Genomic DNA, 51,941 nt, shown 5'->3' with positions numbered 1-51,941 from the left:
CGTGCTTTAATGGTTGCTACAGCACCGGTATCGCCGTCACGCCGCCGACTTGCCCTCGAACGCGCGGCGCAACGTGTCGACGTCCAGCTTCACCATCTTCATCATGGCCTGCATCGCGCGCGCGGCTGCGGCCCTGTCCGGGCTCGACAGGAATTCGAACATCACCTTCGGCACCACCTGCCAGGCCACGCCCCAGCGATCCCTGAGCCAGCCGCACTGCTCTTCCTTGCCGCCATCGGCGAGGAACGCGTTCCAGACGCTGTCGACCTGGGCCTGGTCATCGCAATGGATCATCAGCGAGATCGCGTGGGTATATTCCATCTTCATGCCGCCGTTGAGCGCGACCAGCGGCTGACCGGCGACCGTGAACTCGACGACGAGCACGGAGCCCTCCTTGCCGGAGGGGCCGTCCGAAACGTTGCGCTGCACGTGCGTGATCGCCGAATTCGGCACGAGCGAGACATAGAACTTCGCGGCTTCCTCGGCATCGCCGTTGAACCACATGCAGGGTACCACCTTGGACATCGTGAACGCTCCTCTTCAACTCTTCGATTGCGTGGATTTCGATCAGGCGCTCGCCATGTCGGGCTGCGTTGTCGCGGCCGCGAGGTCCATCCAGTTCACACCCCACATATGGCCGTCCGGATCTTCGAAGCTGCGGCCGTACATGAAGCTGAACTCGTCCTTCGGGCTGGGATCAGCTACCCCGCCCGCGACCTCGGCCCTGCCGACGATGTCGTCGACCTCGTCGCGGCTGTCCGCGGACAGGCAGAGCAGCACCTGGTTCGAGGTCTTGGCATCCGCGATCGGCTTCGGCGTGAACTGGCGGAATTTGTCGTGGGTCATCAGCATGACGAAAATGGCCTCGGAAAAGACCATGCAACTCGCCGTGTCATCGCAGAACTGCGGGTTCCTCTCCGCGCCGACCGCCTCGTAAAAGGCAGTGGCGCGCCCAAGGTCGGTCACCGGCAGGTTGACGAAGATCATCTTGGACATCGGAAGCTCCTTGGCGGGTTCTGCCCCAAGGACGGATGGCCCGGCGGCCATCCGACACGGCTGTCCGATTATTTTTGGCCCCATCGCCCGCGAGGTTCTGTCACACCGCCCCCGCGGTCTCAGGCAGCCTTACTTCTTCTCGTTCGGGTCCCGGTGCACCGGGTCGATCCACAGCACGGTCTCGGGCTTCTCGACCGGCTCAATGTCGAGGTTGATCGCCACCGCCTCGCCGTCGCTGCGCACGAGCACGCATTCCAGCACCTCGTCCGGGCTGGCGTTGATCTCCTGATGCGGCACGTAAGGCGGGACGAAGATGAAATCGCCGGGGCCGGCCTCGGCCGTGAATTGCAGGCTCTCGCCCCAGCGCATCCGCGCCTTGCCCTTCACCACATAGATGACGCTTTCGAGATGGCCGTGGTGATGCGCGCCGGTCTTGGCGTCCGGCTTGATGCTGACGGTGCCGGCCCACAATTTCTGCGCGCCGACGCGCGCGAAATTGATCGCGGCCGCGCGGTCCATGCCTGCCGTCGACGGCACGTTGGTATCGAGCTGGTTGCCGGGAATGACGCGCACGCCGTCATGCTTCCAGCGATCGTCGTGATCGTGGTCATGGTGGGAATGCGAATGGTCATGGCCGGTCATGGGACTTGCTTTCTGTTGGTTCCGTGCGCGGCAACCTAACCCGAAGCCGCATTCGCGAGCCATACCAAATTCGGAACCCTCGTAGCCGCGGGACGTTGTCTCTGCGAGCAAAATAGAAGGAGAGTTTCATGGGTAGCACGACCGACAAGATCAAGGGCAACGCCAACGAGGCGATCGGCAAGGCCAAGCAGGGCATCGGCGAAGCCACCGGTTCCGACCGCCTGAAGGGCGAAGGCGTCGTCCAGGAAGTGAAGGGCAAGGGCCAGCAGGCCATGGGCGATGCCAAGGACGCCGCAAAGGACGCGATCGATCGCGCAGCGGCAGGAGCAAAGCGCGCGACGGAATGACGCGCGGCATCCAAAAGCGAAAAGACCGGCCGAAAGGCCGGTCTTTTTCTTGCCGTCATTTCGGGGCGGCGCGTAGCACCGAACCCGGAATCCCGAGATTCCGGGTCTGGTCCTTTCGGACCATCCCGGAATGACGCGATGCGTCATTTCACCGCGAGCAATTCCACGTCGAACATCAGCGTCGCGTTCGGCGGGATCACGCCGCCGGCGCCGCGGGCACCGTAGCCGAGCTGCGGCGGGATGATCAGCGTGCGCTTGCCGCCGACCTTCATCGAGGCGACGCCCTCGTCCCAGCCGCCGATGACACGGCCCTTGCCGATCGGGAATTCGAACGGCTCCTTGCGATCGACCGAGCTATCGAATTTCTTGCCCTTCTGGCCGTTCTCATAGAGCCAGCCGGTATAGTGCATCACGCAGATCTGGCCGGGCTGCGGCGAGGCCCCGGTGCCGACGGTGGAGTCGATGATCTGCAAGCCTGAAGCTGTGGTCATGGTCTTTCCTGCGGTCTGGGCCGAGGCCGTGGTGGAAACAAGATGCGACACGCCTGCGATCACCGTGATCGCGAGTGCCGACATCAGGGTGAGGAGCGCGCGCTGGAGACGCTGCATAAGGCACCTTCGGTTTGAGGCGGAAGGTGTCTAGCGCAACGCGAGTGCGGTTTCCACCCCTCACACCTCGATATTTTCCAGCCGGACCGGGAGCTTGCGGATGCGCTGACCGGTGGCGTGGTGGATCGCGTTGCAGATCGCGGCATTGGTGCCGACATTGGCGAGCTCGCCGAGGCCCTTCACGCCGACGGGATTGATGCGGTCATCCTGCTCGGAGAGCAAGATGACCTCGACGCCAGGCACATCCGCATTCACCGGCACGAGGTAGTCGGCAAGATTGTCGTTGACGTAGCGTGCATTGCGCTCGTCGATTTCCGTGGCCTCCAGCAGTGCCGACGACATGCCCCAGATCAGTCCGCCCATCAGCTGGCTGCGGGCCGTGCGCGGATTCATGATCCTGCCCGCCGCAAACGCGCCGACGAGGCGAGGGCAACGGATTTCGTGCGTGAAGCGGTTGACGCGGACCTCGACGAACTCGGCGCCGAACGCGTAGGCGATCTGGTCTTTCATGGCGTGACCACCGACGAGCCGCACCTGCCCGCTGTGCATGGCGCGGAAGGAATCCAGCGGCGCGCCTTCCGGCTTCCACTCGCCATATTCCTCGACGACGCCGACACCGAGCGCATCGAAGGCCTTCTCAAGGTCGAGCGGACGGTCGCCCTTCGCCGCTTGCGTGGCCGGTGTCTGTCCGAGGCCCACAGTCTCCTTGGCCCGGTCGGTCAGGCTTTGAGCCGGCATCGCGGCCTTGAACAGGCGCTGGCGAATCTGATCGCACACCATCATCACCGCCGAGCAGGTGCTCGCGGTCGAGTTCGAGCCACCGGCAACCGGCGCCGGCGGCAGATCGCTGTCACCCATGAAGACGGCGACTTTCTCGAGGGGCACGCCGAGGCGCTCGGCCGCGGTCTGGGCGATGACCGTATAGGCGCCGGTGCCGATCTCGTGACCGGCGATCTCGACGCGGGTACGGCCGTCGCGCTGCAGGCGCACGCGCGCAGCGGACGGCCCCATCTGCGTCGGATAGCAGGTCGCGGCACAGCCATAGCCGACCAGCCAGTCGCCGTCCGCCATCGATTTCGGCTGCGGCGAGCGCTGCGCCCAGCCGAAGGCCTTGGCAGCCTCATCGAAGCACGCCATCAACGAGCGCGACGTATAGGGTTTGCCGCCGATCGGCTCAACATTAGTGTCGTTGATACGGCGAAGCTCGACAGGATCAATGTTGAGCTTAACCGCGAGCTCGTCCATCGCGCTCTCCAGCGCAAACAGATACGGCACCTCCGGCGGCGAGCGCATGAAGCCCGGCGTATTGCGGTCGGCACGCACGATCGACACCAGGCTGTCGACGTTCGGGCAGGCATAGAGCCGCGTCGTCGTCTTGGTGCCGCCGACGCAATAGGCGTCGGCGCGCGAGGAAACCTCGGCGCCCTCATGCCTCAAAGCCAGCAGCTTACCGTCCCGGTTTGCGCCAAGCTTGATCTCATGGCGCGTCTCGGCACGGTGGGTCGTAATGGTAAAACCCTGATCGCGGGTCGGGACCAGCTTGATCGGGCGGCCCAGGCGTTTGGCAATGCCGGCGATGATGGCGGTCCGCGGCGTCATCGAGCCGCGCGAACCAAAGCCGCCGCCGACATAGGGATTGACCACGCGCACCTTGTCGGCATCGATGCCGAGCTGCTCGGCAACGCCGTTCTTCAAGCCATAGACGAATTGGCTGCCTTCGTAGATGACGAGATTATCGCCCATCCAGGCGCAGCTCGTCGAAAACAGCTCCATCGGATTGTGATGCTGCGTCGGCGTGTCGTAGGCGGCGGTCAGCTTGACCGCGGCCGCATCGAATGCCTTGGCGAAATCGCCGACCGCGGGGTCTTCCTTGAACTGCGCGTTCTGTCCCTTTGCGGCGGCCGTGGTCGTTCCCGGTGAGTCGAAGCTCGCGCTCGGCGCCGTGGCGGTGTAGCTGACCTTGACACGATTGGCGGCCTCGCGCGCGGCCTCGTAACTTTCCGCGACAACGACGGCGATGATCTCGCCGTCATGGGCGATGTCGGCCGACTTCAGCGGCTGGATCGTGGTCCCGGCATATCCGCCATTGCTGAACAGCTTCGACTCCTTCAGATTCGGGGCGTTCTCGTGCGTGACGATCTCGATTACGCCGCGGACACCCTTGGCCTCATCGAGATCGAAACGGTCGATGCGGCCCTTGGCAATCGCACTGGTGACCAGGAATGCGTAGGCCGGATTGTCCAGCGGCATGTCGGAGGCATAGGTCGCCCGCCCCGTGACCTTTGCAGCTGCATCATAGCGCGGCACGGGCTGGCCCATATTCGCCTTGGGCGAGGGAGCTGCAGCGGTCATGGTCAGATCTCCATCGTTACGGCTTGCTGGAGCGCGCGCGCCACCACGCGCTTGCCGAGCGCGATCTTGAAGCTGTTGTGCCGGCGGCCGCGGGCGCCTGCAAAGGCAGCATCGGCGACGCGTTGCGCCAGAGCTTCGTCAAACTTCTGTCCCTTCAGCAGCGCCTCCGCCTCGCGCGCCCGCCAGGGCATGGTGGCGACACCGCCGAGCCCGACGCGCGCATCCCGGATCGTGCCGTCCTGCACGTCGAGCGCGATCGCAGCCGAGGACAGTGCGAACTCATAGGATTGCCGGTCGCGCGCCTTGAGATACACCGAGCGCGGCCAGCGACCCTGGATCGAGAAGGCCGAGATCAGTTCGCCGGGCTGAAGCGCGGTCTCGATGTCGGGGGAGTTGCCCGGCGCCTTGTGCAGCTCTGCGAACGGCATCGTGCGCGTGCCGGTCTTGCCGGTGATTTCGACCGCCGCATCGAGGGCGATCAACGCCTGCGCGAAATCGCCGGGATAAGTCGCAATGCACTGATCCGACGTGCCGAGCACGGCATGCATCCGGTTGACGCCGTCCATGGCCGCGCAGCCGGAGCCGGGATGGCGCTTGTTGCAATTCTCATAGGAGACGTCGCGGAAATAGCTGCAACGCGTCCGCTGCATCACGTTGCCGCCGAGCGTCGCCATGTTGCGCAGCTGGGCGCTGGCGGCGAGCTTCAGGGAATTGGCGATCACCGGATAATTGCGCTGGATCTCGGCATGGGCAGCCACGTCGGACATCCTTGCGAGCGCGCCGAGCCGCAAGCCGTCGCTGCCCGGCTCGATTGCCGACCAGGCTTGCGCGAGCGGATTGATATCGACGATCGCGGCGGGCCGCATCACGTCCAGCTTCATCAGATCGATCAGCGTGGTGCCGCCGGCAAGCGGCTGGGCTGTCGCCTGCGTCAACGGATTGTTGGCTGCCGCGGCGGCGCTCAGCGCCTGCACGGCCATGTCAGGGTCTGTTGCCCGCTGATACGAAAAGGGTCGCATGCGCCTAGCCTTTCATGATCTCGGGCGCGGCCTGCTTCACGGCCGCGACGATGTTGGGATAGGCCGCGCAGCGGCAGATGTTGCCGCTCATATATTCGCGGATGTCGGCCTCGCTCCCGGCATGTCCCTCCTTGACGCAGGCTACGGCGGACATGATCTGGCCGGGCGTGCAATAGCCGCACTGGAACGCATCGTTGTCGACGAAGGCCTGCTGCATCGGGTGCAGGCGATCGTCGGTCGCCAGCCCCTCGATCGTCGTGATCTCCTGCCCTTCCGCCGCGAGCGCGAGCGTCAGACATGACACCACCCGCCGATCGTCGATCAGCACCGTGCAGGCGCCGCACTGGCCGTGGTCGCAGCCCTTCTTGCTGCCGGTGAGCTTGAGATGGTCGCGCAGCGCATCGAGCACCGTGGTGCGCGCGTCGATGCGCAGACGCTTGTCCTTGCCGTTGATCCGCAGCGTGACATCGACGGGAAGCGACGGATCCTGCGCGGCTGACGCACTCGCATCCTGCGCGGCCGCGCGCGCGGTCATCGGCATCAGCGCACTGCCGGCAGCGCCCGCCATGAAGGCGCGCCGATCGAATCCGGATGGTCGGGAACTTGACTGCTCGGACATGGACGGCCTCCGCCGCTTTATCTGCAACAGCAGCACACGCCTGCGCCGCTCATCGCCCCTTAACCGGAAGCAACGAGCTCCGTTCCGAACGAGAAAGGGCGATGCAACAAATGCCGCATCGCCCCTTCGTCAACTTTTCCTGATCTCGCGCGGGGAACCCCGCGCGGCAACGCTCAATAGCCGAGCGCGCAGCCATCCTTGCGCGGATCGGAGCCGCCGGTGAGCGTACCCTTCTCCCAGTCGATCCAGATCGCCTGCGCGCCGCCGAGCGGGCCGACCACGCTGGTGGTCTTGTGGCCGAGCTTCTTCAGGCCCTCGACGATGTCAGCCGGCACGCTGTCCTCGAGCTGATACTGGCCCTCGTAGTGCAGGCCGCGCGGCATGTCGATCGCCTCCTGGACGTCACAGCCGTAGTCAAGGATATTGGTCAGGAGATGGGTCTGGCCGGTCGGCTGGTACTGGCCACCCATCACCGCGAACGACATCGTGGAGCGCCCGCCCTTGGTGAGCAGGCCCGGCATGATCGTGTGCAGCGGACGCTTGCCGCCTTCGATGCAGTTGGGGTGGCCCGGCTGGATGCGGAAGCCGCCGGCGCGGTTCTGGAACAAGACGCCGGTCTTGTTCGAGACGATGGCCGAGCCGAAGGAATGCGCCACCGAGTTGATGAACGAGCAGACGTTGCGGTCCTTGTCCACCACCGTGATGTAGATGGTCGATGGGTTCATCGGCGGCGCGACGTTCGGCAGGTCGAGCATGCCGTCCATGCGGATCTTGCTGATGTACTCGTCGGCAAAGCCCTTTTCGAGCATCTCGGCGACGTTGATCTTCATGTGCTCGGGAGAGGCGACATGCATCTCGCGGTTCATGTAGGCGATGCGCGCCGCTTCCGCCTCGAGATGGAAACGCTCGACGCTCACGGGCGCATACTTGGTCAGGTCGAAGCGCGACAGGATGTTGAGCATCAACAACGCGGTGACGCCCGGACCGTTCGGCGGGCACTGCCAGACGTCGTGGCCCTTGTACGTGGTGCCGATCGGCGTCGTCGTCTCGGTGGTGTGCGCGGCGAAATCGTCGAGCGTGTGCAGGCCGCCGATCCCCCTGAGAGTCTCGACCATGTCTTCCGCGATCGGGCCCTTGTAGAAGGCGTCGCGGCCGTCCTTGGCGATCGCGCGCAGCGTCTTGCCTAGCTCGGCCTGGCGGATGACGTCGCCGGCTACCGGCGGCTTGCCGCCCGGCAACAGGTAACGCACGGTGTTGGTGCCGCCCTTCAGCTTCTCGAACTGGTTCTTCCAGTCGAAGGCGATGCGGGGCGCGACGACGTAGCCTTCCTCGGCCGCCTTGATCGCGGGCTGGAGCAGCCGGTCGAAGTCGAACTTGCCGTGGTCGCGCAGCACGGTCGCGAAGGCGTCGATCACGCCGGGGATCGAGACCGCATGTGCCGAGGTCAGCGGGACCGAGTTGATCTTGCGTTCGAGATACCAGTCCGCGTTCGCCGCCTTCGGGGCACGGCCGGAGCCGTTATAGGCGATGATCTTGCCCTCGCCGCGCGGCTGGATCAGCGCAAAGCAGTCGCCGCCGATGCCGGTCGATTGCGGCTCGATCACGCCAAGCAGGGCCGAGCCCGCAACCGCCGCGTCCACCGCGGTGCCCCCTTCGCGCAACACCTCGATCGCGGCGAGCGACGCCTGCGGATGCGAGGTCGCCACCATCGCGTTGGTGGCGTGGACCGTGGACCTGCCTGGGAAATGAAAGTTTCTCATCGAATTCTTGCTCTCTTGGGCCCGTGGCGCGGATGGCGCGCCATCTCGGAAAAACCGGGGTTACATGACACATTCCGGCCCGCTGGGGCAATGCTGGCATACCAGGGAAATGGCTGCCATCCGCTGAGCGTATAGACCTTTCGAGACCGGCGGCCATGCGGGTTTTCCGGGCGGCGGCCGCCTGCTAAACGAGCGGCCATGTCTGATCCGGATTCGGTCATCAAGGTCGCCGCCTTCTACCAATTCGCCGCCCTCCCGGATTACCGCGAGCTGCGCGAGCCGCTACGTGCGTTCTGCGCCGGCCTTAAGCTGAAGGGCAGCGTGCTGCTGGCGCAGGAGGGCATCAACGGCACGCTCGCCGGTGCGCCGGAGGCCATCGACGTCCTTGCCCACGAGCTCGCTCACGGCGACATGTTCGTCGGCAGGCTGAACAATCTCGAATTGAAATTCTCGGCCGCCGAGGCGATGCCGTTCGGGCGGCTCAAGGTGCGGCTGAAGAAGGAGATCGTCACGCTTGGCGATGCGGCTGCCGATCCGACCCGCCAGGTCGGCACCTATGTCGATGCGAGCGAATGGAACGCGCTGATCTCCGCGCCCGACATGCTGCTGCTCGACACCCGCAACGCCTTCGAGGTGGCGATGGGAACGTTCGAAGGCGCGGTCGATCCCGGCATCAGGAGCTTTGGCCAGTTCAAGGATTTTGCCGCCGTCGGGCTTGATCCGGCAAAGCACCGCAGGATCGCGATGTTCTGCACCGGCGGCATCCGCTGCGAGAAGGCGAGCGCGCATCTGCTCGCGCGCGGCTTTGCCGAGGTCTATCACCTCAAGGGCGGCATCCTCAAATATCTGGAAGAGGTGCCGGAGGCGCAGAGCCGCTGGCGCGGCGAATGCTTCGTGTTCGACGAGCGCGTCGCGCTCGGCCATGGCCTGCAAGAATCCGGTTTGCGCGAACGGGACAAGGGACACGGCCGTGACGAATGAGATCAAGACGCTCGCCGAGCGCATCGACACGCTGGAAACGCGCCTCGCCTACCAGGACGACACGATCGAGACGTTGAACCAGACCATCACCGCGCAGTGGAAGCAGATCGATCTGCTGACGCGGAAGATCGCAGAGCTCGGCGAGCGGCTGCAGGACGCCGAGGCCAATGCGCCGGGGCCTGCCAATGAACCTCCGCCGCATTATTGAGCCGTCTTACTGGCCGGAAGCCTTGGGCATCAAATTCATGAGCTCGCCGGACATCATCAGGCGGTCGCGGCCTGCGTCCTTGGCGGCGTAGAGCGCCCGGTCGGCAGCCTCAACCAGCGAGGCCACGCCAGCCGTGCGCTCCAGCGCCGGCCGACAGGTCGCACCGCCGACCGAGACGGTGACGAATCCGGACTCCAGATTGGTGGCATGAACGAGGCCGGCCTCGTGGATGGCGCTGCGAATCCGTTCGCCGAAAAGAGCGCAGCCGGCGGCATCGGTGTTCGGCAGCAGCATGGCGAATTCCTCGCCGCCATAGCGCGCCGCCAGATCACCGGCGCGCTGCGTCTCGGCCGCGATGATCTTTGCAACCAGACGCAGGCACGCATCGCCCGCGGGATGGCCGTATTCGTCGTTATAGGCCTTGAAATGATCCACATCGATCATCAGCAAAGCGAGGCTGGAGCGGTCGCGATAGGCGCGCGCCCATTCCTCTTTCAGCCGCTCGTCGAAGCGGCGGCGATTGGCAAGGCCGGTGAGGCTGTCCTCGATCGCGAGCGTCTCGAGCCTGGTTTCCAGCTTCTTGTGCTCGGTGATGTCGCGGGAGATCGCGACCACGCCGTCGACGCGCCCATTGTCCTTGCGCGTCACCCGCATGGTCGATTCAAGCCAGACCTCGCCGTTCTGCCGGTGCGAGTTGCGGTAGGTGAGGCGCGCCTCCTCCCGCTCGCCACGCTTCATGGCGTCGACGGTCGCCTGGACCTCCGGCAGATCCTCCGGATTGACGCCCGCGAGCGCAGGCGTGCCGATCAGTTGGTTGGCGCGCCAGCCGACGACGCGCACGGCCGATGGCGAAACATAGCGCAGCCGCTCGTCGAGCCCGATGCGGGTCACCATGTCGCTGGAGCCTTCCGCGAGCAGGCGGAAATGCGCCTCCTTCTCGACCAGGGCCGCGGCCATGCGCTGGCCTCGCTGCAACTGCCGCACCAGCACGGCGCCGATGATCGCAATCAGCATCACCAGCGCGATGACGTAGAGCATGCGGGAAATTGCCGCGGCGCGCCAGGGCGCCAGCAGCTCCTCCTTGTCCAGCGTGGCCAAGAGGACCAGCGGATAGCGGCCAGAGCGCTTGAAGAAGCTGACGCGCTCGGCACCGTCGAGAGGCGACTTGAAATGGTAGGCGCCGCTTGGCCGTTGCAGGCTGGCGTCGCGGAACAACGCGGTGTCGGCGACGCTGCGGCCGACGAACTTGTCGTTGATGGGATTGCGCGCGATGATCAATCCGTCGCCATGCACCAGCGCCGCGGAGCTGTTGCGGCCGATCTCGAACTGCTCGTAGAAGTGCGCGAGATATCCGGAACTGATGGTCGCCAGCACCACGCCGCCGAAGCTGCCGTCCGGCTTGTTGAAGCGGCGCGACAGGGTGACCACCCATTCGCCTTCGAGGAGGCTCTTCACGGGATGGCCGACATAGGGCTCCCGTTTCGGGGAGAGCTGATGATAGCGGAAGAACGCGTCGTCGCTGAGCGTCGAGCCGATCGTGCCGGGCGAGGTCAGCCAATTGCCCTGGTCGTCGATGATGGCGAAGCTGTGGATGCGCGGGACGGCCTTCTTGCGCACCTCCAGGACTTTGCCGAGCTTGGTGATGGTGATGGGGCCGGTGCCGTCCATCTCCAACCGGCTGACGGCGCCGACAACGCCGGAATCCAAGAGATCGAGGCTGTCCTCGGCGTGCTGGGTCAGCGAGCGGGCGACGTTCGCCATCTCGGTCTCGGCACCCCTGAGCACGGCATCGCGCGCCGCCCATTCGCGCCAGCCGCTGACGCCGAGGATGGTCGCGCAGGTCAAAACGACGAAAGCCGCCGCGCGCGGCGGCAGACGGCTCCATCCAGCTCGTTGGGTCGCAAGGCTCATGCGGCAGAATTCTCCGATGTTTCGGAACCTCTGCCGCTTCTGTTATTGAACTCTGAAATTACCGCCGGAATACGCCGCGATAGCGCGGTTTTCCGTAGTCCTACGGACGCACGGATCAGCGCATCGCTAACAGGACATTAGCAAGCCGATCGGAATCCGGCCCGCCCTCCGCTAGCTGAAGATGGCCTTAACCTTGGCCCAGAGCGAGGGATTGTCGGCATCAGCGTCGGCCTTCGAGGGCGTCGGCTGGGTGACGCTGACAGGATCGGAAGCCGGGAAGCTATCCTTCAGCCCGGCATCGAGCTTGCTGTGGCGATCGGCAGCAAGCGCTTCGCGCAGATCGTCGGCGTGCTTGTCGTGCGGCGCGGGATTGAATGTCTCAGCCATGATGTCCTCCATCGGCGGGTCAACGCGGCCCGATTGCGCTGGTTCCCCTGTTCCGCTGAGCGCCGGAGCGGTGTATCAGGAGCCATAACCTTGCTCAGGACCATTCGTGCCCCAATCTGCGACGAAACCTTTCATCGACGTGCTCTCCGGCCAGCGCCAGAGCATTCCCCCCATGTGGATGATGCGGCAAGCCGGCCGCTATCTGCCGGAATATCGCGAGGTCCGCGCCAAGGCCGGCGGCTTCCTCGACCTCTGCTTCAACCCGGAGCTTGCGGCCGAGGTGACGCTGCAACCGATCCGCAGGTTCGGCTTCGATGCGGCAATCATCTTCTCGGATATCCTGGTGATCCCCTATGCACTCGGGCGCTCGGTGCGGTTCGAGGTCGGCGAGGGCCCGCGGCTGGATCCGCTGGATGATCCCGCGAAGGTCGCAACGCTCGCCGCGCGCGCCGACTTCGGCAAGCTCGAGCCGGTGTTCGAGGCGCTCAAGCTCGTGCGCGGCGCGCTCGATCCCAAGACCGCGCTGATCGGCTTCTGCGGTGCGCCGTGGACGGTCGCGACCTACATGGTCGCCGGCCAGGGCACGCCAGACCAGGCGCCGGCGCGGATGATGGCCTACCGGCATCCGGAGGCGTTCGCTGCGATCATCGACGTGCTGGTCGAGAACTCGATTCAATATCTGCTGACGCAGCTCGCCGCCGGCGCCAATGCCTTGCAGATCTTCGACACCTGGGCGGGCGTGCTGCCGCCGGCCGAATTCGCACGCTGGTCGGTCGAGCCGACGCGGCGCATCGTGGAGGGCGTGCGGGCCAAGGTGCCGGATGCGAAGATCATCGGCTTCCCCCGCGGCGCCGGTGCGCAATTGCCGGCCTATGTCGAGGCGACCGGCGTCAATGCGGTCAGCATCGACTGGACCGCGGAGCCGGGCTTCATTCGCGAACGGGTGCAAAGCAAGGTCGCCGTGCAGGGCAATCTCGATCCGCTGGTGTTGATCACGGGCGGCGCGGCGCTCGACCGCGCGGTCGACAACGTGCTGGCCAATTTTGCGCAAGGCCGCTTCATCTTCAATCTCGGCCACGGCATCCAGCCGGAAACGCCGATCGCCCATGTCGAGCAGATGATCAAGCGGGTGCGGGGGTAATTCGACCCGCTCCTGAGGGGCCGCACACAAAAAATGCGAAAACAACCCCATGCACAGTAGACAGGTCATTGAAAAAGCTGGGCCGGCATGACCCGGCCCAGACGCGTTTGACGCGTCGGGCAAAACAGGCAGCATCGTCGAATGGCCGGTTCTACCTTCGCAGCAAAGGCTCAGCGCGGCCGGCTGCGCTCGATGATCTCGGCGGCGCCCTTCGTCAGCAGATCCAGACCCACGGCACGACCGAGCTCACGCGGGCGATTGGCCGGGCCTTCGCGCGAGGCTTCGATGATGGTGTTGCCCGAGAGATCCAGCACGGAGGCCGTCAGCGACATCTGATCGCCGGCGATGGTCGAGAAGCCCGCCACCGGCGAATTGCAGTGGCCGTTCAGCACCCACAGCACCTCGCGCTCGGCGTCCGCAGAGGCATGCGCGGCGGGATCATCGATCGACGACAGGATCTGCCGCGTCTGCCAGTCCTGCGCCGCGCATTCGACTGCGACGATGCCCTGCCCCGCCGCGGGCAGCATCTCGGCCGCGGTGAATTCGTAGGCGATGCGGCCGGCGAGGCCGACGCGATCAAGGCCCGAACGCGCCATGATCAGCGCATCCGCAGGCCCCACCGTGCCACCGTCCGGCAGCTTCTGCTTCTCGCCATTGTCGAGTTTTCGGACCCGCGTATCGGCGGCGCCGCGGAAGTGGATCACCTCGACATCCGGAAACAGGCGCCGCGCATACGCGGCCCGACGGACCGCATTGGTGCCGATTTTAAAACCCTTTCCGCGCGACTGGCGCAGCGCCTCCAGGGTCACACCATCGCGCAACACCAGCGCGTCGTTGGGTGGATCGCGCGACAGCGTGGCGCCGATGACGAGACCGGGCGTGTCCTCATTGCCGGGCATGTCCTTCAGCGAATGCATCGCCGCCTGCAAGTCGCCCGACAGCACCGCGGCGCGGATCTGCGCCACGAAGGCGCCACCCTTGCCGCCATGGGGCAGCAACTTGCTGGTCTGGTCGGTATCGCCCGTGGTGTCGAACTTGACGATCTCGACGTCGAGACCGGGCACGGCGGCGGTCAGGCGGCGCGCGATCTCTTCCGTCTGTGCCAGCGCCATCGCGCTCTTGCGTGTGCCGATCCTCAATCGCGTAGCCAAGTCCTGGTCCTCTCAACAATCGCGGGTTATCCCGCATCCTCCAATATCATGTCGGAGGCCTTTTCGGCGATCATGATGATCGGCGCGTTGGTGTTCCCCGATACGAGGTCCGGCATGACCGAGCCGTCGACGACGCGCAGGCCGTCGAGCCCCCTCACCTTCAGCCGCTGGTCGACCACCGCGAGCGCATCATTGCCCATACGACAGGTCGAGGTCGGATGGTAGATGGTGCTGCCGCGCTCGCGGCAATAATCCAGCAGTTCGGCATCCGTGGATACCTTCGCCCCGGGATCGTATTCATTGACCACGAACGGCTTCAGCGCAGGCGCGCTCAATATCTTGCGCAGGATCTTCAGGCCTTCGACGTTGGTGGTGCGGTCGGTCTCGGTCGACATGTAGTTGATGCGGATTTCCGGCGGCACCGTCGGATCGGCGCTCCGGATGCGCAGGGAGCCGCGGCTTTCAGGACGAAGCTGGCACACAGAGGCGGTGAAGCCAGAGAAATCATGCAGCTTCTCGCCCATCTTGTCGGTCGAGAACGGCAGGAAGTGCACCTGGATGTCGGGCGAGGCGAGCCGCGGGCTGGTCTTGAAGAACGCGCCCGCGGTGCCGGCCGCGATCGTCAGCCAGCCTTTCCGGAACAGCGCATAGCGCGCGCCAGCGAGCGTGCGACGAAGCGGATGATTGACGGTATCGTTCAGCGTGATCTTCTGCGAGCAACGCATCACGATGCGGACCTGCATGTGGTCCTGGAGGTCGTGACCGACGCCCGGCGCGTCCAGCACGACATCGATGCCGTGCTTGCGCAGGAGGTCGCCGGGCCCGACGCCGGAGAGCTGGAGCAACTGCGGCGAGTTGTAGGCGCCGCTCGACAGCACGATCTCCTTGCGCGCGCGGGCACGTCGGATTTGCGAGCCTTGCCGATATTCGACGCCGACGGCGCGGCGGCCCTCGAACAACACGCGCTGGCCGAGCGCGGAGGTTTCGACCTTGAGATTGCCGCGGGTCTTTGCCGGGCCGAGATAGGCCACCGAGGTCGAGGCGCGACGGCCGTTGCGCGTCGTGGTCTGGAACAGGCCGACGCCTTCCTGCGTGGCGCCGTTGAAATCAGGGTTGTAGGGCAGACCGGTCTCGACCGCGGCGTCGATGAAGGCCTTTGACAGCGGATCGGTCACGACCATGTTGGAAACCGGCAGCGGGCCGCCGCTGCCGTGATATTGGTCGGCCCCGCGCGACTGGTTCTCGGCCTTCTTGAAGTAGGGCAGCACGTCGTCATAGCCCCAGCCGGTGTTGCCGAGCTGGCGCCAGCGATCGTAGTCCTCGTGCTGGCCACGGACATAGAGCAGACCGTTGATCGAGCTCGATCCGCCCAGCGTCTTGCCGCGCGGCTGGAACACCTGGCGTCCCTTCAGCTCGGGCTCCGGCTCGGTCTGGTACATCCAGTTGACGGTCTTCTCCTTGAACAGCTTGCCGTAGCCGAGCGGCACGTGGATCCAGATGTTGGAATCCTTCGGGCCGGCCTCGAGCAGCAGCACGCTGTGCTTGCCGTTCGCCGACAGCCGGTTGGCGAGCACGCAGCCGGCCGAGCCGGCGCCGACGATGATGTAGTCGAATTCGGGATCGGTGGATGCAAGAGAGGAATTTGCGTTCATGCGCTAGTCTTCTTGTTGTGTGGGCGTTTCTGGTTCGTCACTAGCACAATCATGCGCGATGGCGCAGCGCCTCGACCAGCGACTTGAACGCACGGGCATATTCCACACCCGCTCTTGCGATATCGGCGCGCCCGGCGCAGGCGACCGCGGCCTCCGTCACCGCGCCGAGCAGCAGCCGCGCCAGCGGCTCGACCGGCTGCTTTGCGATGAGGCCGGTCTCCATCGCCACCGAGAGCGCACGTGGCAGCTTGCCGCCGAAATGCTGTGCGTCGATCTCACGCCAGCGCTCCCAGCCGAGCACGGCCGGGCCATCGCGCAGGATGATCTGGCCGGTCGGCCCCTTGGCGGTCGCCGCGAAGTAATGCTGCGTGCCGGCGACCATCGCCGCGAGCACGTCCTTCTCGGCGCGAGCGGCGCTGTCGATCTCGACGACGAGATCCCGCGAGACCTGGTCGAACACGGCTTCGAACACCGCCTCCTTGGTCTTGAAGTGATGATAGACCGCGCCCTTGGCGACAGAGGCCGCCTCCGCAATCTCGTCCATGGTGGTGGCGGCAAAGCCTTGCGCCCCGAACAGGCGGCGCGCCGCCGTCAGGATCGCCTCCGATGTCGCCGCCCGCCGCTCCGCCTGTTTCGCCATGGGTCTCGTCTAATCGAATTCGGCAGAGGCGGCCAGTTGACTTTTCGACCACCGGTCGGTATTTACCGACTATCAGTCGGTTTTAATTGCGGGGTTTTATTATGCCGAGCCGTGACGTCGTCGAAGCTTTTGCGCAGCGGCTGGAGGCCGGGGATTTCATCGGTGCGATCGAGCAGTTCTGCACACCCGACGCCGCGACCTATGAGAACAACGGCGCTCCGACGATCGGCCGTGACAAGCTCGTCGCCAAGGAGCGTGCCGTGCTGGCGGCCTCGAAAGAGGTCAGGGCCGTCCGCATCGGACCGAGCCTGATCGACGGCGACCATGTCGCGACGCGCTGGACGTTCAGCTTCACCAACGCAGAGGGTGTCTCACGAACGCTGGACGAGATCGCGTGGCAAACCTGGCGCGGCGACGAGCTGGTCGAGGAACGGTTTTATTACGATCCCAAGCAACTCGGGCGGTGACGAGTCGCGCTTTCGCAATCGATTTCAAGCCGGATCGCCTGGCGCCATCATCGCGTCGGCGAGCTTGCGCATCAAGCGCACCAGATCCTCGACATCCTGATCGTCCCAGGTCGCAAACATCCCCCCGACAATCCGTTCGCGTGCCCTGTCCACCGCGTCCGTCATGGCCTTGCCGCTGGGCGTGATGGTGGCTTCACTGACGCGACGATCCGCTTCGCTGGCGTGGCGCTTGATCAAGCCGAGATTCTCCAGTTTCGCGACCTGCCGGCTGACCGTCGTGTAGTCCCGCCCCATGCGATCGGCGAGGTCGACGACCCCGATCGGGCCGCGCCGCTCGATGCCGACGAGCAGCGGAAACAGCGCACGATCCAGCGAGATGCCCGCCTCGCGGATCATCATGTCGTCGCCCTGCCGGCGGTTCATGACACTGACGATGTCGATCAACGCTTCGTGAAGCGAGCGCACCTGCTTTTTAATATGTGTATTTTGCACCCTTCTTGACATCCCGATGCCCCTCTGCCTAATGTGTGCATATTACACATATTGAGGATGCCATGACAAAGCAATTCACGGCGGAGGTTCTGATCTGCGGAGCAGGTGCGGCCGGCCTTACGCTCGCCATCGACCTCGCGCGGCGAGGCGTGTCTTTTCGGCTGATCGAGAAGCAAGCCGGTCCGTTCCATGGGTCTCGCGGCAAGGGAATCCAGCCTCGAACCCTCGAGATCTTCGAGGATCTCGGCATCATCGACCGCATCGTTGCCGCCGGAGGGCTCTACCCGCCGCAGCGCAAATACCGCGATGACGGCAGCTTCATCGAGTCAGAGATCGCAGAGCTCGCAGTCCCCACCCCCGCCGAGCCCTACAACATGGCGCTGATGATCCCGCAATTCCTGACCGAGGGCGTGATGCGCGAACGTCTGCTCGAACTGGGCGGGCGGGCGGAATTTGGCTGCGAATTGGTCGGCCTGGAGCAGGATGAGGACGGTGTGACTGCGCGCCTTTCAGGCCGGGCCGGCGAAGAGACGATCCGCGTGCGTTACCTCATCGGTGCCGACGGCGGCCGCAGCTTCGTGCGTCACGCGCTTGGCATTGGTTTTCAAGGCAAGACGCTCGGCGTACGAGCCGTGGTGGCCGATGTCGTGCTGACGGGCCTGGACCGCCGGGCGTGGCACCGCTTCCACGATGGCGCGATGGACCGCCAGATTTCGCTGTGTCCACTGGCCGGAACGGAGCTGTTTCAGTTGCAGGCCCCCGTTCCGCTCGAAGGCGAGGTCGATCTGTCCGCCGAAGGGCTTTCGGCCATGGTCGCCGAGCGCACGGGACGCAACGACATCCGCATCCAGTCCGTGCTTTGGGCGTCGGCCTATCAGATGAATGCGAGACTCGCCGATCGCTACCGGGATCGCCGTGCATTTCTGATCGGCGATGCAGCTCACATCCATCCTCCGACAGGTGGACAAGGTCTCAATACCAGCGTGCAGGATGCCTACAATCTTGGCTGGAAGCTGGCGGCCGTTATCGGCGGTACGTCCGCAACTCTGCTCGACAGTTACGAGGGAGAACGACGCCCCGTCGCTGCAAATGTGCTCGGCCTTTCCACCGACTTGCTGGAAGCGGCCAAGCGCGGCGACGTGAGGCGCGGCCGCGAGGTGCAGCAACTCGACATCGGCTATCCGGGATCGCCCTTGGCACTGGAAAAGCCAGGGCGCATGGCAGGCCCGTCCGCGGGAGTCCGCGCACCGGATGCGCCGCTACGCGGAGCCGCCGGACAACCCATACGCTTGTTCGCGTTGCTCAAGGGGCCTCATTGGACGCTGCTTGGCTATCAGGTGAAACGCGAGACTGTATCGGCGTGCACTGGACTGCACATCCACCGTATCGGCCCGGATGCCGAGCTCGTCGACGAAAGCGAGCACTTTCGGGACGCATACGCCGTGTCGCCCGGGGATTGGGTGCTGGTGCGTCCTGACGGTTACATAGGCGCCTTCGTGGGCTCGCGGCAGATCGATGGGCTCACGCATTTCCTGGCCGGACAGGGCCTCCAGGTGTCATCGCCCGATCTGTGCGCAACTGCGCCCTTGGGCGGGCGATCCAGCAGTCCGAGACCGTTGTGATTCCTCGATAGGCCGCGGCGTGCAGGATGTCCCGCCTGCCGCCTTCGCCAAAGCTTCGGCGCGCCTGGACCTAAACCTCGGCGAAGCCTAGGCGTAGCCGGGTCGCGGGGCATGACAACGGAGTTAGAATTAGGCCGAGGTGCGTCAGCGCCTCGCTCATTTGCCGGCTCCGTAAGTGTCGAAGTCCGCATTTGTATCGATTTGTTATCGATACCTTCCTTTGAACACGCAGAAGTGGTCGCGCGGAGCGTGGCAAACGGGGATAATTCATAGTTCGTCAAAGGTTTGCGGCGAATTCTCCCTGAAGGAGCCGACCAACGGCCCGTGCTGCTAGGCTCTGAAATGCGGACTCAAACGACCAGCTATGTCGCGCGGCTGTTCGCGGGCGATCTGTCGGCCTTTGGCGGTCCCGCAACCGACGAAGCCGTGGCCGGCCATATCCGCGCCGAACAGATGTCGCTGGTGCTCGGCTATTCGGTCGGCATCATGCTCGCCAATGCCTGCAACGCCATCGTGCTCGCCATCGCACTGTGGCAATCGCCGGACAGGATTCTTGCGTTGATCTGGGCGGGCGCTGTCGCAAGCGGAGCGATCATGTTCGGCCTGCAATCCCGCGCCGCGCGCCGCATCACCAAGCCGCAATTCGTCTCGCGCCGCGCCATGCACCGGCTGGTGCAAAATGCCTTTGTCCTCGGCACCGCCTGGGGCATCGTCCCCGTCGCCTTCTTCAACAATGCTTCGACCGGCGGCCAGCTCGTCATCACCTGCCTGTGCTCGGGCATGCTGGCCGGCGGCGCGCTCGCCTTCGCCACCATCCCGATCGCAGCGATCGCCTTCACGGCCCCGATCTTCGTCGGGATCGCGATCTGCCTCGGCAGCAATGGCGATCCGGCCTTTCTGCTGATCGCCTTCCTCGTCGTGGTCTACGGCAGCGTGCTGCTGCGCGGCGTGTTCGTCAATTCGTTCTCGTTCGCGCGGCGCGTGATGCGGCAGATCGAGGCGGAGCGCACGGTGCGGCTGGATCCTCTGACCCACCTGCCCAACCGCGTCGCCTTCAACGAGACGCTCGAGGCCGCGCTCAAGCGGCTGGCATTGTCAGGCGAGGAGTTTGCGGTGCTCCTGCTCGATCTCGATCGCTTCAAGGAGGTCAACGACAAGTTCGGCCATCCCGCCGGCGACGAATTCCTGGTCCAGGTTGCAAGCCGCCTGCGACGCTGCACGCGCGCCGCCGAGCATGTCGCACGCATCGGCGGCGACGAATTCGCGCTGGTGATGGCCAATCTGGCGCGTCCCGAGGATGCACTCGAGATCGCCGAACGCTTCGTCGCAGCCTTCACTGAACCGTTCCGCATCGAGGGCCGCCAGATCGTGGGCGCGACCAGCGTCGGCATCGTGCTGGCGCCGCGCGACGGCACCACAGCGCTCGACGTCATGAAGAATGCCGATGCCGCGCTCTACCGTGCCAAGAAGGCGGGCCCCGGCACGATCCGCTTCTTCGAGACCAGCGACGACAGGGTGTCACGCGATCGCAAGGCGCTGCAATCCGACCTTGAGGGCGCGATCGCGCGAAACGAGCTGTTCCTCGTGTTCCAGCCGTTCCTCGATCTCGACCAAAGCCGGATCACTGGTTTCGAAGCGCTGCTGCGCTGGCAACATCCTGAGCGCGGACTGGTACCGCCGAGCGAATTCATTCCGATCGCGGAAGAGACCGGGCTGATCCACGAGATCGGCGAATGGGTCGTCCGCCGCGCCTGCGCGACGGTGGCCGAGTGGCCGGACGACATCAGGGTCGCCGTGAACTTCTCGGCCGCGCAGTTTCACAACGCGGGCATCCTCCAGATCATCGTGCAGGCGCTCGCGGAGGCGAAGATCGCCCCGCACCGGCTCGAGATCGAGATCACGGAATCGATGCTGCTGTCGAAATACGGCTCGGCCGAGCCGGTTCTGAACGCGCTGCTGCAGCTCGGCGTCACCGTGGCGCTGGACGATTTCGGGACCGGCTTCTCCTCCCTCACCTATTTGCGCAAGCTGCCGTTCAGCCGCATCAAGATCGACCAGTCCTTCATCCGCGACATGCTGGTGCAGCCCGACTGTGCCGCCATCGTCAAGTCGGTGATCTCGCTCGCGCGCGACCTGCGCATCGCCGTCGTCGCCGAGGGCGTCGAGACCGCCGACCAGCTCGACTATCTCAGGCAGATCAGTTGCGACGAGGTGCAGGGCTATCTGATCAGCCGACCGGTGTCGGTGGACGGCGTGCTGGCGCTGCTGGATACGAAGAAGCTTCGGGCGACGTTTGCGGCGTAGGTGGAATTGAGATTTGGCCTAGTGACAACCACGACGGCGGTAAGCCCCCTCGCCCGCTTGCGGGAGAGGGTTGGGGAGAGGGTGTCTCCGCAACGGGACACTCCCTCAAAGGAGAGAGCCCTCACCCGGCGCTTCGGCGCGACCTCTCCCGCAAGCGGGAGAGGTCGAGCCCGCGGCGCCGTCCATTCCTTCTTAATGGAGTCCAGCTCAAGGCTCGCTCAAACCGCGTCCGCGCGCAGCAGCGTGTCCACGGTGATGGTGCCACGGGCCCGCGAGACGCAGGCGCAGATCTTCTGGTTGCTTTGCTTCTGATGGTCACTGAAGAAGACGTCGCGGTGGTCGATCTCGCCGTCGACCTCGACCACGTCGATGGCGCAGAGGCCGCATTCGCCGCGCTTGCAATCGTACATCACGTCGTGACCGCTGGCGTTGAGCACGTCCAGCATCGAGCGCTCGCGCGGGATTTCGAGCTCGACATCGGAGCCCTTCAGGCGCACGCGAAACGTCTCGGTCGGCAGTGTGCCGCTGGAGCCGAAGGTCTCGTAGCGGAGATCGGGCAGCGGATGGCCCGCCCCGATCCAGGCGTGGCGCGCGGCATCCAGCATCCGCATCGGGCCGCAGAACAGCGACAGCGCGCCTTGCGGCAATGACGCGAACACCGCATCGAGGTCGAGCCGTCTGCCTTCATCGCTGGCATGAACGACCAGGCGATCTCCGAGCATCGCGGCGAGATCGTCGAGATAGGCGGCCTCGGCGCGCGAGCGCACCGCATAGTGCAGCGTGACATCCACGCCGCGCCGCGCCAGCGCCTGCGCGGCACCGAGGATCGGCGTGATGCCGATGCCGCCGGCGATCAGACAATAGCTTTCGCGAGCCCAGTCGACCGCGAGCAGCGAAGCCGGCTGGGTGATGTCGAGCCGCGCGCCCGGCGCGAGCTGCCACATGTAGCGCGAGCCGCCGCGGGAATCCTCGGCACGGCGCACCGCGATCTTGAAGCCGGCCGAGGTGGCTTCGCCGACCAGCGAATAGGACCGCGTCTCCGGCAGGCCGTCGATGGTCACGCTGATATTGATGTGGCTGCCGACCGGATAGGCGGCGGCGTCGAACCGATCAGGCCGGATCAGGAATTCGCGGATGCCGGGAGCGAGTTCGCGCGTCGAGACGAGCGTTGCCGGAATCCAGGTTTCGATGAAGCGCATGGCACTGCCCTCAATCGGTTGCGGTCTTGATCAGCGCCAGCGCCGGCAAGAGGTCGAGATGGGTCCGGTTGCGCAGCGCCAGCCTCAAGTTTCGTACCGCGAGCCGCGCGTGCTCGCGCATGATGGCTTCGGCGCGCGCGCCTTCGCGGTTCTCGATGGCGTCGATCACGACGCGGTGGTGCTCCTGCCCGATGATCAGGATCTGCTGCGCTTCCGGGAGCGCCGACTGCGCCATCACGAAGCCGCTCGGGGATGCGAACGGCAGCGCCGACGCGCGGTCGATCTGGCGAACCAAGGGTGGGCTGCGCGACAATTCCGTGAGCAGAGCGTGGAAGCGCGCGTTCAGCGTGACATAGGACGAGAAGGCTTCGATCGAGATCGGCACCTGGCGCAGCAATTCGTCGATCGCGGCAAGGCACTCCTTGAGCGGCTCGAGCTCGCGCGCGGAAACACCGCGCTCGGCGGCGAAGCGCGCAGCGAGCCCTTCCAGCGTGCCGCGCAGCTCGATGGAATCGGAGATGTCGCGTTCCGAAAACGCCTTCACCATGAAGCCGCCGGACGGGATCGCCTCCAGCAGGCCCTCCTCCTCCAGCCGCACCAGCGCCATGCGCACCGGGGTGCGCGAGGCGCCGGTGGTCTCCACCGCCTGGAGCTCGGAGATGCGCTCGCCTGGCCGCAGAGAGCCGGACAGGATCTGGTCGCGCAGCGCGAGCTGCGCCTTCACGGTCTGCGAGACGGAGCGGTCGACCTCACGTTCGGGGGCTGCTTTCACCTCGCCTACTCCGCCGCCTGAAGGTGATGCGGCCCGTTTTCCTTCGCCACCATCCGGTCGATCAGCTTGCGCGTCCACATCGCGCCGGCGTCGATGTTGAGGTTGTAGAAGATGCGATCGGGGTTTTCGTCCATCGCGCGCTGCTGCGCTTCCAGGATCAGCTCGTCCTCGTGGAAGATGCCGGAGACGCCCTCGCGGATCTCGGTGGTGATGCGCTGCTCGCCGAGCTGGTAGTTGCGCACGAAGGCCCAGAAATAATGGCAGGTCTTCTCGGTCTCGGGCGTGATGGTGTTGAGCACGAAGCCGTTGACGCCCTGCGAGCGATCGCCTTCCGGCGCACCGGTGCCTGTCGGCGCCACGCCGACGTCGATGGCGATGGTGCATGGCGCCTCAAAGCGGATGATCTGCCAGCGATCGACCAGGCCGGTCTTGCCGAGCTGTTTCGCCCAGAACGGCGGCGGCTCGATGTTCCGCATCCAGCGCGTGACCGTGACAGTCTTCTCGCCATGAGTGACGTCGAACGGCGCCTCCGCCACCGCATCGTTGCCGATGGAGGAGCCGTGCACGAAGGTCTCGTGGGTGAGGTCCATGAGATTGTCGAGCACGAGGCGGTAGTCGCAATTGACGTGGATGGTCTTGCCGTCGCCGGCCCAGGCCGGATCGTGATTCCAGTGCATGTCCGGCACGAGCGCGGGATCGGCCAGCGCGGGATCGCCCATCCAGAGCCAGATGTAGCGATGGCGCTCGACCACGGGATAGGCGCGGACGCAGGCCGACGGGTTGATGGTCTCCTGCGAGGGCATGAAGGTGCAGCGCCCCTGCGCGTTGTATTTCAGGCCGTGATAGCCGCAGACGACGGTGTCGCCTTCGAGCCGGCCCTTGGACAGCGGCACCAGACGGTGCCAGCAGGCATCCTCCAGCGCGGCGACCGAACCGTCGGCCTTCCGGTACATCACGACATGCTTGCCGCAGATCGTCCGCGGCAGCAGCGCAGCTTTCACGTCCGCGTCCCAGGCCGCGGCGTACCAGGCATTCATGGGGAAGGGCTTTGTCATTGGTCTCACTCCCACGGCTTATGTATGCGTTATGTATACAATAACTGAGGGATGGAATTATTCAAGGCCGAAATCGGCGTACCGAAATACCTATAACTTCACGAATGTATACATATCAGCAGAAGTGATTCGGAAGCGGGGATCCAGGACTCCGCAGCGGACATTGGTTCAGACAATTTCTGCCCGGATCGCCCGCCCCTGTGCGCAATTGCGCACTAGGCGGGCGATGACACCGTGTGATGCGGCGAGACCTACCCATGGTCGAAGAAGGCGGTACGGCGATTTGGTCCGGCGCTTTACGCCCCGAACACCTTCGCCAGTCCTGCCTTGGCCTCCTCCTGAATCCGCGTCAGGTGCTCGGTGCTGCGGAAGCTCTCGGCGTAGATCTTGTAGACGTCCTCGGTCCCTGACGGCCGCGCGGCGAACCAGCCGAAATCGGTCTCGACCTTGATGCCGCCAAACGGCTGACCGTTGCCGGGCGCCTTGCTGAGCGTGGCGCGGACAGGATCGCCGGCGAGATCCTTCAGGCCGAGCTGCTCGGGCGTGACGGATTTGAGGATGTTCTTTTGCGGCCCGGTCGCGGCGACGTCGATGCGCGCGTAATGCGGCACGCCGAACTCGGCGGTCAGATCATTGAAGAGCTGGCTGGGATCGCGGCCGGTCTTCGCCATGATCTCGGCGGCGAGCAGGCCAAGGATGACGCCGTCCTTGTCGGTCGTCCACACCGTGCCGTCACGACGCAGGAACGAGGCACCCGCACTCTCCTCGCCGCCGAAGCCGAAGCCGCCCGTGAGGAGACCGTCGACGAACCATTTGAAGCCGACCGGCGTCTCGACCAGCTTGCGCCCGAGCTTCTTGGCGACGCGGTCGATGATCGAGCTCGACACCACGGTCTTGCCGATCGCGGCGTCCCTGCCCCAGTTCGGACGATGCGCGAACAGATAGGAGATCGCGGTCGCCAGATAATGGTTCGGATTCATCAGGCCGCCGGAGCGCGTGACGATGCCGTGGCGATCGGCATCGGTGTCGTTGGCAAAGGCGACGTCGAAACGGTCGCGCATCGCGATCAGGCTCGCCATCGCGTAGGGCGAGGAGCAGTCCATGCGGATCTTGCCGTCCCAGTCCACCGTCATGAAACGGAAGGTCGGGTCGATCGCCTCGTTCACCACCGTCGCCTTCAAACCGTAGCGCTCGATGATCGGATGCCAGTAGTGTACGGCGGCGCCGCCGAGCGGATCGATCCCGATCTTGATGCCGGCCGATTTGACGAGGTCGAGATCGACGACATTGCCGAGATCGGCGACGTAAGGCGTGACGAAGTCGGCAGCATGGACGTTCGAAGACTTCAGCGCCTTGGCATAGTCGATGCGCTTCACGCCCTTGAGGCCGTCGGCGAGGTAGGCGTTGGCGCGCTTCTCGACCACGCCCGTGACGTCGGTGTCGGCCGGCCCGCCATGCGGCGGATTGTATTTGTAGCCGCCATCCTCCGGCGGATTGTGCGAGGGCGTGATGACGACGCCGTCGGCGAGGCCGCTGGTGCGGCCCTCGTTGTAGGTCAGGATCGCGTGCGAGATCACCGGCGTCGGCGTGTAGCCGCCGTCCTTGTCGATCATGATGTCGACGCCGTTGGCGGCGAACACCTCGACGGCGCTGACCAGTGCCGGCTCGGCCAGCGCGTGGGTGTCGATGCCGATGAACAGCGGTCCGGTCAGCCCCTTTTCCCGTCTGTAGTCGCAGATCGCCTGCGTGGTCGCGAGGATATGGCCTTCGTTAAAAGTGTTCTTGAACGAGGTGCCGCGATGGCCTGAGGTGCCGAACGCCACGCGCTGCGCGGGATCCGCAACATCGGGCTTGCCGGCGAAATAGGCCGTCACCAGCCGCGGAATGTTGGTGAGCGCGTCCGGCGAAGCCTGCTTGCCTGCCGCGGGATGAACATCAGCCACTGAAAATATCCTCGTCCTGTCATCACAGAGATAGCGGATACCATAGCATCGGCCGGGCCCCCGCCAAGGGCACAACACCCGCGGTGGGGAAGGCGTTCCCTGGGATTGCCGTAGCCGGCATGAGCGAAGCGATACCCGGGACCTCCTGCCCCGGATGTCGTTTCGCTCATCCGGGCTACGGACTGCAGCGGGACGGGACCAAGGACGACCGAGTGCAGCCGGGCGGTTGGCCTTCGAGGCTCGCCACCTCCACATCGTCGTTGCGAGCGCAGCGAAGCAATCCAGAATCCTTCCGCGGAGGGATTCTGGATTGCTTCGTCGCAAGGGCTCCTCGCAATGACGGAGTATGAGGCCACAGCGTAGCTCCTCCAATTCGCATTGAAATCGCAGACATGTCTTCGCAGCCTCGCGGCTCATTTCGCCCGAGTTTTGCTGGTCGCTTCACCCTCTGAAAGCCAAGAGGGCGCAGGGAAGGCCGGGTGCTCAGCTCGCACCCGCGGTCTGCTGCGCAATAGGCACACGCAGAAGAACCGCACAGCAGCATACAGGTGTCGCCGATCACTCGGCCTTCCCTGCGCAGTGGCTGGACGGCTTATGCCGTGATCTCCCGGGAGCCGACCATTCCTTTTGGCCTCCCTCGCCGTTCGAATTGACGATGCCGTCCACCCGGTTGGGCTCGCGCACATCTTCGAACAGCTTGACCGTGGCAACGACGGCCGGGACCACACGGTTTTGCCGTACGCACGGCCCGCCATGTCGCCGCAGTATTCCCGGACTCCGTCGACAGAGCCGGAAACTTACGAGCGAGACGAAGCCTGACAGCGCCGTCGTCCGCACGCGGTTACGAGCTCACAGGGACTACCCGCCCTGCCCGCACCTCTCATGCCGACGCTGCCGCGTCCACCGCAAGCCCGGCTCGCGAACAAGACGACCTCAAGTCGCCCCTCTTGGGTGAGCCGGGATGGGCAACACATACGCCGAAACCGAATTTCGGTAAAGTGGAATATTTTCGCGGGGATGGGTTGACAGAGGGCGACACAGCCGGCGCCGGTCCCGTCATCCGCAGGGCACGCATTTGGTTCTTTGCACGAGCTGAGCGCGCGCCTCGTCCTTCGAGACAACCGCTTCGCGGTCTCCTCGGGATGAGGCTGAGCGGCATCAGAGCCCGTTGAAATGAGCGCAACGGACTCAGTCCTCATCCTGAGGGCCCGCCAACGGCGGGCGTCTCGAAGGATGGCCACAGGCGAGATCGCTCCATATGCGCTTCCACTGCGTCATCCCCGGGGACGAGGACGGCGATGGCCGCGGGGGTCACGGTTCAAGTAAGGAGATCATGCTATGCTTCCCGCCATCGAGGCCCTCCGAATCGCCCAATGGCTCTTTCACGCAAGCTGCTTCTGCTGATCGCCGGCCTCGTCATTGGCGCTGCCTTGGCCGGTGCGCCGGCGCGTGCCGCGGAGTTCTACACCGAAGACCTGCGCATCCCCATGGCGGAGGCCGGGCCGCAGGGGCTGGAGGCCTTCCTGGTCCGCCCGGCCGGGACGAAGCGCTATCCGCTGGCGCTGCTCAGCCACGGCTCGCCGCGCAGCTTCGACGACCGCGCGACGATGTCCGCGCACAAATATTACGGCATCGCGCTCGAATACGCCCGGCGCGGCTTTGCCGCGCTGATCGTGATGCGACGCGGCTACGGCACCTCGCCCGGCGGACGCGTCGACAGCGTCGGCGGCTGCGCGAGAGCCGCCTACCTGCCCGCGGCGGCGGTCGCGGTCGCTGACTTGCACGCCGCGATCGATGCGATGGCGCGCCGGGCTGACGTGACGACGTCAGGCATGATCGCGGCCGGCCATTCCGCCGGCGGGCTCGCAACGATCGCGCTCACCGCGCAGGCGCCGTCGGGTCTCGTCGCCGCGATCAACTTCGCCGGCGGCCGCGGCTCGCGCGATGACGACGACGTCTGCAATGAGGATGGTCTGGTGCAGGCCTTCGTGACCTTCGGCAAGACCTCGCGCGTGCCGATGCTGTGGGTCTATGCGACCAACGATTCCTACTTCGGCCCCGACCTCGCGCGCCGCCTCCATGACGGATTTCGAACCAGCGGCGGCAACGCAAAATTCATCGCGGCGCCGCCGTTCGCTGACGACGGCCACTACCTCTATGCGGTGGCAAGCCGTGCGCAATGGACGCCCTATGTCGACGCCTTCCTGCGCGAGCGCGGCCTCTTCAGTCGCGACGTCCTGAGCCCGCCCGACCCGCTGCCGCCGCCGCGCCAGCTCAACGAGGCCGCGCGGACCGAGTTCGCGCGCTATCTCGCCAGCATGCTGCCGCACAAGGCCTTTGCAGTGTCGCCGAACGGCGGCTACGGCTGGCGCGCGGGACGCGTCACGGCCGACGAGGCCCAGCGCGACTCGCTGGCGGCCTGCATGAAATGGTCGCCGACCTGCACGCTCTATGCGATCGACGACCGGCTGGCTGAACCTGGGCAAGCGGCGTCCACCGATCAGAGCGCCCGCGCGCGCTAGTCGCCGCGCAGCGGAGGCCGGTTTATTAACTCCGGAGCTCTATGACGGACCCATGCTGTGGGATCGGGCACGCTTCAATCCTGGCGCGACGTGGAGACACGTGGCCGTCGTCCTGCTGTTGTCGGTCCCGATCTGCGCGCAGGCTGGAGACGGCGCCATCGACGAGCCGCGCGCGACGTCGGCGATCTCCACCAGCAGGACGGAGCTCGGTGCCGGCGAAACGCCGTCATCCCGGGCCATGATCCGGAAGATCATCGAGCGAGAAACCGCAAACACCAATTTACCGGCCGATGTCGCCGAAGCCGTCGTCTTCGTCGAAAGCGGTTACAATTCGGCCGTCATCGGCAGCGTCGGCGAGATCGGCCTGATGCAGGTGCGGCCCGAGACAGCGGCGATGCTGGGCTTCCGGGGCAGCGAGGCGGAACTCGCCGAGCCCGACATCAACATCCATTATGGGGTGCTTTATCTCAGCCGGGCCTGGAGTCTGGCGGGCGGGGATATCTGCCGCGCCCTCATGAAATATCGGGCGGGTCATGGCGAAGAGGCGATGACCGTGCGGTCGCAGGTCTATTGCAACCGCGCCCGTAACCGTCTTGTGGCCATGAACTCGACCTCGGTGGGGACTGAAGCGGCGGCTGTTCCGGATCCGGCGCCCCCGGCCGTCGCTGCGGCTCCGGCCAAACCGGCGAGCCGGCCGAAGCTGTCGGCGCAGCCCAAAACGGTCTATGCCCGCTATCGTCAAGGCACCCCGGCCGCCAGCCGCGCTTATTGGGCCGCCCACGAGGCCAGGATCAGCCTCATCAAGGCTCGCATCGAAGCCAGATGGAAGCGCGTCGCATCGCGCTGACGATGCTGCTCTACAACCGCTCGCTGAGCGCGAGCTTGTAGCCGACGCCGGTGACGGTCGCGATCACGGGCGTACCGCTGCCGACGAGCTTGCGGCGCAGCCGCGCCACGAGCGCATCGACCGTGCGGATGTCGACCTCGGCTTGGCGGTTGCTGACGACCTCGATCAGATAGTCACGGCTGAGCGGCCGTCCGTCGGCGCCGACCAGCGCCGCGAGCAGATCGAATTCGGCGCGCGTCAGTGCCACCGGCTTGCCGTCGCTGCCGAGCAATTCACGCCGGGTCAGGTCGATGATCCAGTCGCCGAAGGCGATCGAATTGTGGTTGCGGGCCGCCTTGCGGTCGAGCGAGCGCCGTCGCAGCACGCTGCGGGCGCGTGCGAGCAGGTCACGCAGATTGATCGGCTTGGTGACGTAGTGGTCGCCGGCGATCTCGAGGCCGAGGATGCGATCGACGTCGGTGTCGCGGCGCGTCACGAAGATGATGCCCGCGTTGCTGGTGGCCTGGATCTCCTTGGCAAGTTCGAAGCCGTCGCCGTCGGGCAGCTGCACGTCGAGGAAGATGAGATCGGTTCGGGCGCGCAACGCCTGGCGGCACTCAGCGCAGGAACTGGCGCCGACCACATCGAAATTGTTCTCGCTGAAATAGTCGACCAGCATGGTCCGCGTCACCGGATCGTCCTCGACGACGATCAGCCGCTCGCGGCCGGCGGGACGCAACTCCTGAAGTGCGGAATCAACCACGGTCTTGGGTGTCCTGTGTGCCTGGGACCCGACCTGGAAATTCAAGTCACCGCGCAACGCGCTGTCATGTGAACGGACATTCACGACTTGTTCGAGCCCCCGAAATTGCCTGATGGAATATTAGGCGCGTTGTGATGCGCAAACAATATTGGTCATGATCTCTAGGGATTAAGTATGAATTGGCCCACAATTCTCATTCCGCGCATCATAGCGCAGGACGGCCCCTACGGGGGCCGTGCGCCGGCCCGTGACCGCCGATCCCGCACATTCGGCTTTGGACTCAACCGGCGATTAACGTAAAGAAGGCCTTCGGCTTCGGAAAGCCCACCTGCGCCTCTATGGTCCCGCCTGCACAATGCGGAACCATGGAGCAGGCGTGATGCAGGGGCAGGCCCGGTTGGCTGCCGGTCGAATCGAGCAAGGCACGGCACCGTTCGGCCGTTCGCACACGCTCGATGTCCTGCGCGGCCTCGCCATCGCCGGCGTGATGGCCATCCACGTTTCGCAATCTTTTCCATCACATATCCACGCCGTCGACTACGCTTTCATGTGCGGCTGGACCGGCGTCAACGTGTTCTACTTCGTCAGCGCCATGACGATGTGCCTGATGTGGACGCAGCGTGTCGAAACCGGTCCGACGCGCAAGTTCTACATCCGCCGCTTCCTGCGCATCGCGCCGCTGTTCTGGCTCGCGATCCCGGTCTACCTCCTCATCAACGGCACCGGACCGAGCGACAACGCGCCTGGCGGCATCGGGCCCGTTCAAGTGATCCTGACGGCGACGTTCCTGCACGGCTTCTGGCCGGACAGCGTCAACAGCGTCGTGCCCGGCGACTGGTCGATCGCGGCCGAGATGACCTTCTATCTCGTCTTCCCGCTTCTGATCACCGCGTTCGGCTCGCGCCGTCATCTCTATGTCACGCTGGCGATCGTGCTGCATCTCGTCAATGTCTGCCTGTTCAAGCCGTGGGCTTTCGCGCTGTTCTCCGCCTATTACGGCCCCGGCCACGAAGCGTTCGTCTGGACCACGCTGCACATCAGCTTCCTGAACCAGCTTCCGGTTTTCCTGGTCGGATGCGCGCTGTTCTTCGCGCTACGCGACGGGTTTTCCCGGTCGGACGCTGCGATCTACGCGGTCTTCATCGCGCTGTCCTTCGTCGCCAACCGCGTAACCGGCTCGCATGAATTCAACTATCTGATGATCAACCTGGTTCTCGGAGCGCTCGTGGCCGGCTGCATCAAGCTTGCGATCCGCTTGCAGCCGCTCGAGGCGCTCGGCCGCAATTCCTATTCGATGTATCTGTCGCACTTCGCGGTGATCTACGGCCTGCGTCAGCTCTGGCCGCTCGCCGATGGACTGGTCTCGCTGCTCATCGCCTATGTCGTCACCGCCGCGCTGAGCTATCTCGTCGCGCGCGCGACCTGGCATCTGGTCGAACGGCGCGCGCAGGATTTGGCGCACCGTCTGACATCGGCGGGATTGGACCGATCAATCCTCCCGCCGACCATCGCCGCCACTGCTGCCGGCACGCGCTGAGCGCCCCTGCTCCGTCCCTGCCGGCCCGATGCGGCTTGCTTCATTGCCGCCTTAAACTCTACTGTGGAGACTCTTTACGCTGGAGTAGGCTCCATGGAGGTCATACTGCTCGGCACCGGCGGCCCGCGCCCGGACCCGCGCCGCATGGCGACGACCACGCTGATCAGGCTCGGCGACGAGAATATCCTGTTCGACGCAGGCCGCGGCGTCGTGGTGCAGCTCAGCAAGGCCGGCGTTCCGCTCGGCGCCATCAACACGGTATTCCTCACCCACCATCATTTCGACCACATCGGCGACCTCTACGATGTGATGCTGAATTCATGGATGCACGGACGCAAGGACGAGCTGCGCGTCTATGGACCGCCGGATACCGAGCGGCTCGTCGACACGCTCGTCACGCAGGTCTACGACAAGGACATCATCTGGCGCGATAAGGGCGAGCCGACCTTCGGCGGCTGGAAACCCGTCGTTGCGACGGACATCGTCCCGGGGCCCGTTCTCGACACCGGGCGCTGGAAGATCAGCGCCGAGCTGGTCTCGCATGGCGACGGCCTCGACATGCCGCCGGCCTTTCTCGCCCGATGGATGTGTCTCGGCTACCGCTTCGAGGCGGAGGGCAAGGTCATTGCGATTTCGGGCGACACGGTCCCCTGCCCCGGGCTCGAGCGGCTGGCAGAGGGAGCCGACCTGCTCGTCCAGTGCTGTTTCCTCGCAACGCCGGAGATCAACAACGAGCACCTCCGCCGCCTTGCGAAATTCACGATCGCCTGCGGCGACACCGTCGGCAAGGTTGCGGCCAAGGCCGGCGTCAGGAAGCTCGCGCTGACCCATCACCGGCCGCGCGCCGACGATGCCATGCTGAACGCGCTGCTTGCGGATGTCCGGCAGGATTATGCGGGGCCGGTCGTGCTCGGCGAGGATCTCACGCGTATCGAGGTCTGAGGGCCAACGACCAGTCCGCCCTGCGACTCAGGACGATCCGACCTCGATCCGGAACGACAAGCGCTCTTCCGCGCCTGGCGCGATATGCATCAGGCCCGGCTTGTCCGTGAACTCGCCGTCAAAGCCGGCGGGACTGGCATAGCCGTGCCAGGGCTCGATACAGAGGAACGGCGCGCCCGACGGTTTCGACCAGACGCCGAGCTCGCGAAAGCCGCGCCAGGACATTTTCAGCCAGGGGCCGGCGGACGCAGCATAGCGGACCGCGTTGCTCTCGATCCGGTCGAAGATGATGGCGTCGTCGACGAACAGGGATTCGGACAAGGCGAGCCGCATACCCTTGACGGGACCAGGCTCCGCGGCCGCGCGCAGCAGTCCGCCATCAAGACGGCGGACGGGAGAGGATTCCGCCTTTGCAAAGGTCAGCGCGTAGTCCTCTTTCGCACTTTCGGGCTGGAGCGGCCAATTGAAGGCGGGATGGCCGCCGATCGAAGCCGGCAATGTCTCCTTGCCGGTGTTGGCGATCCCGAGCGTCAGATCGAGACCGGCATCGTCGAGCGCATAGATTGCGGTCAGCCGGAACGCGAACGGATAGAGCGCGCGGGTCGTGTCGCTGTCTTCGAGCACCAGCGTGCAGCGGCGCTCGCCGCGCTCCGCCCAGGCAAAGCGGCTGTCGCGCGCGAAGCCGTGCTGGGTCATCCGGTATGTCTTGCCCCGGTGCCGCAATTCGTCCCCGGCAAGGCGCCCTACGATCGGAAACAGCAGCGGCGCATGGCGTTGCCATTCCGGCCCGGCCTGCCAGACGAATTCGGTGACGTCGTCCTTCAACGAGCACAGCTCGGCGCCGTGCGCTTTGATGGTCGCGGTGAGAGAGCCGCTGCGGAGGGAGTGGGTATCGTCACTCATGGCCGACATCTACACCGCGACCTCATACGCAGCAAGGCAGCGCCAGCCATGCAAGCGGAGCGCCTCCACCGTGCAGGGCTGCGTCATATTTCTGTACCTAAACGGTTGCTCCTTTGCGGCTCGTCCTCCACCTGCTTCCCCGCAAGGTCGGCCCGGGCTCCGATCAACCAATGTGGTAGCCAATTGAAATTCTTCATCAACGGCCGCTTTCTGTCGCAAAAGCTCACCGGCGTTCAGCGTTATGCCGCCGAGATCGTCAAGGCGATCGACGTGCTTTTGGCGTCCGAGCAAACTCCCGCCTCGCTGCGGAACGCAGACTGGCAGTTGCTGACGCCCGTGGATGCAAGCGAGCAGCTCCAGCTGGAGCGAATCAAGATTCGCGCCGTTGGCCGCTTGCGAGGGCACGCCTGGGATCAAATAGACCTGGCGCGCGCCGCTGCGGGAGGCCGCTTGATCAGTCTCGCCAATTCCGGCCCCGTGTTCCATCGCGACCACATTGTCGTGATCCACGACGCACAGGTCTTTCGCAGGCCCGACTTCTTCAACTGGCGCTATCTGGCAGTTCACCGAACCATGGGCCGGCTGCTCGCTCGGCATGCTGCTATCGCAACGGTGTCGGCATTTTCCCGCGGAGAGCTTGCCGAGGTGCTGAATCTGTCGGCATCGCGCATTCCGGTATTTCCCAACAGCGCCGAACACTTCGCGGCGACCAAGCCCGATCCCGGCATTCTTGCCAGGCTGGGCGTTCAGCCGCAGAAATTCTTCCTCTTCGTAGGCTCGAAGACCAAGAACAAGAATCTCTCCGTCGCGATCCGTGCTGTCCAGCTGCTCGATCGGGCCGACGTTCCGCTCGTCATCGTCGGAGGGGATAACAGCAAGGTCTTCCAGGACAATTCGGGCGACGGAGTTTCCGGCCTGGTGCTCGCCGGGCGTCTGACGGACAGCGAGATCGCCGCCCTCTATGCGCATGCATCAGCGTTCGTGTTTCCCTCGCTCTATGAAGGCTTCGGCGTGCCGCCGCTCGAAGCCATGATCTTCGGTTGCCCGGTCATCGCTTCGACGGCCGATGCGGTCGTGGAGACGTGCGCCGACGCCGCTGCGTATTTTGACGCCAATGATGCCGAATCGTTGAAGCAACTGATGCTCGAAAGATTGGCAATCGGCGCCATCTCCGATCAGGAACGCAGGCTGCAGCAGGAACGCGTTGCGTTCTTTTCGTGGCAAAAGTCGGCGAAGTCGTTGCTCGATCATCTCACACCACCAGCAAAAATTGCCAGCGCTGCTTGAAGTTCGATGCACTTCGCTTATCACGCGCATCGGTTTTCGCACAAACAATTTGCAACTGGCTGCAACTCGCGCACGGGCGCGTGGTTCCACCAAATATCTTCGTTCTTCCGATGACAATCATGCGCGCAAAGAGCTTGGCGCAACATCACCACATCACTGCCCCAATATCGCTACGTATTCGAGGAACTGTGTTTCGCACTCGCGAACTCAGAACAGGGATACACGATGTCCGGCTCTCCAACGCCGCCCTACGGAAGGCAAACGATGAAAGTGCTGCACATCGCCGAGACGATCCGTGGCGGGATTGCGAGCTACCTGAACGAGTTGCATCCACAGCAACAGGCGAGCTTCGGCACCGGGAACGTGCACTACGTCGTGCCGTCGGATCATCGTCGCGATCTTCCGGCGATCAATGACAACCAGATTACAACGTTCGAACGATCCGGCCGCGGCATTGCCGGGCTGTTCCAGATGTTGCGCGCAAGCATGCAAGCGCTGGACGCCTTCCGTCCCGATGTCGTGCACTTGCATTCCTCGTTTGCAGGCCTCGTGCTGCGCCCGGCGCTGGCGGCCCGCTCGGACGGGCCGCGCGTCGTCTATTGCCCGCACGGCTGGGCGTTTTCACGCGAGACCGGCCGTCTCAGTCATCTCGTGACGAAGGCGGCGGAGAACCTGCTTGCGCGCACGTCGGACCGAATCATCTGCATCTCCGGCGACGAGTTCAACGAAGCCGTCCGCGCCGGGATTCCCGCCGAGCGCCTCACCCTCGTCCATAACGGCATCTCGAAGAGCCGCACGCCGCAGCCTGTCGCGGCCGACTGGACGTCCAAAAAGGTCAAGGTGCTGTTCATCGGACGGCTGGACCGCCAGAAGGGCTTTGATCTCCTGATCGAAGCGGCTCGCTCGCTCGAGGATGTGCTGGAGATCCGCATGATCGGCGCCTCCGTCGTCAACAAGTACGAGGGCCCGAGCGTCCCGTCCAACGTGTCCCTGCTGGGCTGGCTCGATCGCCCGACCATCGAGACCCAGCTTGAGGCCGCCGACCTCGTCGTGATCCCGTCACGATGGGAAGCCTTCGGCCTCGTTGCCCTGGAAGCGATGCGCGCGGCCAAACCCATTCTGGCGTTCCGCAGCGGAGCATTGCCCGAGATCGTCGTCGATGGCGTGACCGGCGTGCTTTGCGAGCCCGTCGCGGTCCAGCCGCTCGTCGACGGCTTCCGGCGAGCACTCGATCTCGATCTCAAGGTGTTGGGACAGCGCGGCTACGACCGGTTCAAGCAGTTTTATGACGTTCAGAAGACGCATGGGCAATTGCAGCAGGTCTATGCCGAGCTGCTCCACGACGACCGGACACCAATCGACGCGAAGGCGGGGCTGCAATCCGACCTCTCCAAGAATTTCTGATGGCTGGACGGAGAAACGTGCACGCTTGCCCTCGCAGATGCAGGAGATCGCGATGGCGATGTCATGGACCGGACTGGGTGTCACCGCGAACGCAGCGCTCGCGAGCATGATCTAGCCGATGATATTCTCACGCACCTCGGTTCGCGGCAGCTTGCGCCTCGCGGGCTTCATCGCATCCATTCTTCTGCCGGTCTCCGTCTGCGCACAGCAGGCGCAGCCGCTCGATGCCCGATTCCTGCTGGGGGTCGGCACCCATCAGGGGCTGGGTGGCCCGGTGAGCGCGCGCGGATACGTACCTTCGGAGAACGTCGCGCAGATCAAGCAACTCGGCCTCAACGCCTTCCGCGATGATTTTCCCTGGTCCGATTTCGAGGTGGGAGGACGCCGGATGGGCTTCACGCCCAGGCTCGGCAGGCTCGAAGCGCAGGTCAGGTCCGGCGTCGCGCGGCCCCTCCTGATCCTCGCCTTCGGTCATCATCTGGTTCCGAATTCCTCGCCACCGACGACCGATGAGGCACGGCAGCGGTTCGCCGATTATGCTGCGGCGGCGGCGCAATCGGTCGTGGCGCAGCATCCGGTCTTCGAGCTCTGGAACGAATGGAATCTGGCGGCAAAGAAGGATCCGGCGTACTCGCCGGAGAACTATCTGGCGCTCGCCGAGGCCGCACGGCCGGCGGTGAAGCGGGTTGCGCCGAATGCGCCTTTCCTGGTCGGGGCGCTCGGCGACGATCCGGGCTGGACATGGACGGAGAAGATGCTACGGACCGGCATTCTTCAGCATGCGGACGGCGCTTCGATCCATCTCTATAATTTCTGCATGGGCCCGAGCAAACGCACGTCGGCCGAGATCATCGACCGGCTCACGGCGTTTCACCGCCTCGTCGGCCAGGCCAGCGGAAATCCGGACTTCCCGATCTATGTCACCGAGACGGGCTGGACCACGGCCACCAACAAATGCGGCGTCAGCGAGCAGGCCCAGGCTGACAATACGGCGCAGCTGATCCTGTGGGCGTCGACCGCGACGCGCTGGCTCAAGGGCATGTGGCTCTACGAGCTCAAGGACAGTGGAAAGAACCCCTCGGAGCTGGAGGATAATTTCGGACTCTATCGTTTCGATAATTCGCCAAAGCCCGTTGCCTGCGCGGCCCAGGGGGCCTGGGCCTTCATTCGCTCCAGCCTGAATGCCGAGCGACGCGAGCTCGCCAGCGGCATCGTGTCGATCAATGCATCGACGGCGTCCGGCGGCAGAGTTGCAGTCTGGTCCGAAGCCCCGGACCGACGTTACGAAATCCGGCTCAAGGGCGACCCGCAAGGCGCAAGCTTTGCGATGCCGTGCGACCAGGCGGCAAGGCCTGCGTCCGGAGTCTGGATTCCCGTCTCGAGCACACCTGTCCTGATTGCAGCCAATGACAGTGCCGTTCCCGCCCTTGAGATCAGGCCGGCACGGTAGACGCGATTTTTTTTCAGACATGAGGTTGACGCGATGAAAGTTCTTTTGACGTCCACGCTTTATCCGACGCCTCAGGCCCCAAAGATCGTCGGCGGCGCGGAGATCTTCGCCCGACGCTTCGCCGAAGGGCTGGTGCAACGCGGCGACGAGGTGGAAGTGATCCGGGCCGCATCCACGCCCGGGCAGGGTCCGGAAACCTGCGACGGCATCAACGTCTATTCCGCGCCGGTGCGGAACGTGTATCTGCCCTTCACGGAGCAGAAGAACGTCGCATTGCGCAGCATCTGGCATGCGGTCGACGACTGGCAGATGCAGGCCCCCCTGATCGCGGAACGCATCCGGGCCTTCAAGCCGGACGTGCTGCATTCCAACAATCTGTCGGGTCTCACCACCGCGGTCTGGCGCGTTGCCGCCCAGCTCGGGGTCCCCGTGCTCCATACGCTTCACGACTATTATCTGACCTGCCCACGATGCTCGCGCTTCGAGAACGGACGGTCCTGCGAGCACACCTGCACGAGCTGCGGAATTCTGACCTTTCATCGCAGGCGCGCCACGCATTGGCTCAGCGCCGTGGTCGGCGTGAGCGAGCGCGTCCTGTCCATTCATACCGACATGGGCATGTTCTCGGAGACGCCGATCCGCACCGTGATCCGCAACGCCTCGACCGAGCCGCCGCACGCGCCCTATCCCCGCCCCACCTGCACCACGGAAGTGACGTTCGGGTTCATCGGCCGCCTCACGGAGGAAAAGGGCATCGATAACCTGATGCGTGCTCTGACCCTGCTGCCCCGGGATCGCATCCGCATGATGATCGCCGGCCGGGTCAGCGACGAGGAACAGCGACGCCTGAGGATGCTCGCGCCGGATGCGCGAATAGAGTTCATGGGCTTCGTGGCGCCGGACGATTTCTACAAGCAGGTCGACGTGGTGGTCGCGCCATCCATCTGGCACGACCCCGGTCCGCTGGTCGTCGCCGATGCCAAGGCGGCGGGCAGGCCGCTGCTGGGAACGCGCTTCGGCGGCATGCCCGAGGTCATCGAGCACGGCATCACGGGCTGGCTGACCGAAGCCGATCCGCAATCGCTGGCCAGGAGCATGCTCGCGATCGCAGCCGATCCGCACAAGATCGACGAGATCAGCCGGCGCCTTATCGCCGATACCAACAAATGGATATTCTCCGACGTGCTGTCTTCATACAAGAACCTGTATGAGCAATTGCGCGAGCAGCGGATGTCGCACGTGCGCGCAGCAACGACCGAAGCGCCACAGGGATCGGCAATCGTCGGCAAGGAGCGCCTCATTCCGCGATGACACGCCTCCTCGCGATGGCGGGCTATGTCTACCAGAGCGCCGCGGCGATCATCCTGATCTTCGCGATCAGCCATCTGCTGCCCGCCGCCGACTATACCAACTTTTCCCTCGCGCTGGCCTCGAGCCAATTGCTCTGCGTCCTGATGTTCGAGTGGCTGCAACTGGCCGGACTGCGGTTTCTGGCGGCAGCCAGGGAGAACGAGGCGGCGCGGCTGAGGTGGTCGCTGTTTGCCGCGGGCCTGTCGAGCGCGGCCGCGCTCGTCGTGGTCGGGAGCTGCGCGTCTCTGGCCAGCGTGCTCCCGACCGGGATCGTCGCGTTGGGCCTCGGCATATCCGTGCTTCAGGGCTTGACGGACCTCTACTTCCTGTCGGTCCGCCTGTCCGACCGGCTGGGCATCGCATCCTTTCTGCTTGCGCTGCGGGCCACCGCCCTCCTGATCGGAGCCGCCGCGGGCGCAATGATCTCGGGAACGGCCGAAGCGGCGCTGCTCGGTATTGCCTCGGGTCACGCCTTCGGCCTTCTCGCCGGCTTGGTCGCCTATCGCACGCCGATGGAGCGCGTCTCGTTGCAGGCGATCCTGGCCGACTGGAAGGACTTCTCCCGCTACGGCATGCTCGCGGCGGGCGCGTCCGTCATCCATCTGTCGGTGCCGGTGCTGCTCCGCGTCATCGTCCTCGGCCGGCTCGGCGCGACCGGAGCCGGGGCTGGATTTTCGATCGCGCTCGACCTCCTGCAACGTCCCTTCTGGGTCCTCAATGCCGCGATCCATACCGTGAGCTATCCCGAACTGGTCAACGATTTCGAACATGGAGGCTGCGCGAAATCGGTGCAGTCGGCGCGGCGGATGTTCGAATTCATGATCTGCACCACCCTCGTGCTGCTCGGTGGTCTCATTGGATTCATTCCAGATGCAGCCCGTATCCTGGTGCCGCAGGCGAGCCTGGATGGCTTTCTGGAGACGGCGCCGACGGTCGCGGCTTTCTATTTCCTGCACACCCATCTGCAGGCGACGATCGCTGTCGTTCCCCACCTCGAGAAGCTGGCGACCAGGCTCGTCGTCGTCGCGGCCGGCCAGCTCGCCCTCGTCGTGTCCTTCGCCCTGGTCGCAGTGTCGGCCGGCCTGTCGCCGCGAGGGGCTGTCAACTGCGCCGCGCTCGCCACGCTCGCGACCATACTGGTCGCGCTCGGTCCTACCCTGCGGTTTGAGGCGTTCCCGCGCTGGCCGTTGGTCATGCAGGCGGGGGTGGCCGCAATCCTGATCGGATCGCTCGGCTCGATACCGACGGAGCCCGCGGCATGGCTCGCCGGCAAGATCGTCATCGCCGCGGTTGCGACGGCGGTCATCGGATGGCGCGGAGACTTTCTGATGCTGGCCCGCCGCGGATAATTGGTCGCAGGGCGGTCGGCAAAGCCAATCCGGTTCCGATGCGGAACCCGCCTGCCTTTATCATCTTCGGCTGCTTCAGCAGCGAACGCTGCACCATCTCTGAGCAATCACAACCATTGCGAGTAAATTGATCAATTTGATCGCCCATGGAAAGGGCATCTGCGAACTTCCCGTGCAGGCAAGCGCGGGCTGCACGAGGGAATGAGACGAAGATACCTCGAACGAGGGACAGCGAGAAAATGTCTTGCTGCTCTTTGACGACCTCGCGCACCGCGAGCGCGCCGATCACTCGTTCAAAATCTGTCATATGAAATCCAAATCGCGCAGCCTGCGCATACATTCAGCAGCGCAATTCGCGAAAATCTTGAAAGCGCCTTCCTGACGCCATGCTGAACCGGCATCGCATTCATATTCTGCTGCAACCGAGCGCGTCTGTTCCTGGACAAGGAACCTCGTTTCGCTCGCGATTTGTAGCTTCCATTTTTATCTGAAATTCACACTCGACAGAGAAGCTTGAACGCAATCCCTGCGAGCAATTTCGTTCGCGCTGAAATCGAGTGTGCAATGTCCGATCAAACCATCTTGTCCGCCAGCGGCTTCATCAGCTCTATCGGCGTCAACACGCACGCCGGCTTCGGCTGGACCGGCTACAACAATCTCGCGCTGATGGCCGATGACCTCAAGTATCTCGGCGTCACCCATCTCCGCGACGCCATGGGGACCAGCCCGGCCGCGCAACCCGTCGTCGAGGGTCTGGCCGCTGCCGGCTACAAATTCGACTTCCTGGTGTCGTCCGCGCTGCCCCAGACCGGCACAACCGGGCTGCAGAACTACATCGCCTCGCTCCAGAAGTTCGCCACGAGCCACCCGGGCAGCATCAGCGCCATCGAAGGGCTCAACGAGGCCAATCACCAGCCCTTCAGCTACCACGGCAGTTCGAGCCTTACCGCCGCGGCTCAGTTCCAGAGCGCGCTCTATCAGGCCGTCAACGCCAACGCCGCGCTCGGCAGCATCCCCGTCTATAATCTGTCACTGGCCTACAACGATCCGCAGGGCTACAGCCAGCTCGGCAACATGTCGGGCTCGGTCGACTACGCCAACGCCCATGCCTATGTCAGCACCAGCCTGACAACCAGCAGCTCCATTGCGGAAACCCTGAGCGCCGTGATGACCGCGGCACCAGGCAAGCCGGTCGTCATCACCGAGACCGGCTACACCACGCAAGCCAACACCCAATATCTCGGCGTCAACGAGACGGTGCAGGCCAAATCAATCCTGAACACCCTGGTCGACGCCTACAAGGCCGGCGTGAGCGCGACTTATCTCTACGAGCTGTTCGACCGCGACTCCTCCGCCGGCAATACCAATCCCGAGGCCAATTTCGGGCTGTTCAATTCCGACGGGACGCCGAAGCTCGCCGCCACCGCCATTCACAACCTGACGACCATTCTGGCCGACGACGGCAAGGGCGGCCTGCAGCCGACTGATCCGTTGAACTACACCCTGAGCAACATGCCGGCCACAGGCAACAGCATGGTGCTCGGCAAGAGCAACGGCGCTTACGAGCTCGTCGTCTGGGCGGAGCCGAAGCTCTGGAAGGACGCCAACGACACCGAGATTTCCAATCCGACCGAGACCGTCACGGTAAACCTCGGCGGGGTGCATCATTCGGTGAAAGTGTACGACACCCTGACGGGAACCACGGCGATCGCCAGCTATACCGACGTCAGCACGATCACGATCCCGGTCAGCGATCACCCGCTGATCATCGAGATCGACGCGCCTCCGACCACCACGACTCCGCCGGACACGAGGACCAGTGTCAGCGGCACCGCTGCCGAGATCGTGCCCCAACTGTCCGACCTCAGCGACTCGACGGCGCTAAAGACCATCACGCTGACCGACTCCCACGTCCTGCCGGTCGCCTCGAAGGCGACCATGGACTACATGATCGCCCATTACGGCAGCGCCCTCTCCAAGATCCAGGGCGGATACTCGTTCTCGGTGACGAACTCGGCCGCGACCTGGAGCAACACCAAGACTTATAACGCCAGCGGAACGCTTGTGTCGAAGTCGGACACTGGCCTGAATGCGAGCGGACAGCCGACCTCGACCACCGTCGCCTACACCGATGGGTCCAAGGACCTGATCAGCTACACCGGCGGCGTGAAGACGAAATTCGTCCATGTCGGCACCGACGCAACCAGGACCACCGACACCTACAACACGGCCGGAACCCTTCTAAGCGAAGTCGTCCAGAAGTCCGACGGCTATTACTCCACGACGCTCTACACGAGCGGCGTGAAGACGGCCGCCTACGTCAAGAATGCCGATGGCTCGCAGGACAACTACACCTACGGCATCACGGGCAAGAGCTTCACCACCCAGGTGCAGCATCTCGACGCCTCGGGAAAGGTCACCTCGGTGACCCGCAGCCATGCCGACGGCTCGCTGGAATCGACGCAGGTCTACAACGTCGACGGCAGCAGCGTGATCACCACCTATAGCGCCACCGGCGTCAAGATGGTCGAGACCGCCTATCATGCCGACCACAGCAAGGATGTCTGGACCTACAACATCACGGGCCAGAACTACGCGACCGAGCACGACGTTTACAGCACCACCGGCTTTCTCACCAGCCTGACCCGCCTGCACACCGACGGCAGCCTCGCCTTCAAGCTCACTCAGACGACCGACGGCACCAAGACGACCGATTGGTACAATGCCGCCGGCAGCCTCACCAGCGAGGTGATCCAGAAGGCCGACGGCTTCTCCTCGACTACGCTCTACAGCAACGGGGTCAAGACCAACGCCTATGTCAAGAACGCCGACGGCAGCCAGGACAATTATGCCTACGGCATCACCGGCCAGAGCTACGCCACGCTGATCCAGCACGTCGATCCGTCCGGCAAGGTCACCGCCGTCACCCGAAAGCATGCCGACGGCACGCTCGACTATACCCAGGTGATCAACGGCGACGGCAGCAGCGTCGTCACCAATTATGATACCGCGGGAACGCGCACCAAGGAAACCGACTATCACGCCGATGGCAGCAAGGACGTTTTCCTCTTCAACATCACCGGCCAGACCTACACGACCGAACACGACATCTACGATGCGACCGGCTTCCTCACCACGCTGATTCGCAAGCACGCCGACGGCAGCATGGCGTTCAAGCTGGTGCAGAGCGCCGATGGGGCCAAGACCACAGACTGGTACGACGCCAGCGGCGTGCTCACCAGCGAGGTTGTCCAGAAGCCGAGCGGTTACAACTCGACCACGGTGTACACCAATGGCGTGAAGACCGCGGCTTACATCACCAACGCTGACATGAGTCACGACAATTACAGCTACAACATCACCGGGCAGAGCTATACCACGCAGTACCAGCACCTCGATCCATTCGGCCAGACGACCGAGGTAACCCGCTGGCATGCCGACAACTCGCTCGACTATACCCAGGTCATCAATGGCGACGGCAGCAGCGTGGTCACCAACTACGATGCATCAGGGGTCAAGAAAACGGAAACCGATTACCACGCTGACGGGTCGAAGGACGTCTTTCAGTTCAACGTCGTCGGCCAGAACTACACGAACGAGCACGACAGCTACGATTCGACCGGCTTCCTCACCGATATCGTTCGCACCCACGCGGACAACAGCCTGGCCTTCACGCTGGTGCAGAGCGCCGACGGCACCAAGACCTCCGACTGGTACGACGCCAACGGCGTCATCACCAGCGAGGTCACGAGCAAGAGCGACGGTTACAACTCCACGACCGTCTATACCGGCGGCGTGAAGAGCGCTGCCTACATCAAGAACGCCGACGGCACATCCGACAACTGGAACTACAACATCACCGGGCAGTCCTATACGACCCAGCATCAGCACCTCGATGCCTCGGGCAAGATGGTCGAGCTCACCCGGACGCACGCCGACGGCACCCTGGACTATACCCAGGTCATCCATGACGACGGCAGCAAGCTGACCGACATCTACAACAGCGCCGGCACCAAGACCCAGGAGATCGCCAACAACACCGACGGCTCGAAGGACGTCTTCCTGTTCAACTTCAACGGACAGATCGAGACGACGCAGCACGAGAACTACAACTCCGCCAGCGCGCTGCAATTCTTCGATCAGACCAAGGCCGACGGCACGCACAATGTCACGGCTGTCGCCGGCGGCGTGACGATCCAGGGCGGGGCCGGCAATGACGTGTTCTCGGCCGCGCCAAACTCGACCACGGTCGCCTATGATCATGGCCAGGACCAAATCCTCAACTTCCAGGCCGGTGACGGCACAACCCACGACGTGGTCCAGATCTCGAAGCTCCTGGCCGCTGACTACAGTCACCTGCAGATCACGCAGTCCGGCACGAATGCGCTGATCACGTTCTCGGCCAATGATTCGATCCTGCTGAAGAACGTCTATGTCAGCAGCCTGACGAGCCACGATTTCTTGTTCGTCTGAGCACGGCGCACTGACGAAGCATCAATGTTGACACGGGCCGGGACCAGCCAAGGTCCCGGCCCGCTCATCAGGCGCCTGCCTCATCAAGAGGCAGAGTTTGCACCGATGAAGACGTTCACTTCCCTGGCAAGATGATCTCGAGGAACTCGAGGCTGACCGATCCGCGATCACGCCACCTCCGCCGCTCCCCAGCGAACTTGCGTCACAATTCGTCCCTAGAAGTGAGACGAACCGCGCAAGGATACCGAGGCCCGATGGAAGTCAGTGAAGCAAGACGTTTTGTCGTTCTCGACTTCTACCGCTTCGTCGCTGCGCTCGGGGTCTTCATCTTCCACCTGAAGCTGATCGACACGGGCATTTCGCCGGCGTGGAACGGGTCCTACGGCCTGTTCGTGGACATGTTCTTCATCCTGTCCGGCTTCGTGATCTCCTATTCCTACCCGTCCGACGCACGTGGGGTGGTGGCCTATTCCCGGTTCATGATCCGGCGTATTGCGCGAATCTATCCGCTGCACCTGCTGAGCTTGCTCATTTTCGTGGTGCTCATCGGCGTCGGCCTGGAGCGCACGGCCCGCTCGACCCCACTGGACTTCCTGTACAATCTTCTGCTGCTCCAGGCCTGGGGCGTCACCGACCATCTCAGCTTCAATTCGCCGTCCTGGTCGATCAGCGCGGAGTTCTTCTGCTATCTGATCTTTCCGCTGCTGATGCTGCTTGCCCGCAAGGTGCAACCGATCGTGCTCGGCGCGATCGTGGCCGCGCTCTATCTGGTCCTTGCCCACGGCCATCTGCCGATCTGGCAGGAACGGTCGCAGATGTATGGCGCCAATTTCGATTACGGGATGCTCCGCGCACTGCCGAGCTTCCTGAACGGTATCCTGCTCGCCATACTATTCCGGATGTCGCATCCCTATCGGCACAAGCGGATGATCTTCGCCGGCATCGGCACGTTCGGCCTCTCCGTGCTCGTCCTCAACGTCTTCGCCAAGCCGGATCTGGCCATTGTGCTGTTCTCCTGTGCCATCCTGCTCACTGCGGTCGGAGAAAGCGCCTTCAAGGAGTTTCCGGGCGCCCGCCTGCTTGGACGGCTCGGCAACACCTCATATGCGATCTACATGCTGCACGATGCCGTCCTCATTGCCGTGTTCAAGCCGCTGTGGACCTGGCTCGGACTGCGTCCTGATCAGTTCGGCCTCTTCGCCCTGGCATGCTGTGCGGTCCTGACCGTCATCGCAGACCGCACCTACGCCTATTTCGAAAATCCGGCGCGGCGCTTCATCAACCGCTGGGCCGACATCGGTGTCACCTCCTCGCGCAAGGTGACCGCAGCCGACACCTCCGTGCGCTTTGACAACACCGAGCGGGCGGTCAACTGACGCCTGCCGGCGACAGAGGGCGCTCAGGCGACCTTGCCGCCGGCCTCCTGCGCCGCCCGCATCGCGCTCTCGCCCAGCAGCGGTGCGATGTTGGCGCGGGACAGCTCCATGACATCAGGCAGCATCTGACGTACCTTCTCGCCGACGGCTTCGTGTGTGCCAAGGAACTGCAGCGCAAACTTCTCAAAGCTGTCGTCGACCAGGAACTGGGCCGGCGACAGCAGCAGCGATTCGCTGACGCCAAAGTGCGCGAACAGGCCCTGGAACTTGTCCTGATATGTAATCGCTGCGACAGGCGTTCCCTGCCCCAGCGCCGCAATCGCCAGATGCATGCGGCCGGTGATCACGCCGTCGACCAGACCGACAACGGCCTTGATCTCGCCCGCCGATAGCGCCTGATCGACGTGATGCACGTGATCGCCGAGCGTGGGCTTCAGGCGGTCAACCAGCGGCCGAAGGCAGTTGTCGTCGGCGATCTCAGGGCGGTAGTCATGCGCGAGCAACAGCCAGCTTGCATTGTGCTCGCGAGACAGCCGCTCCATGGCACCGGCCGCGAGCTCTATCATTTGCCGCATCTTGGCCGGCTCCGGCTTCTTGAACAGCATCGGATGAATGTTGAAGACGAAGACCTTGCGACCCTGCTCGCGTTGTCGCGCGATCGTGGCCGCGATCTGCTTCACTGCGGCCGTATCCGCCCGCGGCGTCAGCATGAACGCCGCGTCAGCGACCAGATGGGCGCGTTTCCGTGCAAAATCGTCGAAACGCTGAAGAGATATCGCATCACGCAGATTCAGGACCACGCCCGGGTCAAGCAGTCGGAACACCTCGCGTAGCGCCTTCGCCGGCCGGGAATTGAAACTGAAGCCGAGCACGCTGACCTTGGCGCCGAACGCAGCCATCAGATCGGCCACGAGCAGCATGCGCGCGGCATCCACCGGAGAATAGTAGCCATCGAGCACGTCGGCCCCCAAAACCAGCCCGAAATCCGGCCTGGTGAGCGACAGCTCCTGCGCGACCGTCTCGTATGAGAACGGCTGTCGCCAGAGTTCGAGCGGCTTGAAACCCATCGCGCGCACGTCCGCACTGGCCGCTGCGGTAGCGGTGACGATGTAGACCTCGAGGTTCGGATAGGTCCGCTTCACCTCCCCGGTGGCCGCTTCGATCATCGCCTCATCGCCGCGCGATTGACGAACGCTCCAGGGATCGGAGGGCAGCACGACGAGCCGGCGCGGATCGTTGCGGGGCGCGACGTTGACGCCGACGTCTCTCCGGGCGATCTGCCACCTGCGCAGCTCGAGCAGATCGAGTGCCAACGGCGTATTCTTCGCGCTGTTGAGCCAGCCTCGGAGCTGCCTGCGTACGGGCACCGGGATCAATTGCTTCACGACATCCTCCGCGTCTTCATCAAGCGGTCGCACCGCGCTTCACGACGAAATCAATCAGGGAAAGGAGCTGCTTCCGCCAGAACAGCAGAATGCCCGTCAAATAGGTCGCGCCAAAACAGGATGCCAGCAGTCCAATCCGCAAATAGGGATTCATGCCCGGCGTCGCCTCCCGGCACAGCACGACCGCGCCGTAAGCCAGAACGATGGCACAAAGGCAGCCCGCAATGGGACGCAGAAACTGGCTCCAGCTCAAGCCCAGCAGCCGAAGCGCCAGCGCAAACGTGACGGGGGTCACCACGAGCTGCGAGAATGCGAAGATCGTGGCCAGTTGACCAATGTCGCGCGAGGGAAGCAGGAACATTGCCGGCACGACCGTACAGAATTTCAGGATGTTGAGCAGAAAGACGTAGTTCGGTTTGCCCAGAGCACCAAAATAGGCGCTGTTGACGAACTGCACCGTCTGGACTGCGCCAATCAACATCAGCGGCCGCATCACCGCCTCGCTGCCACCCCACTTTGCGCCAAACAGCAGCAGCGAGAATTCCGGCGCGATCGCCGCGAGCAGCACGAAGACCGGAGATCCGATCAGCGCGCCGAGACTGACGCTGCGCAGATAAGCGCCTGCGATGCGATCCCGCTCGTGCGCGATCTTGGACAAAGCGCTCAGCGCCACATCCATGACCGCCTGGGTGAGCAACTGCATCAGGATGATGTAGACCCTCGCGCCGACCGTGTAGATGCCGAGCGCCGCGACGCCATAGAGCGACAGGATGATCATGTCGATCGTCCGAACGATGGCGAAGTCCAGCAGCCTGTTCAGCATGACGTGGATGCTGTAGCCGGAGAGCTCGCGAAAGCTCTTCAGATCGTAGCCGCGCATCGGCAGCCATCGCGGCTGGCTCCAGAGCCACAAGCCGCTGATCGCGCTCTGCACGACCACCTGGATCACGAGGCTGAGGGCGCCAAACCCGGCATAAGCACAGGCGATCCCCACGACGCCGGAGATGGCTGTCGCCACCATGGTCCTGACCGCGAGCACCCGAAAATCCATCTGGCGCTTGTAGAGCGCCTCCTGGAACAGGGTCGCGGTGCCGATCGGAAGCGAGAGACTGGCGGCGGTCAGCAGGGGCGCGAGCCCCTTCACGTCGAACCAACGCTCGATATGTGTCGCGAGCAATGCGATCAGAACGGCCAGGAGCACTGAGGCTGCAAACGAGCAGAAGAACGGCAGCGTCACATCGGCGGGCTCGAGCGTCCGCCGCTGGATCAACGCATCACCGAAGCCGAATTCCGCGATGGAGCTCAAAAGCAGCAGGATGAAGGCGACCAGCGCCGCAAGTCCGAAATCCGCGGGATCGAGCAGCCGCGCCAATACCAGGAACAGCACGAACGACAATGCGCGGCCGCCCCAATTCTGCGCGAGCGACCAAAACAGCGCCACCACGACCTGATGTTGCCTGCCTCGAGTGACGTTCATCAACAATTCGACCCAATTCCGATCCAGACGACGCGGCAATGATGATGACATGCCACCGCTTGTCGCCGCTCACAACGGCGACTGATTGCTCGCTACAATACGACGGAGTGATGGCAATCAGATGAGCGCCACCACGATTCCGATTTAGAGTGGAAGTGAGTTCAAATCGTGGACTACACTCCAATCGCTCTCTGCGATGTGATGCAAAATGGATGCCTTGATGAATTCGCCGGCCCCGCGTTCTCTCCGTAGCTCCAAACGCTTGCGCGTGGCGATTTACGCCCCGCATTTTGCGGAATATTCCTATCGGCTCGCTTCGGGATTGGCTCACCATTGCGACGTCAGGCTTGTGCTCAACCGCAAGGACGCCAACCAGCAATGGGAACTGGCCGACATCGCCGTGGCGGCTCCCTTCGAGACCCGGGTTCGCGATTTGAGCCTGCGCCGCGGCGGCGTGATCGGCATCCCGGCCTCTTTCTTCGACATAATTTCGTTTCGTCCGGACGTCGTTCATTGTCACGAAGTTCCGGAGATCTACACGTCCAAGCTGATTCAGTTCCTTCGACCACTCGGCATTCCCCTGGTGCTGACAGTTCACGATGCTATCCCGCATTCGGAAGGCGGCTCCGGCACCTCGCCGCGCGAGGACGCATGGCGCGGGCGCATGCGTGCCGCCGCGTCGATCGTCACCACGCATGGCGAAAGCTGTATTGCCGATTTTCGTCGCGCCTCGCCCGACTTCGAGGGCGGAACGGTCTCCAGCATGCACGGCGTGCTCATGGTTCCACCGGCCCGAGGTGCGGTCACCGCGCCCGAGGCTGCACGCATCCTGTTTTTTGGGCGGATGTGGGCCTACAAGGGCCTCGACGTCTTTATCGATGCGATCGACATGTTGGCCAAGCGTGGTGTGGCGCATGAGGCAATCGTCGCCGGTCGCGGCCCCGAGATGACACGGCTCGGCGCGCGGATGGAATCGATGCCGACGGTCAAGACCATCAACGCCTACATTTCGCCTGCGGACACCGGACAGCTGTTTCAATCCGCCACCGTGGTCGCCTTGCCCTACAAGGATGCAACGCAGAGCGGCGTGCTTGCCTCCGCTTACGGCAATTCTCGTCCCGTCGTTGCCAGCGCCACCGGTGGTATTCCCGACGTCGTCACCGACGGCGTCAATGGGCTGCTGGTTCCTCCAGGGGATGCCACTGCATTGGCCGATGCACTCGAACGCGTGCTGACCTCGAAGCCGCTTGCCGCGACATTGACGGATGGCGCACGGCAGACCGCGGCCGGCCTCCTGAACTGGGATCGCATCGCCGAACAGCTGCTGGGGTCCTATCACAAGCTCGCCGGCCGTACCGTGAGCTGACTGCGACGGGCACGCGGTCGCTCAAACCGATTGCCCGACCTTCAGCGGTCGAAAGAACATGCCGCGGATCGCGCCGTCCAGCAGGCGCCTCAGCCTGACCTCGATCAGCTCATAACTGATCGCGCTTGCGACCAATGACATCACCAGCCCGAGCCCGATGAAGGCGGCCCACAGCAGCCAGCGATCGACGCCGGCGGCGACCAGCTTCAGGCCGATCACCTGCAACGGGAAGAGCACGAAGGGATGCACGAGATAGAGGCTGTAGCTGATCTTGCCGACATATTGCAGGGCCGGGGCGCTCAGAGCCCTGCCGAGGCCCGACTCCGGGGCAAGCACCATGCTGAACAGCAGGAATCCGGGAAGAAGCCCCACGAACGGGTGAAACAGCACCAGGCTCGCATACATGGCGGCTCCGCAAGCCAAGCCCGCAACCAGGCCGAGACGCCCCGGAATCGGGATCCGAAAGCCGGTGGCGCTGAATAGCATGCCGATGCAGAAGAAGGCCGTGATCGGCCAATGCAGCAGGCACGCGATACCCAGCAGGATCAGGGGCGCAGCCAGCATCCTGCCTCCGATGCGCAGCATCGAAAACGTCGCTGCGAACCAGATGTAGAACGCCCACTCATAGGTCAGTGTCCAGGCGTTCTGCTGGGCAATGGGCAAGCCAAGCGCGTCCTGCACGAAGAACAGATTGGCCGCGAAGATCCCGAGATAGCTGGTCAGGTCGATGCCACGGAAGAACTTGTAGCCGACGATCGGACCGATCGCGAACAGCGCAAGATGCAGGACGACGAACACCGGCATGATGCGCAGGACGCGGTCGAAAAAGAACCGCGGCAGCGAGCCGTGCCGCACCAGGCTCGCCGGGATCAGGAAGCCGCTGATCATGAAGAACAGCTCGACGCCATGCCCGCCGACATTGATCACCGATTGCAGCCAGAGCCAGAGCGGCGGCAGGAAGCCGGGATCCGGGATGTCGTACATGCCACCCTTCGGCATGTCGTAGAAATGATCCATCAGCACACTCAGCGCGGCAATCCCCCGAAGCCCCTGGACCGAGGGAACGAACGATCCGTCGTAGGCGGCGCCCGGCTGGTGCAGCGCTTTACTCATTCCGCAGCACCCTGGGTACTGAGGGCAGGCTCGAGAACGACCTTCTTTCTCCGTGCCGAGCGGAACCTTTGTCCGAAGGCGATGCTGGGCTTCTCGACGAATGTAAACGTCATCCAGCTGACGAGGATCGACAACGCCAAGATCAGGGTC

At 64.2% G+C, this 51,941-nt stretch carries 44 protein-coding genes (1 of these 44 cut by a window edge); 19 read left to right on the top strand and 25 right to left on the bottom strand.

From position 1 onward, the window contains the following. Window positions 1–36 precede the first annotated feature (36 nt). The 3 genes from AABA84_RS08815 to AABA84_RS08805 all read right to left on the bottom strand — a co-directional run bounded on the left by AABA84_RS08815 (window position 37) and on the right by AABA84_RS08805 (window position 1,638). Window positions 37–525 (bottom strand): VOC family protein, encoded by a 489-nt coding sequence (locus tag AABA84_RS08815; RefSeq protein WP_338308881.1) that lies wholly within the window; start codon window positions 523–525, stop codon window positions 37–39. A gap of 42 nt (window positions 526–567) precedes the next feature. Continuing rightward, window positions 568–996 carry a VOC family protein gene (locus AABA84_RS08810; protein WP_212249223.1) on the bottom strand — a complete coding sequence of 143 codons (429 nt, stop codon included), beginning with the start codon at window positions 994–996 and terminating at the stop codon, window positions 568–570. Window positions 997–1,125: 129 nt separating this feature from the next. After that, complete coding sequence (locus tag AABA84_RS08805; RefSeq protein ID WP_080137629.1) at window positions 1,126–1,638, bottom strand: cupin domain-containing protein; 513 nt, start codon at window positions 1,636–1,638, stop codon at window positions 1,126–1,128. A 128-nt stretch (window positions 1,639–1,766) separates the two neighbouring features. On the opposite strand from AABA84_RS08805, the gene AABA84_RS08800 reads away from it, so the two are divergent. Beyond that, window positions 1,767–1,985 (top strand): CsbD family protein, encoded by a 219-nt coding sequence (locus AABA84_RS08800; RefSeq protein ID WP_212249222.1) that lies wholly within the window; start codon window positions 1,767–1,769, stop codon window positions 1,983–1,985. Between the two features lie 143 nt (window positions 1,986–2,128). Here AABA84_RS08800 and AABA84_RS08795 read toward each other — a convergent pair whose 3' ends face one another. The 5 genes from AABA84_RS08795 to ggt all read right to left on the bottom strand — a co-directional run bounded on the left by AABA84_RS08795 (window position 2,129) and on the right by ggt (window position 8,343). Next, entirely contained in the window at window positions 2,129–2,593 is a 465-nt protein-coding gene (locus AABA84_RS08795; protein WP_338311881.1) for an FKBP-type peptidyl-prolyl cis-trans isomerase, read from the bottom strand. Window positions 2,594–2,653: 60 nt separating this feature from the next. Continuing rightward, the gene (locus AABA84_RS08790) at window positions 2,654–4,945 is read right to left on the bottom strand and encodes a xanthine dehydrogenase family protein molybdopterin-binding subunit (RefSeq protein WP_338311880.1); all 2,292 of its coding nucleotides are present in this window, start codon (window positions 4,943–4,945) and stop codon (window positions 2,654–2,656) included. Between the two features lie 2 nt (window positions 4,946–4,947). Beyond that, window positions 4,948–5,964: an FAD binding domain-containing protein gene (locus tag AABA84_RS08785; protein WP_338311879.1), complete on the bottom strand. Its 1,017-nt coding sequence runs from the start codon at window positions 5,962–5,964 to the stop codon at window positions 4,948–4,950. 4 nt (window positions 5,965–5,968) lie between these two features. Then, on the bottom strand, window positions 5,969–6,583 hold the full coding sequence (locus AABA84_RS08780; protein ID WP_338311878.1) for a (2Fe-2S)-binding protein: 615 nt from the start codon (window positions 6,581–6,583) through the stop codon (window positions 5,969–5,971). Between the two features lie 173 nt (window positions 6,584–6,756). Then, the gene (gene ggt / locus AABA84_RS08775; RefSeq protein ID WP_338308877.1) at window positions 6,757–8,343 is read right to left on the bottom strand and encodes a gamma-glutamyltransferase; all 1,587 of its coding nucleotides are present in this window, start codon (window positions 8,341–8,343) and stop codon (window positions 6,757–6,759) included. A 198-nt stretch (window positions 8,344–8,541) separates the two neighbouring features. Here ggt and trhO point away from each other — a divergent pair, with 198 nt between their 5' ends. Further along, window positions 8,542–9,324, top strand: a complete 783-nt coding sequence (gene trhO / locus AABA84_RS08770; RefSeq protein WP_338311877.1) for an oxygen-dependent tRNA uridine(34) hydroxylase TrhO — start codon at window positions 8,542–8,544, stop codon at window positions 9,322–9,324. Beyond that, entirely contained in the window at window positions 9,314–9,532 is a 219-nt protein-coding gene (locus AABA84_RS08765; RefSeq protein WP_212249215.1) for a SlyX family protein, read from the top strand. The genes trhO and AABA84_RS08765 overlap by 11 nt, the downstream gene beginning before the upstream one ends. 6 nt (window positions 9,533–9,538) lie before the next feature. Here the strand turns inward: AABA84_RS08765 and AABA84_RS08760 are convergent, their stop codons facing one another. Both AABA84_RS08760 and AABA84_RS08755 read right to left on the bottom strand, forming a co-directional pair. Further along, a complete protein-coding gene (locus tag AABA84_RS08760; RefSeq protein WP_338308875.1) occupies window positions 9,539–11,443 on the bottom strand; it encodes a sensor domain-containing diguanylate cyclase in 1,905 nt (634 codons plus the stop codon). A 171-nt stretch (window positions 11,444–11,614) separates the two neighbouring features. Beyond that, window positions 11,615–11,830: a hypothetical protein gene (locus AABA84_RS08755; RefSeq protein WP_338311876.1), complete on the bottom strand. Its 216-nt coding sequence runs from the start codon at window positions 11,828–11,830 to the stop codon at window positions 11,615–11,617. A 106-nt stretch (window positions 11,831–11,936) separates the two neighbouring features. Between AABA84_RS08755 and hemE the strand changes: the two genes are divergently transcribed. Further along, window positions 11,937–12,971 (top strand): uroporphyrinogen decarboxylase, encoded by a 1,035-nt coding sequence (gene hemE / locus AABA84_RS08750; protein WP_338311875.1) that lies wholly within the window; start codon window positions 11,937–11,939, stop codon window positions 12,969–12,971. Window positions 12,972–13,141: 170 nt separating this feature from the next. Here hemE and hemC read toward each other — a convergent pair whose 3' ends face one another. From hemC to AABA84_RS08735, 3 genes are read right to left on the bottom strand one after another with little or no spacing between them, the layout of a single operon-like run. Further along, window positions 13,142–14,122: a hydroxymethylbilane synthase gene (hemC, locus tag AABA84_RS08745; protein WP_212249211.1), complete on the bottom strand. Its 981-nt coding sequence runs from the start codon at window positions 14,120–14,122 to the stop codon at window positions 13,142–13,144. A 26-nt stretch (window positions 14,123–14,148) separates the two neighbouring features. Then, entirely contained in the window at window positions 14,149–15,774 is a 1,626-nt protein-coding gene (locus AABA84_RS08740) for a GMC family oxidoreductase (RefSeq protein WP_338311874.1), read from the bottom strand. A 49-nt stretch (window positions 15,775–15,823) separates the two neighbouring features. Beyond that, window positions 15,824–16,414, bottom strand: coding sequence for a TetR/AcrR family transcriptional regulator (locus tag AABA84_RS08735; protein ID WP_338308871.1), 591 nt, complete (start codon window positions 16,412–16,414; stop codon window positions 15,824–15,826). Window positions 16,415–16,515: 101 nt separating this feature from the next. Here AABA84_RS08735 and AABA84_RS08730 point away from each other — a divergent pair, with 101 nt between their 5' ends. Next, window positions 16,516–16,881, top strand: coding sequence for a nuclear transport factor 2 family protein (locus tag AABA84_RS08730; RefSeq protein WP_212249208.1), 366 nt, complete (start codon window positions 16,516–16,518; stop codon window positions 16,879–16,881). Window positions 16,882–16,905: 24 nt separating this feature from the next. On the opposite strand, the gene AABA84_RS08725 is transcribed toward AABA84_RS08730, so the two are convergent. Then, window positions 16,906–17,385 (bottom strand): MarR family winged helix-turn-helix transcriptional regulator, encoded by a 480-nt coding sequence (locus AABA84_RS08725; RefSeq protein WP_338311873.1) that lies wholly within the window; start codon window positions 17,383–17,385, stop codon window positions 16,906–16,908. 50 nt (window positions 17,386–17,435) lie between these two features. Here AABA84_RS08725 and AABA84_RS08720 point away from each other — a divergent pair, with 50 nt between their 5' ends. Together AABA84_RS08720 and AABA84_RS08715 are read left to right on the top strand one after the other, a co-directional pair. Beyond that, window positions 17,436–18,995 (top strand): FAD-dependent oxidoreductase, encoded by a 1,560-nt coding sequence (locus AABA84_RS08720; protein ID WP_338311872.1) that lies wholly within the window; start codon window positions 17,436–17,438, stop codon window positions 18,993–18,995. 342 nt (window positions 18,996–19,337) lie between these two features. After that, a complete protein-coding gene (locus AABA84_RS08715; RefSeq protein ID WP_338311871.1) occupies window positions 19,338–21,299 on the top strand; it encodes a putative bifunctional diguanylate cyclase/phosphodiesterase in 1,962 nt (653 codons plus the stop codon). 218 nt (window positions 21,300–21,517) lie between these two features. On the opposite strand, the gene AABA84_RS08710 is transcribed toward AABA84_RS08715, so the two are convergent. The 4 genes from AABA84_RS08710 to pgm all read right to left on the bottom strand — a co-directional run bounded on the left by AABA84_RS08710 (window position 21,518) and on the right by pgm (window position 26,268). After that, window positions 21,518–22,498, bottom strand: coding sequence for a PDR/VanB family oxidoreductase (locus AABA84_RS08710; RefSeq protein ID WP_338311870.1), 981 nt, complete (start codon window positions 22,496–22,498; stop codon window positions 21,518–21,520). Between the two features lie 10 nt (window positions 22,499–22,508). Continuing rightward, on the bottom strand, window positions 22,509–23,270 hold the full coding sequence (locus AABA84_RS08705) for a GntR family transcriptional regulator (RefSeq protein WP_212249204.1): 762 nt from the start codon (window positions 23,268–23,270) through the stop codon (window positions 22,509–22,511). A gap of 5 nt (window positions 23,271–23,275) precedes the next feature. Continuing rightward, the gene (locus AABA84_RS08700) at window positions 23,276–24,325 is read right to left on the bottom strand and encodes an aromatic ring-hydroxylating dioxygenase subunit alpha (protein WP_338311869.1); all 1,050 of its coding nucleotides are present in this window, start codon (window positions 24,323–24,325) and stop codon (window positions 23,276–23,278) included. Between the two features lie 296 nt (window positions 24,326–24,621). Further along, window positions 24,622–26,268: a phosphoglucomutase (alpha-D-glucose-1,6-bisphosphate-dependent) gene (gene pgm / locus AABA84_RS08695; RefSeq protein ID WP_338311868.1), complete on the bottom strand. Its 1,647-nt coding sequence runs from the start codon at window positions 26,266–26,268 to the stop codon at window positions 24,622–24,624. 1,373 nt (window positions 26,269–27,641) lie between these two features. Between pgm and AABA84_RS08690 the strand changes: the two genes are divergently transcribed. Next, window positions 27,642–28,790 (top strand): alpha/beta hydrolase family protein, encoded by a 1,149-nt coding sequence (locus AABA84_RS08690; RefSeq protein WP_338311867.1) that lies wholly within the window; start codon window positions 27,642–27,644, stop codon window positions 28,788–28,790. Window positions 28,791–28,842: 52 nt separating this feature from the next. Next, window positions 28,843–29,637, top strand: coding sequence for a transglycosylase SLT domain-containing protein (locus AABA84_RS08685; protein WP_338311866.1), 795 nt, complete (start codon window positions 28,843–28,845; stop codon window positions 29,635–29,637). Between the two features lie 10 nt (window positions 29,638–29,647). Here AABA84_RS08685 and AABA84_RS08680 read toward each other — a convergent pair whose 3' ends face one another. Beyond that, entirely contained in the window at window positions 29,648–30,463 is an 816-nt protein-coding gene (locus AABA84_RS08680) for a response regulator (protein WP_212249199.1), read from the bottom strand. Between the two features lie 295 nt (window positions 30,464–30,758). Between AABA84_RS08680 and AABA84_RS08675 the strand changes: the two genes are divergently transcribed. Both AABA84_RS08675 and AABA84_RS08670 read left to right on the top strand, forming a co-directional pair. Next, on the top strand, window positions 30,759–31,916 hold the full coding sequence (locus tag AABA84_RS08675; protein WP_212249198.1) for an acyltransferase family protein: 1,158 nt from the start codon (window positions 30,759–30,761) through the stop codon (window positions 31,914–31,916). Window positions 31,917–32,009: 93 nt separating this feature from the next. Next, a complete protein-coding gene (locus AABA84_RS08670) occupies window positions 32,010–32,858 on the top strand; it encodes an MBL fold metallo-hydrolase (RefSeq protein WP_338311865.1) in 849 nt (282 codons plus the stop codon). Between the two features lie 27 nt (window positions 32,859–32,885). On the opposite strand, the gene AABA84_RS08665 is transcribed toward AABA84_RS08670, so the two are convergent. Further along, window positions 32,886–33,761, bottom strand: coding sequence for an aldose 1-epimerase family protein (locus AABA84_RS08665; RefSeq protein ID WP_338311864.1), 876 nt, complete (start codon window positions 33,759–33,761; stop codon window positions 32,886–32,888). A gap of 183 nt (window positions 33,762–33,944) precedes the next feature. On the opposite strand from AABA84_RS08665, the gene AABA84_RS08660 reads away from it, so the two are divergent. The 5 genes from AABA84_RS08660 (at window position 33,945) to AABA84_RS08640 (ending at window position 40,601) form a co-directional block, all read left to right on the top strand. Continuing rightward, on the top strand, window positions 33,945–35,048 hold the full coding sequence (locus AABA84_RS08660) for a glycosyltransferase family 4 protein (RefSeq protein ID WP_338311863.1): 1,104 nt from the start codon (window positions 33,945–33,947) through the stop codon (window positions 35,046–35,048). A gap of 264 nt (window positions 35,049–35,312) precedes the next feature. Further along, entirely contained in the window at window positions 35,313–36,452 is a 1,140-nt protein-coding gene (locus AABA84_RS08655) for a glycosyltransferase (RefSeq protein ID WP_338311862.1), read from the top strand. Window positions 36,453–36,570: 118 nt separating this feature from the next. After that, window positions 36,571–37,902, top strand: coding sequence for a hypothetical protein (locus AABA84_RS08650; protein ID WP_338311861.1), 1,332 nt, complete (start codon window positions 36,571–36,573; stop codon window positions 37,900–37,902). Between the two features lie 33 nt (window positions 37,903–37,935). Then, complete coding sequence (locus AABA84_RS08645) at window positions 37,936–39,213, top strand: glycosyltransferase family 4 protein (RefSeq protein WP_212249192.1); 1,278 nt, start codon at window positions 37,936–37,938, stop codon at window positions 39,211–39,213. After that, window positions 39,210–40,601, top strand: coding sequence for a hypothetical protein (locus AABA84_RS08640; protein WP_338311860.1), 1,392 nt, complete (start codon window positions 39,210–39,212; stop codon window positions 40,599–40,601). The genes AABA84_RS08645 and AABA84_RS08640 overlap by 4 nt, the downstream gene beginning before the upstream one ends. Here the strand turns inward: AABA84_RS08640 and AABA84_RS08635 are convergent. Next, window positions 40,555–40,908: a hypothetical protein gene (locus AABA84_RS08635; RefSeq protein WP_338311859.1), complete on the bottom strand. Its 354-nt coding sequence runs from the start codon at window positions 40,906–40,908 to the stop codon at window positions 40,555–40,557. The genes AABA84_RS08640 and AABA84_RS08635 overlap by 47 nt on opposite strands. A 257-nt stretch (window positions 40,909–41,165) precedes the next feature. On the opposite strand from AABA84_RS08635, the gene AABA84_RS08630 reads away from it, so the two are divergent. Then, a complete protein-coding gene (locus tag AABA84_RS08630; RefSeq protein WP_338311858.1) occupies window positions 41,166–45,074 on the top strand; it encodes an RHS repeat protein in 3,909 nt (1,302 codons plus the stop codon). Between the two features lie 254 nt (window positions 45,075–45,328). Further along, a complete protein-coding gene (locus tag AABA84_RS08625; protein ID WP_338311857.1) occupies window positions 45,329–46,450 on the top strand; it encodes an acyltransferase family protein in 1,122 nt (373 codons plus the stop codon). Between the two features lie 23 nt (window positions 46,451–46,473). Here AABA84_RS08625 and AABA84_RS08620 read toward each other — a convergent pair whose 3' ends face one another. Both AABA84_RS08620 and AABA84_RS08615 read right to left on the bottom strand, forming a co-directional pair. Then, window positions 46,474–47,835: a polysaccharide pyruvyl transferase family protein gene (locus AABA84_RS08620; RefSeq protein WP_338311856.1), complete on the bottom strand. Its 1,362-nt coding sequence runs from the start codon at window positions 47,833–47,835 to the stop codon at window positions 46,474–46,476. Between the two features lie 19 nt (window positions 47,836–47,854). Further along, window positions 47,855–49,312 (bottom strand): lipopolysaccharide biosynthesis protein, encoded by a 1,458-nt coding sequence (locus AABA84_RS08615; RefSeq protein ID WP_212249186.1) that lies wholly within the window; start codon window positions 49,310–49,312, stop codon window positions 47,855–47,857. A gap of 268 nt (window positions 49,313–49,580) precedes the next feature. Here AABA84_RS08615 and AABA84_RS08610 point away from each other — a divergent pair, with 268 nt between their 5' ends. Continuing rightward, window positions 49,581–50,678, top strand: a complete 1,098-nt coding sequence (locus tag AABA84_RS08610; RefSeq protein WP_338311855.1) for a glycosyltransferase family 4 protein — start codon at window positions 49,581–49,583, stop codon at window positions 50,676–50,678. Between the two features lie 21 nt (window positions 50,679–50,699). On the opposite strand, the gene AABA84_RS08605 is transcribed toward AABA84_RS08610, so the two are convergent. Beyond that, complete coding sequence (locus AABA84_RS08605) at window positions 50,700–51,791, bottom strand: acyltransferase family protein (RefSeq protein WP_338311854.1); 1,092 nt, start codon at window positions 51,789–51,791, stop codon at window positions 50,700–50,702. Next, window positions 51,788–51,941 carry the end of an acyltransferase family protein gene (locus AABA84_RS08600; protein WP_338311853.1) on the bottom strand. The gene runs 956 nt beyond the window's last position, so the window shows 154 of its 1,110 coding nt (coding positions 957–1,110); its start codon lies beyond the right edge, outside the window; it ends in the stop codon at window positions 51,788–51,790. Before AABA84_RS08600 ends, AABA84_RS08605 begins: the two co-directional genes overlap by 4 nt.

It is taken from the genome of Bradyrhizobium sp. TM239 (genome assembly GCF_036247985.1).
GTDB classification, from domain to species: domain Bacteria; phylum Pseudomonadota; class Alphaproteobacteria; order Rhizobiales; family Xanthobacteraceae; genus Bradyrhizobium; species Bradyrhizobium ottawaense.
Note: the sequence above shows the minus strand (reverse complement) of the source record. Positions and strands in the feature narration are given on the sequence as shown.

Coding starts and splice junctions, on each gene's coding strand:
- AABA84_RS08815 (WP_338308881.1), bottom strand. CDS start 525: ATGTCCAAGGTGGTACCCTGCATGTGGTTCAACGGCGATGCCGAGGAA.
- AABA84_RS08810 (WP_212249223.1), bottom strand. CDS start 996: ATGTCCAAGATGATCTTCGTCAACCTGCCGGTGACCGACCTTGGGCGC.
- AABA84_RS08805 (WP_080137629.1), bottom strand. CDS start 1,638: ATGACCGGCCATGACCATTCGCATTCCCACCATGACCACGATCACGAC.
- AABA84_RS08800 (WP_212249222.1), top strand. CDS start 1,767: ATGGGTAGCACGACCGACAAGATCAAGGGCAACGCCAACGAGGCGATC.
- AABA84_RS08795 (WP_338311881.1), bottom strand. CDS start 2,593: ATGCAGCGTCTCCAGCGCGCGCTCCTCACCCTGATGTCGGCACTCGCG.
- AABA84_RS08790 (WP_338311880.1), bottom strand. CDS start 4,945: ATGACCGCTGCAGCTCCCTCGCCCAAGGCGAATATGGGCCAGCCCGTG.
- AABA84_RS08785 (WP_338311879.1), bottom strand. CDS start 5,964: ATGCGACCCTTTTCGTATCAGCGGGCAACAGACCCTGACATGGCCGTG.
- AABA84_RS08780 (WP_338311878.1), bottom strand. CDS start 6,583: ATGTCCGAGCAGTCAAGTTCCCGACCATCCGGATTCGATCGGCGCGCC.
- ggt (WP_338308877.1), bottom strand. CDS start 8,343: ATGAGAAACTTTCATTTCCCAGGCAGGTCCACGGTCCACGCCACCAAC.
- trhO (WP_338311877.1), top strand. CDS start 8,542: ATGTCTGATCCGGATTCGGTCATCAAGGTCGCCGCCTTCTACCAATTC.
- AABA84_RS08760 (WP_338308875.1), bottom strand. CDS start 11,443: ATGAGCCTTGCGACCCAACGAGCTGGATGGAGCCGTCTGCCGCCGCGC.
- AABA84_RS08755 (WP_338311876.1), bottom strand. CDS start 11,830: ATGGCTGAGACATTCAATCCCGCGCCGCACGACAAGCACGCCGACGAT.
- AABA84_RS08740 (WP_338311874.1), bottom strand. CDS start 15,774: ATGAACGCAAATTCCTCTCTTGCATCCACCGATCCCGAATTCGACTAC.
- AABA84_RS08735 (WP_338308871.1), bottom strand. CDS start 16,414: ATGGCGAAACAGGCGGAGCGGCGGGCGGCGACATCGGAGGCGATCCTG.
- AABA84_RS08730 (WP_212249208.1), top strand. CDS start 16,516: ATGCCGAGCCGTGACGTCGTCGAAGCTTTTGCGCAGCGGCTGGAGGCC.
- AABA84_RS08725 (WP_338311873.1), bottom strand. CDS start 17,385: ATGTCAAGAAGGGTGCAAAATACACATATTAAAAAGCAGGTGCGCTCG.
- AABA84_RS08720 (WP_338311872.1), top strand. CDS start 17,436: ATGACAAAGCAATTCACGGCGGAGGTTCTGATCTGCGGAGCAGGTGCG.
- AABA84_RS08715 (WP_338311871.1), top strand. CDS start 19,338: ATGCGGACTCAAACGACCAGCTATGTCGCGCGGCTGTTCGCGGGCGAT.
- AABA84_RS08710 (WP_338311870.1), bottom strand. CDS start 22,498: ATGCGCTTCATCGAAACCTGGATTCCGGCAACGCTCGTCTCGACGCGC.
- AABA84_RS08700 (WP_338311869.1), bottom strand. CDS start 24,325: ATGACAAAGCCCTTCCCCATGAATGCCTGGTACGCCGCGGCCTGGGAC.
- AABA84_RS08690 (WP_338311867.1), top strand. CDS start 27,642: ATGGCTCTTTCACGCAAGCTGCTTCTGCTGATCGCCGGCCTCGTCATT.
- AABA84_RS08685 (WP_338311866.1), top strand. CDS start 28,843: ATGCTGTGGGATCGGGCACGCTTCAATCCTGGCGCGACGTGGAGACAC.
- AABA84_RS08675 (WP_212249198.1), top strand. CDS start 30,759: ATGCAGGGGCAGGCCCGGTTGGCTGCCGGTCGAATCGAGCAAGGCACG.
- AABA84_RS08670 (WP_338311865.1), top strand. CDS start 32,010: ATGGAGGTCATACTGCTCGGCACCGGCGGCCCGCGCCCGGACCCGCGC.
- AABA84_RS08665 (WP_338311864.1), bottom strand. CDS start 33,761: ATGAGTGACGATACCCACTCCCTCCGCAGCGGCTCTCTCACCGCGACC.
- AABA84_RS08655 (WP_338311862.1), top strand. CDS start 35,313: ATGAAAGTGCTGCACATCGCCGAGACGATCCGTGGCGGGATTGCGAGC.
- AABA84_RS08650 (WP_338311861.1), top strand. CDS start 36,571: ATGATATTCTCACGCACCTCGGTTCGCGGCAGCTTGCGCCTCGCGGGC.
- AABA84_RS08645 (WP_212249192.1), top strand. CDS start 37,936: ATGAAAGTTCTTTTGACGTCCACGCTTTATCCGACGCCTCAGGCCCCA.
- AABA84_RS08640 (WP_338311860.1), top strand. CDS start 39,210: ATGACACGCCTCCTCGCGATGGCGGGCTATGTCTACCAGAGCGCCGCG.
- AABA84_RS08635 (WP_338311859.1), bottom strand. CDS start 40,908: ATGACAGATTTTGAACGAGTGATCGGCGCGCTCGCGGTGCGCGAGGTC.
- AABA84_RS08630 (WP_338311858.1), top strand. CDS start 41,166: ATGTCCGATCAAACCATCTTGTCCGCCAGCGGCTTCATCAGCTCTATC.
- AABA84_RS08625 (WP_338311857.1), top strand. CDS start 45,329: ATGGAAGTCAGTGAAGCAAGACGTTTTGTCGTTCTCGACTTCTACCGC.
- AABA84_RS08615 (WP_212249186.1), bottom strand. CDS start 49,312: ATGAACGTCACTCGAGGCAGGCAACATCAGGTCGTGGTGGCGCTGTTT.
- AABA84_RS08605 (WP_338311854.1), bottom strand. CDS start 51,791: ATGAGTAAAGCGCTGCACCAGCCGGGCGCCGCCTACGACGGATCGTTC.